Below are 56,931 nucleotides of genomic sequence, written 5' to 3' on the forward strand. Positions count from 1 at the left end.
TGCGGTTGGCGCACTTGATCGCCGAGGAGGAGCGCCGTCCCGTCGGGGGCGTCCTGACCGTCAGCAGCGTGATCCCCGAGGGCAAGGGGCTGGCCAGCTCCTCAGCGGACCTCGTCGCCACCGCGCGAGCCGTGGCGAAGTCCCTTCGTACGCCGATGCCGCCCAGCAGGATCGAGCGCCTGCTGGCCCGGATCGAACCGACGGACGGCGTTCTCTACCCCGGGATCGTCGCGTTCCACCACCGGACGGTACGACTGCGGGCCGTCCTCGGATCCCTCCCGGCGATGACCGTGGTGGGCATCGACGAGGGGGGCGCGGTCGACACCGTCGCCTACAACCGCATCCCCAAGTCCTACTCCACCGCGCAGAGCCACGAGTACGCCCGGCTGCTGGACAGGCTCACCCACGCCATTCCGCGACACGACCTGACAGAAGTGGGCAAGGTCGCAACCCGAAGCGCACTGATGAACCAGCCGCTCCGGTACAAGCGGTCACTGGAACCCATGCGGAAGATCTGCCGCGAGGTGGGCGGCCTCGGTGTGGCCGTCGGCCACAGCGGCACCACTCTCGGAGTGCTCCTGGACTCACGGGACCCGTCCTGCACCCGCAGAGCCACGGAGGCAGCCGCGGCATGCGCCGAACTCGCCGACAACGTCGCCGTCTACCGCACGCTCAGCTTCCCCGACGTGCGAACACCCACCGCCGAACCCCTGCTCACAGCCTGAGCGGAGGCGTCGGAGTAGGGGCATCACGTCGTGTCGGGGCAGCTCGAAAGGCAGCGCCGTCCCCTGCACCGCCCCTGCGCACGGGAGTCCCTGGACGCCTTCGAGCAGGGTCCGTATCGGGCGAGCGCGACCAGATGTGCCAACCGGCGAAGCAGCATGCCTCAGCATGTGCCCGCCTGCGGTGTCGAGCCGGGCCGACGGGATTCAGTGACCAACCGTGCTACGTCAGCTGCGATGCGGAGTCTTGAATCAGATCGCATTTGCCATACAGCGGCGTCCGATGTCTTGCAGATGCCAGATTGCGTGCTTACCTTGCACGCATGCAGAGCTACACGATTGGTCAGGCGGCCCGCCTGCTCGGCGTAAGCCCCGACACCGCTCGCCGCTGGGCGGATGCCGGCAGGGTCGCCACCCACCGCGACGGCGCCGGCCGCCGCCTCATCGACGGCAAAGACCTGGCCGCCTTCTCCGTCGAGGTGGGCCAGGGCGGCATCGGCGAGGAGGAAGGGTCCTACACCTCGGCCCGCAACGCCTTCCCGGGCATCGTGACCGCCGTGAAGGTCGGTGACGTCGCGGCGCAGGTGGAGATCCAGGCCGGACCGCACCGGCTCGTGTCGCTGCTGACGCGGGAGGCCGTCGAAGAGCTGGGCCTGGAGGTCGGCATGCAGGCCACCGCCCGCGTGAAGTCGACCAACGTGCACATCGACCGCACCTGACGCGCCACCAGGCCCCTGTGCTGCTCCGGCCCTTCAGCCTGCCCGCACCGCGCCCCGCGCAGATGCGCCTCGCGCCTTCACCCCAGACCGTCAAGGAGCCCAGCTCATGGCATCCGCACTCATCCTGCGACGCGCTGCCGCCGCCGTCCTCACCACCGCTCTCGTCGTGCCTCTGAGCGCGTGCGGCAGCGACGGCAAGGACAGCGGCGGCACGAAGGACGATTCAGGCAACGCGCCGAAGGCCGACCTGACGGTCCTGGCCGCCTCGTCACTCACCGACGTCTTCAAGACCGCCGGCAAGGCGTACGAGAAGGAGAACCCCGGCACGAAGCTCAAGTTCTCCTTCGCCGGCTCCCAGGAACTCGCCGCGCAGGTCAAGCAGGGCGCGCCCGCCGACGCCCTGGTCACCGCCGACACCAGGACCATGGACGGGCTGGGGTCCGACACCGGCGACTCCACCGTCATCGCGAAGAACCGCCTGGTCATCGCCACCGGGAAGGACAACCCGGAGAAGGTCGAGAACCTCGAGGACCTCGCCGATCCCGAGCTGAAGGTCGTACTCGCCGCACCTGAGGTGCCGGTCGGCCGCTACAGCGAAGAGGTCCTGGACAAGCAGAAGATCGACGTCAGGCCCGTCTCCCAGGAGCCGAACGTCCGGGCCGTCCTGAGCAAGGTGGAACTGGGAGAGGCCGACGCGGGCATCGTCTACAAGACCGACGCCGCGACCGTCCCGGACAAGGTCGACGCGATCAGGATTCCCGACGACGAGAACGCCGTCGCCTCCTACCCCGCCGCCACGCTGAAGTCGTCGAAGAACTCCAAGGCCGCCGAGGCTTTCGTGAAGTGGCTCAGCACACCTGAGGCGCAGAAGTTCCTGCGCGACGCGGGCTTCCAGAAGCCGTAACTCTTCGTCCTCAACGGAGGGGCTGTCCGGCGAAGGCACGGGCAGCCCCTCCTCTCCGCACTCTCTGGTTCCAACCCCCTGACCCTGGATCACCGATGAGCCGCTCCCGCACCCGAGCACCCGGAACCCGCACGCCGACGGCACTCGCGGTACCCGCCCTGGTCGCGATCGCATTCCTGCTGCTGCCGCTGATCGGCATCCTCGCCCGTACCGAGTGGAGCGAACTCGGTACGCACCTGACCAGCCCCGAAGTCACAGTCGCGCTGCGGCTGTCACTGCTGGTCTCCTTCTGCTCGCTCGGGCTGTCCCTGGTGCTCGGTGTGCCGCTGGCCTGGCTGCTGGCCCGGGTCAGCTTCCCCGGCAAGGCGCTCGTGCGTTCGCTGGTGCTGCTGCCGATGGTGCTGCCGCCGACAGTCGGAGGTGTCGCCCTGCTGCTCGGTTTCGGGCGCCGCGGCCTCCTCGGCCCCTGGTTGGAGGACGACCTGGGCATCGTCCTGCCCTTCCACACTTCCGGGGCGGTCGTCGCTTCGACGTTCGTCGCCATGCCGTTTCTGATCATCAGCCTGGAAGGCACCCTCGCCGGGCTGCGCACAAGCTACGAGGAGACCGCGTCCTCGCTCGGGGCCCCGCCGCTGCGGGTGTTCTTCACCGTCACCCTGCCGCTCGTCGCCCCCGGACTCGCCGCGGGCGCCGCACTCACCTGGGCCAGGGCGCTCGGCGAGTTCGGCGCGACCATCACCTTCGCCGGCAACCTTCCCGGCACGACGCAGACCCTGCCGTTGCAGGTCTACCTCCTTCTCCAGGACCAGCCCGAGGCCGCAACTTCCGTGTCCCTGCTGCTGCTCGCCGTCGCCATGGCCGTCCTCGTGGGTCTGCGCGGCCGCTGGGCCGGTGCGGGCGGCGAACGCCTCGCGAGCAGAGGCAGGCAGCCGTCGGCGGAGAAGGAGATGCCGGCAGGAGACATCCCCAGCGTGCCGCTTGCCGCCGCGGCCCCCGACCCCGCGCAGCAGCAGTGCTCCCTGCACACGAGGGTCACCGGCTTCAACGACGTCACCCTCGACGCCCCGGCCGGCACCACCATCGCTGTCGTCGGCCCCAACGGCGCGGGCAAGACCACCCTGCTGCGTGCTCTCCTCGGTCTCACGCCACGTGCGCACGCCCGCCTCCGCCTCGGCGACGAGGACGTCACCGAGCTTGCACCGCACCTCCGCGGCGTGGCCTGGGTACCGCAGGACGGTGCGCTCTTCCCGCACCTCACGGCGCTCGCCAACACCGCCTACGGTCTGCGGGCTCAAGGCGTCACCAGGGCCGAGGCACGCCGCACGGCCCAGGAGTGGCTGGAGCGGCTCGGCGTCGGCGACCTCGCACGGCGCAAGCCCTCGCAGCTCTCCGGCGGTCAAGCTCAACGCGTCGCGCTCGCACGGGCGTTGGCCGCAAGCCCCCGGTTGCTGCTTCTGGACGAACCGCTCGCCGCGCTCGACCAGACCACCCGCGCCCAGGTTCGCCACACCCTGCGCACCCACCTCGAGAGCTTCGGCGGCGTCTGCCTGATGGTCACCCACGATCCCGTCGAGGCCATCTCGCTCGGTGACCGCGTCCTCGTCCTCGACGGCGGACGCACCCTCCAGGACGACACACCCGGCGAAGTCTCCCGCCACCCGCGCTCTCCGTGGGTCGCCCGGATGCTCGGCCGCAACGCCTGGCCCGGCACTGCCTCTTCGGACCGGACGATCTCCCTTGCCGGCCGGGGTACCCTCGTCGTCGCCGACCCGATGACCTCAGGGACGAGCGCTCTGGCGATCATCGCTCCCGAAGCCGTCTCCGTGCACCGCGAACGGCCGGGCGGCAGTCCCCGCAACGTCTGGCCGGGGGCCGTCCGCGAGATCACCGCCGTCGGCAGCCGCCTCCGTGTCGTGATCTCCTCCGACGAAGTGCCCGACCTCGTCGCCGAGATCACTCCTCAAGCGGCGAGCGAACTCGGCCTTGTCGAGGGCACAGCCGTGTGGACCAGCGTCAAAGCCACCGAGGTCACCCTGGTCACTGCGTAGGAGAGCCGACCCTTGGGCAACGAAGCAAGCCGGCTCCAATCGGATGTCCGGACATAGGCCCGCGCCCGCCAAGGAGGCTCGCGGCGCCTGACGCACCGAGTCACCCGCTCAATTTCACTGCTACGAACCGGAGAACCCCCCATGGACACGTCCGCCCTCGCGACCTCCTTCGGCGCCCGGCTGCCCGACTGGGTGCCGGCCGAACTCGCCGAAGTACCCGACGTCCTCCCCACCGACGAGGACCGGATCCGGCTCGTCAACCGGCTCGCCGAACGCAACCACCGCGAGGACACAGGCGGCCCGTTCGCCGCCCTCGTCGTCGAGACCGGGACCGGCAAGATCGTCTCCGCCGGAGTGAACCTCGTCCTGTCGTCCGGACTGTCCTCGACCCACGCCGAGGTCGTGGCCCTCTCCCTGGCACAGACCCGCCTGGGGGCGTGGGACCTCGGCTCCCCGGACGGCCCGGACCTCGAACTGGTCGTGAACTGGCGGACATGCGTGATGTGTTACGGGGCGGCGATGTGGTCCGGGGTGCGGCGCCTGCTCATAGCCGGGGACGGGCCGGAGCTCGAAGAACTCACCGGCTTCGACGAGGGCCCGATGCGCGAGGACTGGGCCGAACAGTTCGGCGAGCGAGGCATCGAGGTCGTCCGCAACGTCCTCCGGGACGAAGCGGTGGAGGTGCTCCGAGGCTACGGAGAGCGCGACGACGCCGTCGTCTACAACGCCCGCGGCGCATCCGCGGCCCATTGACCCTTCCTCACGGCCCGCGGGGAGCACATCGCACCGGCTGAGACGCATCTCAGCCGGTGCGGATGTCCGAGGCAGGGTCGGGTTCGGCTCCTGCCTGCCGAACGGTCGACGCCTGTGGACGCTCTCGACTTGGCAGGCAGACCGGCCTTCAGGTGGGCGAGGTGCTTACAGCCGGATCGACTTCTTGTTCATGAACTCCTCGATGCCGAGCGCGCCCAGCTCGCGGCCCATGCCGGAGCGCTTGATGCCGCCGAACGGCAGGTCCGCCACGGAGCCACCGGACTTGTTGATGTAGACCATCCCTGCCTCGATCCGGTCGGCGACGCCGCGGTTCCGCTCGGGGTCGGTTCCGAAGACAGCGGCTCCCAGGCCGAACGGCGAGTCGTTGGCGATGTCGATCGCTTCCTCCTCGGTCTCGGCCCGGAACACCAGCACGACCGGCCCGAAGATCTCCTCGTAGTAGGCGTCCATCTCCTGTGTCACATCGGTCAGGACGGTCGCCTCGAAGTAGGCGCCGGGGCCGAACCGGTTGCCACCGGTGCGCAGCGTCGCACCCTGCTCGACAGCGGCCCGAACCTGGGCGGCCACTTCGTCGGCGGCCGAGGCGGAGGCGAGCGGGGGCAGCTTGGTTGCCGGATCTGTCGGCTCGCCGGGTCGGTAGTAGTCCGCGACGCGCTTGGTGATCCCGTCGACGAAGTCCTCATAGATGTCGGCCATCACGATCATCCGCTTGGGCGCGTTGCACGACTGCCCGCAGTTGCGCATCCGGGCTGTGGCCGTGGCCTTCACGGTCTCGTCCATGTCGTCGGTGTCCAGCACGATCAGCGGGTCGGACCCGCCCAGTTCGAGGACCGCGCGCTTCAGGTTCCGGCCCGCCTCCGCCGCGACGGAGATTCCCGCCTGCTCGCTGCCGGTCAGCGACACCCCCTTGATGCGCGGGTCCGCCAGCACCCACGGGACCTGCTTGCTGGAGGCGAAGACGTTCACGTACGCGTCATCGGGCACCCCGGCCTCGTGCAGGATCCGTTCGATCGCGGAGGCGGATCTGGGGCAGATGGAGGCGTGCTTGAGCAGGATCGTGTTGCCCAGCACGAGGTTGGGTGCCACGAACCGGGCGACCTGGTAGCAGGGGAAGTTCCACGGCATGACACCGAGCAGCGCGCCGATCGGCTCCTTGGCGATGGCGGCCTCGCCGGTCTTGAGAGTCAGCGGTTCATCCGCCAGCAACGCGGGGCCGTTGGATCCGTAGTACTCGAAGATGTCGCGAACGATGCCGATCTCGCCGCGCCCCTCGTTGATCCGCTTGCCCATCTCCAAGGCCATGATCCCGGCGAGCTCGTCGGCGCGTTCGGCGAACAGTTCCGCTGCCCGCAAGGCGATGTCCGCGCGCTCGGTGACCGGTCGGCGCCGCCAGGAGGTGTACCCGCGGTCGACGCGGTCGATGGCTGCGAGGACCTCCTCGTCGGTCGCGTTCGGGATCTCCTCGATCAGTTCTCCGGTGGCCGGGTCGGTCACTGAGTACATGGGGACGAACCTCCAATTCCCAGGTGGAGAGGGCTCTGCCGCCTCACCGTGACGGGGAAGTGAGTGATCGTCAAAGGGAAGTCTCCTATACGTGGATAGCGATCCACTATGAGTGCAGGCAGCCCTGGAGCAGGACGTTGGGATCGTTCAGCGCACACGTACGGCGCGTCCCAGGAAGTACTCGCCGGAGTCCTCGCCCGGCGCCCGGAGCCACTGCCCAGAACACGCATCGAACGAACTCCGGAAACGCAAGACTCCCGCCCGATCTCCATGATCGGACGGGATCTCGTCAACCGCTCCCGAGCTGACTCAAGAACGGCCAGCTGTGGACCTGAGGGGATTTGAACCCCTGACCCTCTCGTTGCGAATTATCGGCATTAAGGTCATCGACGTCCACTGAGCAGATCATACGTGGTCTGAGGGTTGCTGAGAGTCGGCTACGCGCATGATGGTTGCAGCACTTCGTTGCTGTACGGCAGGCGGCCTGCTAGAAGAGATTCATTGAGTGATCTCTTCTATGATTTCTTGTACCGTGTAGACCACAAAGGCGCCGACGAGCAAATACATGCATCCTGGCTTGCCTTCCTTCATTCTTCTATACGGCACGGTGAACAGGGCCACTATGAAATACAGTAAGGAGAATATGATTCCCATGATTTCCTCGAATCTCTCTTCCTCGTTCTACTCTCGTCGAAGACGGCGATATTCGGTAAGCTGGTGTTATGAAGCAGAGCCTAGCCTGCCTCATAAGGTCGGTGTAGCGGCTTTGGGGTGGAGCTGGCTTGGGCGAGAGATCATGGCCCTTACGATTCCGCGAATCGGGCTGGCTCCTCGCCTGCCCGCAATAGCCCGATCTGGGCCATGATCTTGGAGGCTCGCTCCAAGGTGGCTGCCTAAAGCCGTCGAACCGGCCGACCCCGCCGGCATGTTCCCGCTCTTCTGGGCCGCGTCCGTGCGCGGTACGGCGGCCGGGCCGGAGCGGGGCGGAGACAGGAGCGTCGGCCCGGCGGCAAGCCGGGCCGCGCGGCGAGCGGAGCGAGCCCTTGAATGAAGTAGGGAAACTCTTACCGCGCTGCCTACGTAGCTCTCTGGCACAGGGCTTGAGCGGCGGTGCCCTAGGTCGACCTTCCTGACGAAGTCGAAGCCGTGCTCGCGGTAAACAGTCGGCGCCTACTTCACGACGAGACGAAGACCGAAGCATCGACGGCGACGCTGCCGCTCCCCCAGATCTGCGTCAGCGCCCTCCAGTTCCGGTGGAAGACGCAGCAAGCGACCCGAAGGACAACGGGCGAACTGTGGACCGACTCGGGCTTCGTCTTCACCACTCGCTACGGAACGCCGATCGAACCGAGGAACTTCAACCGCTCGTTCGACGCGCGGTCGGCAAAGGCAGGAGTGCGGAAGATCAGGCTGCACAACACCCGTCACACCTGTGGCTCGTTGCTCGCCGCCCTCGACGTGCACCCGCGCGTGGCCATGCAGATCCTTCGCCACAGCAAGATCGCGACCACGATGGAGGTGTACACGCACGTCTCTTCCGGCTCGACTCGGAAGGCACTGAGGAAGCTCGGCAAGCACCTCGGCGGATCGTCCAGCGATCAAGGACAGTCACCGTAGTTGCTGTACTTCACTGCTGTAGCGCACGACGAAGCCCCCGCCGGATCTCTCCGACGGGGGCTCTGACGTGCTGTGGACCTGAGGGGATTTGAACCCCTGACCCTCTCGTTGCGAACGAGATGCGCTACCGGACTGCGCTACAGGCCCTTGCGACGGGTGAAACCTTAGCATCCCCGCAGCGCTGCGAGGAAATCCGATAGAGCGCTGGTCACCGCACCCCTGCGCGGCCCGTCGGCACGCTCGCCGGGTGCCGTCCGCCCCGGCCGGGGCGGGCAGCGGTCACCGCGCGTCACTCGTTGGCTGCGCGGGGCCGCTCGCCGTCCTCGTACTGGTCGAAGAGCGGCGTGCGGCCGTGCCCGCGTCCGCGTCGGCGCGAGGGGGCCGGATCGTCCGGTCCCTCGTCTCCGCCGGGCTCGCCACCGGCCGTGGTGGAGCGGGCCGAGCTCCAGGTGCCGGGCCCCTCCAGGTCCACGCCGCGCGTGGTGCGCGGCGCGACGGGAGCGCTGACGTACGTGGGCAGCGGCACCGGGACGGGGTCCCAGCCCTCGCCGGGCTCGCCGTCCCTGTTCCGCTGCTGGTCGACCCACTCGGCGTGGTCCGTCTGCTCGACGAGGGCGCGCCGGTCGGCGGCCGTGGGTTCCTGGGCCGCCCGGGCGGCGGGCCGGGCCGCCGGCTGCGTACCGGACTGGGCGGCGGCCTCCGGGTCCGGCGTCCGGACGTTCGCGGGAGGGCCGGGGAAGGACTCGGTCTCTCGGTCCGGGTCCTCCGGAGTCTCCGGGCTCTCCTGCGTGCGGGGCGGCGCGGCCTCCGCACGGCGCTTGTCCATGGTGGCGGCGAAGCGGCGGCGCTCCTGCACCCGGAGATGCACGATGTACGCGCTGAGCAGCAGCCCCGGCCCGCCCGGCGCCCACAGGTACGTGATGCCGCCGACTCCCGCGACGACGGTGCCCGCGGTGAAGGCGAGGAAGAGCACCATCGTGGTGCGCCGGCGCCGGGCGAGCACCTTGGCGCGCGTGCTCTTGCCGCTCTGCCGGGGTTCGGCCCGGCCGTCGCCCGACGGCCCGTTGCCGCCCCGTACTTCGGCGGCGTGATCACCGTGCGCGGCCAGGACCTCGGTGGGGGCGGCCGCACCGGCCTCGCCCACCATGGTCTTGGGGTCGGCGTAGGCGCGGACGTCCACCGTCTCGTCGGCTGCGTCTCCGCAGGGAACGGCCCCGTGCGTGTCGCCGGACCCGGGGAAGCCGCCCGCGGTGGCCGCCTCGTGCCGCCCGGTGAGGGGATCGCTCAGCGGGTCGGCGAACTCGCCGTGGGTGTCGGGGACTTCACCGTCGCGCTCCGACTCCTTGGCGTATCGCCGCTCCATCGCCGCCTTGCCGGACAGCAGGCGGATGGCGGTACTGAAGCGTTCGGTGGGGCGGGACTCGTTCAGTTCGTCCTGCCTGCGGAGCCACATCGGCACCAGATAGGCGGCCCAGGCCCCGACGATGACTGCGTAGATGAGGCCGCTGCTGTTCACCCTCACACGGTAGAGGGGTTTAGCCGCACCCATCTGCCAAATACGGCGGTGTGTCGCACGATCTGGCTGATCTCTCCAGCTTTTTTTCCGATCGCGCCTACCGGGGTGGTCGTTCGTCAATTCCGCGGCGGCCGGGGGCCGTTCAGCGAACCGGGATCACTTTCGAATGGATATTCTATTTATTGGACGTGTGCGGTGCCTCGCGATGCCAGCGCGCCAGCAGCCCTTCAGGGACTTCTTCCGAGGTCAGCGCGTAAACCAGATGGTCGCGCCACGCACCGTCGATATGCAGGTAACGGGGCCTCAACCCCTCCTCGCGGAAGCCCAGTTTCTCCACGACGCGGCGGCTCGGCGCGTTCTCCGGACGGATGCAGATTTCGATGCGGTGCAGCCCAACCGTGCGGAAGCAGTGGTCCGTTGCCAGCGCCACGGCAGTCGGCATCACACCGCGGCCGGCGACTTCACGGTCCACCCAATAGCCGATGTGCCCGGAGCACATCGATCCCCAGGTGATGCCCGCGACCGTCAACTGCCCCGCCAGGCGCCCCTGGTACTCCACGACGAACGGCAGCATGCGCCCCGCCTGCGCCTCCCCCCGCAGGTGCCGGACCATCTGCCGGTACGTCGGGCGGAGCGGGGGCGTCAGCCCCGCAGGCGCGGGCGGGATCGTGGCCTCCCAGGGCCGCAGCCAGTCGCGGTTGCGCTGGTTGACCTCGCGCCAGGCACGCTGGTCGCGCAGCTTTATGGGACGGAGCGAGGTCGCTCCGTCCGTCAGTACGACCGGCCAGGGCGCGTTCAGTTGGGGGCCCCTCTGGGGTGATCGCCTCCGTGGATCTGGTCGACCGCGTGGACCAGAAGCCTGCGGAGGACGGCGAGCCCGTCGCGTACACCGCCGGACGAACCCGGCAGGTTGACGATCAGGGTGTTGCCGGCCACGCCCGCAACTCCACGCGAGAGAGCCGCAGTCGGAACCTTGCCGGCTCCCTCCGCGCGGACCGCCTCCGCGATGCCCGGGATCTCGTAGTCGAGGAGGCGGCGCGTCATCTCCGGCGTCTTGTCCGTCGGTGAGATACCGGTGCCGCCGGTGGTGAGGACGACGTCGTAGCGGGCGTTGACCGCCGCCGTCAGCACCTCGGCGACGGGTTCGCCGTCCGGGACGACGCTCGGGCCCTCCGTCTCGAAGCCCATGGCGTTCAGGGCCTCGACGAGGAGCGGGCCGCCCTCGTCCTCGTAGACGCCGTCCGCCGCCCGGTTCGATGCCGTCACGGCGAGAGCGCGGTAGGAGTGCTGTGCGGGGTTCATGCGCCTGTTCCCTCCTGGGGCCCGTCCTCGCCGCCGGACGGGGACGGGCTCGAATTGGCTGCGGAACGCGTCCAGTTGCCGGACCGGCCGCCGGACTTCTCCTCCACCCGCACGTCCGCGATCACGGCTGACTTGTCGACGGCCTTCACCATGTCGATCACGGTGAGAGCCGCGACCGTCACGGCCGTCAGCGCCTCCATCTCCACGCCCGTACGGTCCGTGGTCTTCACCTGTGCGGTGATCTCGACGGCGTCGTCCGCGACCGAGAGATCGACTTCGACGCCCGAGATCGCGAGCGGATGGCACAGCGGGACGAGATCCGGTGTCCTCTTCGCTCCCATGATGCCCGCGATGCGCGCCGTGGCGAGGGCGTCGCCCTTGGGCATCCCCTCGCCGCGCAGCAGCTCCACGACGCGCGGCGACACGAGGACTCTGCCTGCCGCACGCGCGGTGCGGGCGGTGACGTCCTTCGCGGAGACATCGACCATGCGGGCTGCCCCGCCCTCGTCGATGTGGGTGAGGTGCTGCTGTTCGGCGCTGTTCAATCGTTCTCCCGGAACCGTCCCTGTGACCGGATACGGTACCGGGCCCTCGGCGTCCCGGCGTCGCTCCGGGCGTACGGACCGTGACAGTGCCCGGCCCCGGGGCCGGGCAGACTTCGTGGACGGGAGAGTGCGGGGCGGGGCGGGGCCTAGTCCAGCAGGACGACCGTGACCTCTTCGCCCGCCGTGAGCCGGACCGTCTTCTCGGGGACGTCGATCAGCACGTTCGCCTGCGCGAGAGCCGCGACGAGGTGCGAGCCGGCGCCCCCGACCGGGCGCACCGAGCCGCGGGCCTCCCCCCGCGCGGGCGGCAGGTAACTGCCGCGGAGGAACTGCCGTTTGCCGTCCGGGGAGTTGAGCGGCTCCTCGGTCTCCAGCCGTGCCCGGGCGGTCTCACGGCGTACGGAGGCGCGCCCCATCAGCGCCCGCACCGCCGGCCGGACGAACAGCTCGAAGGAGACGTACGCGCTCACCGGATTGCCGGGCAGGGCGAGCAGCGGGGTGCGGTCCGGGCCGATCAGACCGAAGCCCTGGGGCTTGCCGGGCTGCATGGCCAGGCGGCGGAACTCCACGCTGCCGCTCCCCTCGTCGATCTTGGAGAGCACTTCCTTGACGACGTCGTACGCGCCCACGCTGACACCGCCGCTGGTGACCATCAGGTCGGCCCGGATGAGCTGGTCCTCGATCGTGGCGCGGAGGGTGTCGGCGTCGTCGGCGACGGCACCCACCCGGTAGGCGATCGCGCCGGCGTCGCGGGCGGCGGCGGTCAGCGCGAAGCTGTTGGAGTCGTAGATCTGGCCGGAGCCCAACTGCTCGTCGGGCGGTACGAGTTCGCTGCCCGTGGAGAGGACGACCACCCGGGGGCGCGGGCGGACGCGTACGCTGCCGCGGCCGATGGCGGCCAGCAGACCCACCTGGGGCGGGCCGAGGACCGTGCCGGCGCCGAGCGCGAGGGACCCGGCCCGCACGTCGCTGCCGCGCGGGCGGACGTGCCGGCCCGCCGAGACCGGACGGTGGACGCGCACCTCACCGGCCGCGCCCTCCGGCGAGGCGCTGCGGGCGCGCATGGAGTCCACGGGGCCGCCGCCGAGACCGCCGTCCGTCCACTCGACGGGGACGACCGCCTCCGCTCCGGGCGGCATCGCCGCCCCCGTCATGATGCGGGCGGCCTGGCCGGGCCCTACGACGGGGAGGTCTCCTCTGCCCGCCGCCACGTCCCCTATGACGGACAGCACTGCCGGGAACTCCTCGGACGCCCCTTCGACGTCGGCGGTGCGCACCGCGTAGCCGTCCATCGAGCTGTTGTCGAAGGGAGGCAGCGAGGTGGGCACCGGGATGTCCTCGACGAGCACGCACCCCTGCGCGTCGAGGAGTTGGAGCTCGATGGGCTCCAAGGGGCGCACGCTGCGCAGGATGTCGTCCAGGTGCTCCTCGACCGACCAGGTCTCGCTCAACGGCTCACATCTCCTCGGTGACGAAGCTCCGCAGCCAGTCCCGGAAGTCCGGGCCCAGGTCCTCACGTTCGCATGCCAGTCTGACGATGGCGCGCAGATAGTCTCCCCTGTCACCGGTGTCGTAGCGCCTGCCGCGGAAGACCACGCCGTGCACCGGTCCGCCCAGTGAGGGCTCCGCCGCGAGGGTCTGCAGGGCGTCGGTGATCTGGATCTCGCCGCCGCGTCCCGGTTCGGTCTTGCGGAGCACCTCGAAGACGGCCGGGTCGAGCACGTAGCGGCCGATGATGGCGAGGTTGGACGGCGCCTCGTCGCTCGACGGCTTCTCCACCAGGTCGGAGACCCGGACGACGTCCTCCTCGCCGGTGGCGTGCGCGGCAGCGCAGCCGTAGAGGTGGATGTTCTGCGGCTCGACCTCCATGAGCGCGATGACGCTGCCGCCGTGCTGCTCGCGCACCTGGGTCATGCGGGTGAGCAGCGGGTCGCGCGGGTCGATCAGGTCGTCGCCCAGGAGGACGGCGAAGGCCTCGTCCCCCACGTGCGGCGCGGCACAGAGGATGGCGTGGCCGAGGCCGCGGGGGTCGCCCTGGCGCACGTAGTGCATCGTCGCCAGGTCGCTGGACTCCTCGACCTTGCTCAGCTTGGCCTCGTCGCCCTTGTCGCGCAGAACCTGTTCCAGTTCGTAATTGCGGTCGAAATGGTCTTCGAGGGGGCGCTTGTTGCGGCCGGTGACCATCAGAACGTCGGACAACCCGGCGGAGACGGCCTCCTCGACCACATACTGGATCGCCGGCTTGTCGACGACCGGCAGCATCTCCTTGGGCGTGGACTTGGTAGCCGGCAGGAAGCGGGTGCCCAAACCCGCTGCCGGGATGACAGCCTTGGTGATCGGTGCTCGGGGAGTAGTCATGTCCCGCACGATAACCGGAGGCTTTGACCGGAAGGTAAGCCTTCGCTCCGATATGTAGCGGTGTGAGCATGCCAGTTCACGCCGGAAGGGACCGGCCGGACTGTGACCCCCCTCGACGGTACTAAGCGCGCCTTGCGGGAGAGCATCCTCGCGGTGAGGGCGCGGTTGACTGCCCGCGACGCGGAGGAGACGGCTGCCGTCCTGTCGGAGCGCGCGCTGGAGCTGCCCGAGCTGGCGGAGGCACGGAGCGTCGCGGCGTACGTCTCGGTGGGCCGCGAGCCGGGGACGCTGCCGCTGCTGGAGGCCCTGCGTCTGCGCGGGGTGCGTGTGCTGCTGCCGGTGCTGCTCCCCGACAACGACCTGGACTGGGCCGCGTACGAGGGCGTGCAGCGTCTCGAACGCGCCGGGCGTGGGCTGCTGGAGCCCGACGGCCCGCGCCTCGGCCCGGACGCGGTGACGGACGTCGAGGTGGTGCTGCTGCCCGGGCTGGCCGTCGACGGGCAGGGCCTCAGGCTGGGGCGCGGCGGCGGATCGTACGACCGCGTGCTGGCGCGGATCGGGGCGTCCGGGGCGCGGCCCGCTCTCGCCGTGCTGCTCTACGACGCCGAACTGGTCGGCAGCGTGCCGGCGGAGCCGCACGACCTGCCCGTGGCCGCCGCGGTGACGCCTTCCGGGATCCACCGCTTCAAGGCCCCGCCGCCGCACCACCGCCACTGACGAGGCGGCGGGCGGCAGACGGCCGGGACCGGGTGGCGATCCTGCCCCCTGAGGGACAGCACCCGCCGGCTACGGCGTGAACGCCATCTTGTCCTCGGTGGCCTTCTCGACGGCCTTCTCGGAGAACGCCCACTTCAGCGTCGCACCCTCGGACCACTTGTCCATCTGGTCGACGTAGTGCGGGTTGTAGGTGTGGCCCGAGGCGCCGGTGAGGTTGATCCAGCGGGACTTGTCGAAGTCGTCGAGGTTGACGACCATCCGCATCGAGGGCACCCAGACCACTTCGTAGCCTCCGGCCGCGTTCCACCCGGTGGCGTTCACGGCGTCCTCGCCGCCGCCGAGGTCCCAGGGACCGCGGTTGAGCAGCCACTGCATGAAGCCCGGGCCTTCGGTTCCGATGGTCTGGTTCTTCAGCAGCAGGAGGTGGAGGCGGCCCCAGCTCCAGGTCTCTATGTCCTTGCCCAGCTTGGAGGTCAGCTCCCAGCGGGCGTTCTTCATGGCGTGGGCGAGGAGCTCGTCGCGGTTCTGGTCGCCGGGACGCCCCTTGTTGTCGGGGGTCTTCCACCAGTCGCTGTCGGAGTCCTTGATCAGCTTCCGCACGACCTCGTACCAGCGGTCGCCTCCGTCCGGCTGCCCGGACGCCGCGTCCCGCACGCCGCACTCGCGCACCAGGCGGGTGTTGCCGCTGAGGTCGTCGACGGGGGCGGAGTCGTCGGTGGGACGCACGTTCAAGCAGTCGCCCTTGACGCGCAGCTCCTTGGGGAGCTTGTTGCCGAAGGCCAGCAGCAGCATGTTGCGCCAGACGGCGTTGAAGTAGGCGGCGGGTGCCGAGTCGCGGTCCTGGGTGTAGTCCCAGCCCTCGAGGAGCTGCTGCGCCTCGCGGACGTAGCCGTCCTTCACGTCGATCTTCAGCAGGTAGGGCACGAGCAGCTTGGCGATCTCGCTGCTGTTGTCCATCTGCATGGTCTGCATGTCGTTGGTGGAGATCTTGCCGCCGTCTTCGATCTTCGACTTGATCAGGTCGTTGATCCGCTGGCTGCGCGTCCCGTAGCTCCAGTCCTCGGTGAGCATGTACGGGTACTTCTTCTTGTCCACGACAGCTTGGTTGGCGGTGACTATGTAGCCGCGTTCGGGGTTGTACTCCCAGGGCAGCGCGTCCTGCGGAATGTAACCCTTCCACCGGTAGCGCGAGTCCCAGCCGGGCGCGGGGTAGCGGCCGTCGCCGGCGGCGCGCACGGGGATGCGGCCGGGGGCCTGGTAGCCGATGTTGCCCTTGGTGTCGGCGTAGATCAGGTTCTGCGAGGGTGCCGCGAAGTCCCGGGCCGCGGCGCGGAAGCCCTTGAAGTCGGACGCCCGGTTCAACTTGAAGATCGCGTCCATGGACTTGGACGGGCTCAGCGCCGTCCACCGCAGCGAGACGCCGTAGCCGTCTCCGCGGTCGGGGGCCGCGTTGTCCACGGGGGCCTCGTCGCCGACCTTGCGCAGCTCGCTGTCGCGGTCGGAGATGACAGGGCCGTTGTCGGTCTCGCGCACCGTGATCTCACGGCTGGGCCCGTCGGCCACCTTGATGGTCTCCTGGCGGGTGCGGTACGGGCGCCGCTTGCCGTCGTAGAGGTAGCCGCCGTCGCGGAACTTCTCCAGGTACAGGTCCGTGACGTCCGCGCCGAGGTTGGTCATACCCCAGGAGATCTGCTGGTTGTGGCCGATGACGACGCCCGGCATGCCGGAGAAGGTGAAGCCTGAGACGTCGTACGGGCAGGCCTTGCTCACCGTCCTGCAGTGCAGTCCCATCTGGTACCAGACCGACGGCAACTGCGGCGCCAGGTGGGGGTCGTTGGCCAGCAGCGGCTTGCCCGTCGTCGTGTGCTCGCCGGACACGACCCACGAGTTGGAGCCGATGCCGCTGTTGCTGGGGCCGAGCATCGCGGGGACCTTGTCGAGCTGCGTGGCCACGGAGCTCAGCCGGGAGCCGGCCTTCCGCACAGCGGCCTGCTGGGCCGCGGCCGCGCCGCCGTTGGGCGTCGCGGAGGAGCTGCCGCCGGGGACGAACTTCTCGCGGCCGGCTTTCGCTTCGCTGTCGACGATCGGCTCGTGGCGGTCGGTGGGGTACTCCGGGTACAGCTCCTCGATCTGCTGCCGGGTCAGCCGGCTCGTCATCAGCGAGCGGTCGACCTCGGACTTCATGTTCGACCGGAGGTCCCACGCCATGGCCTTCAGCCAGGCCACGGAGTCGACGGGGCTCCACTTGTGCGGCGTGTAGTCGTTGGACAGCTCCAGTGCCCCGTACTCGACCGAGGCGGCAGTGCCCTTGTGGTCCTTCAGGTAGGCGTTGACGCCCGCGGAGTACGCCTTGAGGTTGGCCTTCGTCGACGGCGCGAGGCTCGCGTACTCCTTCTCCGCGACCCGGCGCCAGCCGAGGGTGCGCAGGAAGGCGTCGGTCTTGACCTGGCTCTTGCCGAACATCTCGGAGAGACGGCCGGCGGTCGTGTGCCGCCGTACGTCCATCTCCCAGAACCGGTCCTGGGCCTGCACGTACCCCTGTGCCGTGAAGAGGTCCTTCGAACTGTCCGCGTAGACCTGCGGGATGCCCTCGCGGTCACGCTGGACGGTCACCGGGTCGTCGAGCCCTTTGAGCTTCAGCGAACCCGTCGTCTGCGGGAACGAGTCCCGCACGGAACTTATGGACCAGAACGTGCCGCCCCCGATACCGGCCACGAGCAGCAGCACGACTGCGATCACGATCAGACGGGCGCGTCGCGAGGTCTTCTTGGCGGGCATCTCTGTCCTTCGAGGGGCAGGGCGGACCTGGGGCGGGCGGACCGGGTACGGATTCACGCTGGAGCAACCATAGGCGGAGCCTGCCCGGCGCTACACAGGGAGTCACGGGCGAACCCGGAGGGACGTTCAAGCGATGGTAAATTGTTAGCCACGCGAACGATTTGGCGGATCTGCTACGGACTTCGCCGCGATCTGGAAAGGATCTGCCCCTGACTGTCGACCGCCTCAACCAACTCCTGCTCCTCAGCACCCTCGTCCTGCTCTTCGCGGTCGCCGCTGTCAGGCTCTCCTCCCGCAGCGGACTGCCGAGTCTGCTGGTCTATCTCGGCATAGGGATCGCCATCGGGCAGGACGGTCTCGGCGTGCAGTTCGACAACGCGACGCTGACCAGAACGCTCGGCTACGCCGCTCTCGTGGTGATCCTCACCGAGGGCGGACTCAGCACCAAGTGGCGGGAGATCCGGCCGGCGGTGCCGGCGGCCGCGGTGCTGTCCACCCTGGGTGTGGGGGTGAGTGTCGCGGTCACGGCGTCCGCCGCCCACTATCTCGTCGGGCTCGACTGGCAGGCGGCGCTGCTGATGGGAGCGGTCGTCTCGTCGACGGATGCGGCGGCCGTCTTCTCCGTGCTGCGCAAGGTGCCGCTGCCGAAGCGGCTCACGGGCGTGCTGGAGGCGGAGTCGGGGTTCAACGACGCCCCGGTCGTGATCCTCGTCGTCGCGATCTCCGCGCACGATTTCGCGACAGTGCACTGGTACGTGCTGGTCGCGGAGATCGCGCTGGAGCTGGCGATCGGACTGATCGTCGGCCTCGCCGTCGGCAAGCTGGGCGAACTGGGCCTGGGGCGGGTGGCGCTGCCGTCGTCGGGTCTCTACCCGATCGCGGTGATGGCACTGTGCGTGCTGTCCTACGCGGGCGGAGCGATCGCGCACGGCTCCGGATTCCTCGCGGTCTACGTCACCTCCCTGATCCTGGGCAACGCCCGGCTTCCGCACCGCCCCGCGGTACGCGGATTCGCCGACGGGCTGGCGTGGATCGCGCAGATCGGCCTGTTCGTGCTGCTCGGTCTGCTGGTCACACCGCACGACCTGCTCGACGACGTCGTACCGGCGATCGTCGTCGGCCTGGCGCTCACCGTGGTCGCACGCCCCCTGTCGGTGGTGTGCAGCATGCTGCCCTTCGACCAACGCTGGCGCGACCAGGCGCTGCTGTCATGGGCGGGGCTGCGCGGAGCCGTCCCCATCGTGCTGGCGACCATCCCGCGGGTGGCCGAAGTCCCGGGCAGCGAGCGCATCTTCAACATCGTCTTCGTGCTCGTGATCATCTTCACCGCGGTGCAGGGCCCGACGCTTCCCTGGCTGGCGCGGAAGCTGCAACTCGGCGACAGCGAAGAGCCGATGGACATGGACATCGAGTCCGCACCGCTGGAACGCCTGCGCGGCCATCTGCTCTCGGTCGCCATCCCGCAGCACTCGAAGATGCACGGCGTCGAGGTCGGCGAGTTGCGTCTCCCGCCAGGAGCGGCGGTCACCCTCGTCGTACGCGACGGCAACAGCTTCGTCCCCCTGCCCACGACGATGCTGCGGTACGGGGACGAACTGCTGGTCGTGGCGACTGACCCCGTGCGCGACGCCGCAGAGCAACGGCTCCTGGACGTGGGCAAGGGCGGCAAGCTGGCCGGATGGCTGAAGCCGGACCGGGAGGGCCGGGCCGCCGGACCGAACGCGCGCCGCCGCGGTCCACGACGCCCCTGGGGCACCCGTGTACCGGGCTCCAGGCACTCCGGGTCAGAGCACGCCGGGTCAGAGCACGCCGACTCCGGGAGGTCCGGCGGTTCCGGGAGGCCGTGGGACCTGCGGAAGCACTGAAGCGGCTCCGGGCCCGTCCCCGGGAGGACGGCTGCGGCTCTCGGCGACGCTGGCGGGCTGCCCCCGCCCCGTCCACAGGGATTCCCCTCGTCGCGCAGGCCGTTATCCTGCCTGACGGCAAGACATTTCACCGATCCTGCCTGATGCAGGGCTGGCGCGACCGGAGGTCGCGCAAGAGGACAGCCCTCGGCGGACAGCCCTCGGTGCGAGCGGCGCGCTACCAGGCGGCAGAGAGGCCCGGCCGTGACGTCTCCGGCCATCCCGGCAGGCGAACGCCGTCCCGGATACCGCGAGTTGCTCCGCACACCCGGGGCCTGGGGCTTCGTGATCCCCGGCTTCCTGGCCCGGCAGCCGATCGCCATGCTCGGCATCGGCACCGTACTGCTGGTAGAGCACACCACCGGCTCCTACGGGGCCGCGGGCACCGTCACCGCGGTCTCCGGCGTCTCGATGGCACTGATCGCACCGCAGAGCGGAAAGCTCACCGACCGGTTCGGGCAGGGAGCCGTCCTGGTACCCGCCGTGCTGCTGCACGCGCTGACGGTCTCGCTGCTGATCGTCCTGGCGCTGCGGGACGCCCCGCTGTGGGCCCTGTTCGCCGCGGCGGTACCCGCCGGAGCGACCACTCCGCCCGTCAGCCCGATGGTGCGGGCCCGCTGGTCGGCGTCCCTGAACGGCAGTTCGCCGCTGATGACGACCGCGGCGGCCTTCGAGTCGGTCACGGACGAGTTCACCTTCATCGTCGGCCCCGTGCTGACGACCGCCCTGTGCACGACCGTGCATCCGGCCGCGGGCCTGGCCGCGGAGGCACTGCTGATCCTGGGCGGCGGGCTCTTGTTCGCCGCGCAGCGAAGCACACAGCCGCCCAGGGCACGCGGGCAGAACGCGGAGAACGCGAAGAGCAAGACGAAGGCCCGGCGGGACAGTGCGACGCGCACGGACAGCGCTCCCCAAGTTGAGGCGGCCACCGCACGGACGGACGACGGTGCGCGCTCCGCGCTGGGCGTCCCCGGCGTACGCGTGCTGATCCCCGCGCTACTGGGCATCGGCAGCGTCTTCGGAGGCATGCAGGTCTCCATCGCGGCTGTCACACAGTTCGCGGGCAGACCTGAGCTCAACGGTGTGCTGTACGGGATATTCGCCACCGGGAACACGCTGGCCGCCGTGGCCGTCGGGACGATCCGCTGGAGGCGCAGTTCCCAGACCCGGCTGCTGATCGCCTACCCCGTTCTCGTACTGGCGACCGCGACGCTGGCCACCGCGGCCCAGCTGACGCCGTGGCTGGCGCTGCTGGGTGCGCTGAGCCTGGTGGCGGGGCTGAGCGTCGCACCGTCGATGATCACCGGCTTCACGCTCGTGGATCTGCTGGTTCCGGCGGCCGTCCGCACAGAGGCCTTCACGTGGCTGACCGGAGCGGTGGCGCTGGGACAGGCCGCGGGCTCGATGGCTGCCGGACAGCTGACGGACGGCTTCGGCGCGGGCGCGGGCTTCCTCGCATCGGCCGCAGGTACGGGGCTGGCACTGGCAGCCCTCGTGGTCTTCCGCGGCCGGCTGGCCGACAGGTACGGCGGACGGGGATCACCGGGTGGGGTGGGTCACCGTGCACCTGCAACGGTGGACTGACGCGCGGGAATGCTGCAATATGGAGCGTCGTTAGCACTCACCGAGTAAGAGTGCCAGGAGGAAGAGACGTGCCGACGTACCAGTACCAGTGCACCCAGTGCGGCGAGGGCCTCGAGGTGGTGCAGAAGTTCACCGACGACTCACTGACCGAGTGCCCCGCGTGCGAGGGCCGCCTGAAGAAGGTCTTCTCGGCAGTCGGCATCGTCTTCAAGGGCTCCGGCTTCTACCGCAACGACAGCCGCAGCACCCCGTCGAGCTCGACGGGCGGATCGTCGTCGAGCTCCTCCGACACCTCCGCCAAGAGCAACGGCGACAGCTCGTCGTCCTCGAAGTCCTCGGACTCCGGTTCGTCGGGTTCCGGTTCGGGCTCCTCGAAGTCGGACTCGTCCGGCAGCAGCTCCAAGAGCACCAGCACGGCGGGCAGTTCGGCCGCCTGACGGTCCTGCCGGGCCTTGCGCCCGGCACCCTCCGTCCCGTCCCGGAGCTGCCCTTAGGGTGGGCCGTATGAGCGAACAGGCTGAGATCGGCGTCGTCGGTGGCTCCGGCTTCTACTCCTTCCTGGACGACGTGACCGAGGTCACTGTCGACACCCCGTACGGCTCCCCGAGCGATTCGCTCTTCCTGGGTGAGATCGACGGACGGCGGGTCGCCTTCCTCCCCCGCCACGGCCGCAAGCACCACCTGCCGCCGCACCGCATCAACTACCGCGCCAACATGTGGGCGTTGCGCTCTGCCGGAGTGCGCCAGGTGCTGGGGCCCTGCGCGGTCGGCGGCCTCCGCGAGGAGCACGGGCCGGGCACACTGCTGATCCCGGACCAGCTCGTCGACCGGACGAAGACGCGCGTACAGACGTACTTCGACGGCGAGGCCCTCCCCGACGGCTCCGTCCCGAACGTCGTGCACCTGACCTTCGCCGACCCCTACTGCGAGGCCGGGCGGCAGGCATGCCTCTCCGCCGCACGGGACCACGGCTGGGCAGCCGTGGACGGGGGCACCCTGTGCGTCGTCGAGGGGCCCCGCTTCTCCACCCGCGCGGAGTCGCGGTGGCATGCGGCGCAAGGCTGGTCCGTGGTCGGCATGACAGGCCACCCGGAGGCGGCACTGGCCCGCGAACTCGGGCTCTGCTACGCCTCGCTGACCCTCGTCACCGATCTCGACGCGGGCGCCGAGACGGGCGAGGGCGTCTCGCACGAAGAGGTCCTGCGGGTCTTCGGGGAGAACGTCGGACGCTTGCGGAACGTGCTGTTCGACGCGGTCGCGAAGCTCCCCGTGGAGCGCTCGTGCGGCTGCTCCGAGTCGCTGGGCGGGCTGGACCCGGGCATCGAGCTGCCGTAGCGGCGGCCGGCGGCCCGCTGCTTGGGCCACGGGGCGCAAGTTGGGGGCCGGTAGCCCGCCGCAGTAGGGCCCGCCGCTGCGCTCGCGGAGGTACCGGCTCCCGCACGCGGACGGCCTCGGTGCCGGTAGACGGGCGCGGCAACCTCACTCCTGCGGGGGCTCAAGTTGTCCACAACCGCCCAGTTGTCCACGGTTTTCAGCTCAGTTCCCCGACGCACGGCGATATGCCGCACTCTGTCGTCCGAAGCGGAAAGCAGAGCCTTCTGACGCGACGGGGTGTGGTGTCTGGTGTCCCGGAATTTCCAGCCTGGGCGGGAGCCCTGGCACGAGCGCGACGGCGACCTGCCGGACGGGCACGGCAGGCGCGGCGAGAACAACGGCGGCGGCAGGGGCGGCGGCGGAGAACGCGGCGGAGCCGGGGCCGCCGGTGCGGGTGGTGGGGGCGGCGGCCACCGGTTTCGCCGAGGGGGAGGAGTGTGCGTCGTACCGGACCTCGTACCGGTGCGGGTGGGCGGAGGCGGCAGGCATCGCATGCGGCGGCTCCTGCGAGGGCGGCGCCGCGCGACAGCAGCGGGGCTGGCAGTCGCCGCGGCCGCGCTGGCGGCCTCGGCCGCTCGCGGCCAAGGCCCGGCGGGGGCCGGGGCAGCACCCCCCGACGACCGTGCATCCGCCCGGTCCGCTTCCAGCGGCCGCACGGCGCCCGGAACGGGCTCCGCGGTGGGCTCCGCGGCGGGGCAGGGCTCGAGCTCGGCGGCGCGGGACGACCGTGCCGACGCCTCCGCCTCCGGACAGCGTCCCGCCTCGGTCTCCGCTCCGGTGCGCATCGCGGACGCCGCCGCCGTACGGCTTCTGAGACCGGGCGACAAGGTGGATGTGATCGCGTCCCAGGAGGGCTCCGCTCCCCCGCGGATCGTCGCGAAGGGGGCCAGGGTGGAGCGATTGCCGAAGCACGTGGAGACTGACCCGGTCGACGGGGCGCTCGTCGTGCTGGCGGTGCCGCGCAGGACTGCGACGGTGCTCGCCGGGGCGGCGGTCACCTCCCGTCTCGCGGTGACGCTGCGCTGAGCAGTGACGCGCTGCGCGAACCGCGAGACGGACAGGAACGAAAGCACAGAAGGGCGGCGCGAAGACCGGATGTCGGACGCCGAAGTCGAGAAGAAGAGCCTGCTGGCCGGGTTCAGGGAATTCCTGATGCGCGGCAACGTGGTCGAACTGGCCGTCGCCGTGGTCGTGGGCACCGCATTCAGCAAGATCGTCGATTCGGTCGTCAAAGGCCTGATCAACCCGCTCGTGGGGGCGATCGGCACCAAGGACCTGGACAAGTACAGCTCCTGCCTCAAGGCCCCGTGCGAGATCAGCAAGACCACCGGTGAAGTGACCGAAGGCGTCCCCATCAACTGGGGGCCGGTCCTCAGCGCTTCGCTGACGTTCCTGATCACCGCCGCGGTCGTCTACTTCCTCATGATTCTTCCGATGTCGAAGTACAAGGAGCGGCGTGCGGCCAAGAACCCGACGCCCGAGGCTCCGCCGGAGCTCACCGAGGTCGACCTGCTGGCAGAGATACGCGACCTCCTCGTAGCGCAGCGGAACGGCTCGAGCAGCACGACACCCGGCAACGCTGGCAGCGAGGCCTCCCTGGGAGCGCAGCGGGACGGACTGGACATACGCAAGGAGTAGGCCCAGCAGGGAGTGGTGCCCTCGCCGGGAGTACGGCCCCTTGTCGCCCGGGCTTGGACGGAAGGGCGCACGGCGTTCCGGCCGGCCGGGGCCCTGGCAGGGAGCCAGTCAGCAGTCGGCAGTCGTTGACCGGCTGTCGGCTCCGATCTCGCGGCGCGCCCATGGAGACGTACGTCACAGGCACGCATGTCACATCCCGCGGGACCGCTCCGTCGTAGGTGTGTGAGCACTGACAACGGCAGAGGAGTCCCCATGGAAGCCCGCTTGAACGTCTTCGGCAACGCCGTCGCGGACAAGGTCGTGAAGCACCTCGTCTCGGCGAACCAGGTGATCTCGCACTCGACGCTGCCCGCATCGACGCAGGAGCTGATGAGGCTTCGGGCCAGTCAGATCAACGGCTGCGCATTCTGCACGGACATGCACACCAAGGAGGCCATCGCCGCAGGTGAGACGTCGGTGCGCCTCCACATGGTCGCGACATGGCGGGAGGCGACCGTCTTCACGGAGGCGGAGCGGGCCGCTCTGGAGCTGACCGAGGAGGGCACCCGCATCGCGGACGCCGCGGGTGGCGTCTCTGATGAGGTCTGGGCGAATGCGGCGAAGCACTACGACGAGGAGCAGCTCGGCGCGATGGTCGTCCTGATCTCGCTCATCAACGCCTTCAACAGGGCGAACGTCATCATCCAGCAGCCGGGCGGCGACTACCAGGCCGGCCAGTTCGGATAAGCGGACGCCGGCTGCTGCCGAGGCGATCCGGTGCGGCCGCGTGTGCGACTGGGGCGTGTGCGACTGGGGTGGCCGGGTGTGGCCGGTACACCGGCCGCAGGCAGTGATCAGACCGCGGGCGCCCAGCGCGGGCGGGCTGACAGGTCCGGAATGCGGTCGGTGACCGGTCACCGGTCACCGGGGCAGCGGGGGCCAAGGGGCGGGGGCGGGGAGGGGGGTGGGGGGCCCGGACCGCGAGCAGGTGGATCGCGGTCCGGGCAGGCGGCGGCGCACCGGCTACTGGCTTTGGTGTCTGGGACCGGCTGCCCCCCGGCAGCTGACGGAGCGGTCGGCTTGGCTGACCGGCTGGGCTGTTCGGCGGCGGGGCCGCTGTCAGTCACCGGAGCCAGGGCCAGAGCCGGGGCCAGAGCCGGGGCCGGGGCTGGTGACGGTCACAGATGGTGCGGAGGCTTCTCCTCCAGGAAGCGGGCGAGATCCGCGGCAGCGTCGGCAGCGCTGCCGCCGGACGCGCCGCCACTGCCCGTCCGCTCTCCCCAGCCGCTGTCGGTGTCGTCCGCGGAACGCATGCTGAGCGGATCGCCGAAGTCCAGCGCGGCGGCGGCGTCGGGGGGCCGTTGGGAACCGGTGGTCATGCGACAAGCCTACGGGCCGTCCACGTCCCTGATATCCATGCCGCATGACGACTCAGGATGCGCTTACGGACGTGCCGGGCCTGCGGGTCGGGCACGCACAGCGGACCGGGAACGACCAGCCCGGCTGGCTGAGCGGTACGACTGTGGTCCTCGCGCCCGAGGGCGGTGTCGTGGCCGGTATCGACTCCCGCGGAGGCGCTCCCGGCACGCGGGAGACCGATGCGCTGGACCCGCGGAACGTGGTCGAGCGCATCCACGCGGTGGTGCTGACCGGAGGCAGCGCCTTCGGGCTCGACTGCGTCGCCGGCGTGATGAGCTGGCTGGAGGAGCAGGGCCGCGGCGTCCCCGTGGGACACGATCCGGCGCAGGTCGTTCCCGTCGTGCCTGCCGCCGTCCTCTTCGACCTCGGCCGGGGTGGGGACTGGCGAGCCCGGCCGGACGCGTCCTTGGGACGGGAGGCGGTAGAGGCCGCGGGACGGGCGGAGGCGGGAACGCCGGTTCCGCTGGGCAACGTCGGGGCGGGCACCGGCGCCGTGGTGGGCGGTCTCAAAGGGGGGATCGGCTCGGCGAGCACGGTGCTCCCCTCCGGGGTGACCGTGGGAGCGCTGGCGGCCGTCAACGCGGCCGGTTCGGCGCTGGACCCCGAGACCGGCGTTCTCTACGGCGAGATGTGGGAAGGGCGCGCATCCCGGCTGCCCGATGCGGCCGCACACGACGAGGCACGGCGCCGTCTGGCTCAGGCGCAGCAGGAGACGGGCGCCCGCTCGGCGGGAGTGCTGCGTCCCCCCTTCAACACGACACTGGCAGTGGTCGCGACGGACGCGGCGCTCACCCGGCCCCAGGCGCAGAAGCTCGCGGGCACCGCCCACGACGGGCTGGCGAGAGGGGTGCGGCCCGTGCATCTCATGCACGACGGCGACACCGTCTTCGCCCTCTCGACCGGTGAACGCCCCCTCGAAGGAACGGAGTTGAACGACGTTCTCGCCGCAGGGGCGGACGTGCTGACCCGCGCCGTGGTGAAGGCCGTCCTTGCGGCCGAAAGCGTGGACGGTCCCGGCGGGGTCTTCCCCTCCTACCGCGACTTGTACGGACGCCCGCCTTCAGATTCGGGCGCGGCCTGTTCGGACTAGGCAGGTTCGGACGGCGCCGATTCGACGAGCACCGATTCGACGAGCGCCGGTTCGACGGGGCGGCCGTGACCGGCAACAACGCTCGTGAGCAATACACCTAGCCGTGGGCTCACGAGCGCCAACCGTCAACGGGACTGCCGGGCGCCCCGGCTCTCCGGGCGGTCCGGGAGCCACGACCTGGACCGCCCGGACGACCGCCCGGACGGCGATACGTGCCGCCGACCCGCCGGCCCGCCCCCGTAGTCCGGGACTGGCCCCATGCCCGTCCTCACGCCGTCCCGTTCCGCACAACGCCGCCGCCCCTGCGCGCCCGGTCCCGTACAGCTGCGGCGCGCGCGGCACCACGCAGTACACGAAGGAGTCCCGGCGCACGAAGGAGTCCCGGCGCTCGGGGGAGGGCGCCGGGACTCGACCTGGGGATGGCGGCTCTCACCGGCCGCCTCGTCAGGGATGCAGTTGTCGCGCTCCTGCGCGCGTTTGTGCGGTCTCCGCGGTCGGGGGCCACCGGGGCAAGAGCCCGCCCGGCCTCGCCGCCGGATCTCGGCCACGCCGCCGGAGCGGCGCCACCGATCAGGCGGCGGCGTCGAAGCCGGTGTCGGATGCCAGCTTCTTCAGCTCCAGCAGCGCGTGCTTCTCGATCTGCCGGATCCGCTCCCGGGTGAGGCCGTGCTGCTTGCCGACCTCCGTCAGCGTGCGCTCCCGGCCGTCCACCATGCCGTATCGCGCCTTGATGATGGATGCCGTACGGGAGTCGAGACGGCTGATGAGCCCGTCGAGCTCTTCCCGGCGCAGCAGCGTCAGCACGGACTGCTCGGGCGAGGCCGCGGAGGTGTCTTCCAGCAGATCGCCGAACTGCGTCTCGCCTTCGTCGTCGACCGACATGTTGAGGCTGACGGGGTCGCGCGCCCAGTCGAGCACGTCGATCACACGCTCGGGCGTGGAGTTCAGCTCTGCGGCGACCTCCGAGGGCTCGGGCTCGCGGCCGTTCTCCCTGTTGAACTCTCGCTGCACGCGCCGGATCCGGCCGAGTTCCTCCACCAGGTGTACGGGCAGGCGGATCGTCCGCGACTGGTCGGCGATCGACCGCGTGATTGCCTGGCGGATCCACCAGGTCGCGTACGTGGAGAACTTGAAGCCCTTGCGGTAGTCGAACTTCTCCACAGCGCGTACGAGGCCCGCGTTGCCCTCCTGGATCAGGTCCAGCAGTGGCAGTCCGCTGCGGGGGTACCGGCGGGCGACCGCGACGACGAGGCGGAGGTTGGACCGGATGAAGACGTCCTTGGCGCGCTCGCCCTCCGCGACGATCGCTTCCAGCTCTTCGCGGTCCGCGGTCGCGCTGGCCGAGTCGGCGCTGAGCGGCTGCTCTTCCTGGTCCAGTATTCGGCGGGCGTACACGCCTGCCTCGATGGCGAGCGACAGCTCGACTTCCTTTGCCGCGTCGAGCAGTGGCGTGCGGGCGATCTCGTCGAGATACATGCCGACCAGGTCGCGGTCCGCGACTTCGCTGCCTGCGGCGCGAACACTGCTTGCCGTGTCAGCTGCACCGGTCGTGGCGGCCTGACGACGGGCGACGGCACGGGTTGCCATGCGTGCTCCCTTGCGAGTGGACTCATTCTGGTCGGTGGCTGTGATCGGACACTCCCCGAGTGCCCCCATCCGAAGGAAACAACGAGTGGAAACCGGACTTAATTCCCAACCACCGCGTCGAATTCGTGATCATGCAGTACCCTGTCCGGCCACCTGGAGGGATCCGAAGGTGAGCGAGTCGACAGACATACTGGTCAGAGCGGCGGCCGAGGAAGATCTCAAGGCGCTGACCGACATCTACAACCACTACGTCCGCGAGTCGTCCGCCACGTTCGACACCGAGCCGTTCACACCGGCTGAAAGGCGTGACTGGCTGCTCTCCCACCCTGAAGACGGCCCGTACCGCCTGATGGTTGCGCTGGAGCAGCAGATCGCCGGCACCGGGAGCTTCGCGGGGACCGCGGAGCCCTCGGACCTCGACGGGAGCCCGGCGGCCTCCAGGGGCCTCCCCGGCCCCTCGGGCACACGATCCGGCGCGAGGGGTTCCGCATTCGGCCAAGTTCTCGGCTTCGCCAGCAGCAGCCCGTTCCGGACGAGGCCCGCGTACAGCACTTCGGTCGAGGTCAGTGTCTACGTGGCCCCCGAGGCCGCGGGCCGCGGGATCGGCACCCTGCTGTACGAGCATCTCTTCGCGGCGCTGGAGGGGCAGGACCTGCACCGCGCCTACGCCGGGATCACGGTGCCCAACGCCGCTTCGGTGCGTCTGCACGAGCGCTTCGGCTTCGAACTGGTCGGCACGTACAGCGAGGCCGGCCGGAAGTTCGGCCGCTACCACGACGTGCAGCGCTACGAGAAGGCACTGGGTCGTTGACCTGCGCCTGACGGTGCGGTGAGCCCTGGGAGGGCCGGACGGACGCGAAGTCCGGACGGGCAATTTCTTTGCCGCACAACGCACTTGTGGGACGGATCACACCCATTGCCCGGCCCTCAGCGGGTAGTTCCACCTTCAACGATTTCTTCGCGAAGCGGCTCCCCCGCTCGGCGGAGCGTCGCCAAGCAAGGCACAGCACAGCACCACACCTGGACAGGAGGTTCTCTTCATGAGCACCCCGGCTCCGACCACCGCAGCACCGACCACCGCGGCGCCGCTCAAGGTCGCCGTCGTCTACTACTCGTCGACCGGCACGATCGCCGCACTCGCCCGTGAGATCAGCGAAACCGCCGAGAAGGCCGGCGCGGAGGTCCGGCTGCGCCGCGCACCCGAACTGGCGCCCCGGTCGGCCATCGAATCCAACCCCGCGTGGGCGGAGAAGCTGCGGGCGACGGAGGACATCCCGGAAGCCGCGCCCTCCGACGTGGACTGGGCGGACGCCGTACTCCTCGGGACGCCCACCCGCTTCGGAAACGTCTCCGCGCAGCTCAAGCAGGTACTCGACCAGCTCGGTCCCCTCTGGGCGGAGGGCCGCCTGGCCGACAAGGTGTACAGCGGGTTCACGTCCTCGGCGTCCCCGCACGGCGGCCAGGAGTCGACGCTGCTCGCCCTGTACAACTCCGTCCACCACTTCGGCGGCCTCACCGTCGCACCGGGCTACACCGATCCGTCCAAGTTCGTCGACGGCAATCCGTACGGCACCTCGCACACCGACGCCCAGGGGAGCAACCCCGTGGACGAGACCGCACGTACAGCTGCCCGTGTGCAGACGGAACGAGTGATCCGCATCGCCGAAGCATTGAAGGCCGGACTGACAGTCAGGTGACGCTGCGACCGCGCAGACAGAGCAACACCCCTCCGCAGAAGAACACCCCTCCGGCCACTGTGGCCGGCTGGTCCCGTCACCGTCGCCGTTGCCACGAGTCCGGCGACGGTGACGGCGGCGGGGCGACCGCTGCTGCGTTTTCACCTACGTCCGCATGGCCGCTCGTACGCCTCTCCGCAGCCCCTGCTGCGCCGTCCCCACCTGGCATTCGCCCGCTCGCCGCCACTGGACTGGACCGATGAACTTCAGCGCGGCGTCTGGTCCTTCACAACCCGGCACTGCGACTATGTGCGCTCCCGTATGCCCGGCTCCACGTCGCCCGTTTGAGTCGCATGTTCGAGTCGCCCGTTTGAGGAGCACCACGATGCAGCAGACGCCGCCGCAGCCGCACCACCCCGCCTCCCGCAGACAGATCCTGGCCGGTGCCGCCGGCGCCGCGGCCGCCTTCGGCCTCACCGCCGCCTCCGCCGGACCGGCCCAGGCAGCCGGACCGGCCGGTGCCGGCGCCGCGGAGGAGGCCGCCCGCATCCGTCGCAATGCCCGGACGATGCTCGGCCGGATGTCGCTGAAGGAGAAGATCGGCCAGCTCTTCGTCCTCGAGGTCTACGGCACGCGTGCCGACAGCTCGCACGCCAAGAACAAGGAGCTGTACGGGGTTTCGACGCCGGCCGAGGTCGTCGCCAAGTACCGCCCCGGCGGCGTGATCTACTTCGACGCCCGCCGCGGCCCCGACAACCTCAAGGACGCCCGGCAGGTCGCGAAGCTCTCCAACGGGCTGCAGCGGGCGGCCCTCCGCTCGGGGGCGCGCATCCCGCTGCTGGTCTCCATCGACCAGGAAGGCGGCAGCGTCGTCTTCCGGATGCTGGAGCCCGCGACGCAGCTGCCGGGCAACATGGCGCTGGCCGCGGGCCGTTCACGCACGGACGTCCGCCGCTCGGCCGAGATCATCGGCAGCGAACTGGCCGCGATGGGCATCAACCAGAACTACGCTCCCGTCGCCGACGTCAACATCAACCCGAACAACCCGATCATCGGCGTCCGCTCCTTCGGCTCCGACCCCGACATGTGCTCGACGTTCGTCGCCGACTCCGTCCGCGGCTACCACCGCGGCGAAGTCGCCAGCGCCGCCAAGCACTTCCCCGGACACGGGGACACGGACGTCGACAGCCACACCGGTCTGCCGGTCATCAAGCACACCCGCGAAGAGCTGGACAGCATCGACCTGCCGCCGTTCCGCGCGGCCATCGCACGCGGTGTCGACACGATCATGACCGCGCACATCGTCGTTCCCTCGCTGGACTCCAGCGAGGTCCCCGCGACCATGTCGAAGCCCATCGTGACGGGCCTGCTCCGCGAGGAACTGGGCTTCGACGGGCTCATCGTCACGGACGCCCTCGACATGGGCGGTGCGACGGAGGACTTTCCGCCGGACGTCGCCCCCGTACGCGCACTGCAGGCGGGTTGCGACCAGCTGGTGCTCGCCCCGAAGACGGACACCGCACACGCCGCCGTGCTCGCGGCAGTCGAATCCGGCGACGTGTCCGAGTCGCGCCTCGACGCCTCCGTGCTGCGCATCCTCGAACACAAGATGCGCAACGGCCTCTTCCCCCGCCCGTACGTCGACGAGGCACGCGCCGAGCGCTTCGTCGGGAACCGGCGGCACGCCGCGGACGCAGCGCGCATCACCGACCGCACGGTCACGCTCGTACGCAACGAGGGCAGGATGCTCCCCCTCTCGGACGCGGAGCGCTCCGTGCTGGTCACCGGCTGGGGAGCCGACCAGGTCGCGGCGCTCGCCGAGGCCGTGGGGAAGCGCTCCGGGCAGTCCGCCACCCCCCTGGAGACCGGTCCGACGCCGAGCGAGGCGAAGATCGAGGAGGCGGCCTCCGCGGCGCGCGACCACGACGTGACAGTGGTGGTGACCAACGCCGCCGCGTCCGCGAAGGACAAGGGCGCCGCCCAGGCGTCCCTGGTGAAGGCCCTCATGAAGAGCGGCAGCCAGGTCGTCGCGGTCGCCGTCCGGAACGCCTACGACATCCAGCGCTTCCCCGACGTCCCCGCATACCTCGCCACGTTCTCCTACGGCGACCTCTCCATCGCCTCGGTGAACGACGCCCTGTACGGCGACCTCAACCCCTCGGGAAGGCTTCCCGTCAGCATTCCGACCCTCGACGATCCGGAGAAGTCGCTGTACGAGTTCGGCGACGGGCTGAGCTACTGACGCGGCCGGGCGAACAGAAGCACGGCGGACAGAAGCACGGCGGCCAGAAACAGGGCGGCCAGAAGTACGGGCGCCAACAGGGCGGATCTGCGGCTCTCTGAGGCAGCACCCCGTCGGGACACTCCCGGCGGGGTGCTGCCTCGTGTCCGTCCCGCGTGCGCCGTGTCAGGGCGCGGGGGCGGGCTTTCGCCGTCCCCGCGCGCCCCCGTCCCCCGTGTCCAGGGACATTCGGCCCCTTTTCCGGTTCCCCCGGGCCCTCGCCGCTCGCGCGTCCGGCGCAGCAGGCTTTCGAGTGGGACGCGCGTCCCGTCACTTCGTGAAGCGGTCGTGAACCGGGAAGGAGGCAGGAGGGCTCATGCATCCCACCTCATTCACTGACGACGAGGTGGTCGAGAGTCTTGTCCGCGATGCCTCTACGGCACCGTCCATGCACAACGCACAGCCGTGGCGATTCCGCTACAGGCGGGCCGACCATTCGATAACCCTGTACGCGCACTTCGGGCGCGGAATGTCGCAGTCCGATCCTCAGATGCGCTCCCTCCACGTGGGCTGCGGAGCTGCGCTGTTCAATCTGCGGGTCGCCGCTCAGCATGCCGGGTTCCGTCCAGTGACACGTCTGCTGCCCGACCCGGCCGACCCCCAGACGCTCGCCACGGTGACGCTGATGGACACGGGCAACTCGACCGACCCGGAGGTGGCACGGCTCCACAGTGCGATCGCGGAGCGGCGGAAGAGCCACTTTCCGTACGCCGAGCGGCCGATCCCGTCCCCGCTGGTGAACCTCCTCGTCGACCAGGTCCGTGCGGAGGGGGCGCGGCTGGCCTTCATCTCCGGCTGGCACCTGGCCCTCGTCCTGGACCTGATCGAGCAGGCGGAACTGGATTCGCACCGGCTCGGCGACCCGGAAGAGGCACGCCTGTTCCGTACCGGAGTGACGTTGGAGGGCACGTCGCCGTCCGGCCCGCACGTCGTGGAGGGCATGTCCGAGAGCGCCCTCGGTCCCGCCGAGCGCGACGGGCGCTCGCCGTCGCGCGGCTCTGCCCGCGGTTCCGCGGAGGCGGGACTGCGCGGCCAGTCCGACGCCCGGCCGGTACCGCACCTCGGGCTGATCTACACCGAGCAGGACCGGCCCGCCGACTGGCTGGCCGCCGGCCAGGCCATGGAGCGCCTGCTGCTGGTGGCGACGAGAGAGGGGCTGGCGAGTTCGTTCGCGACGCAGGCGCTGGAGCGTACGGAGCTGCGCTGGCTGCTGCGCGACCCCGTGTGGGGGACGGGCCCCGTGCAGACAGTGATCCGGCTGACCTACGGGCCGCGCGGGGAGCCGACGCAGCCACGGCCGACCGGGGACGTGCTCGACATCGTGCCCTGATGCAGGTCCAGCGCCGCTCCCGGGCAGATGCTCGACGGAGGACGCCGATCCGTCGAGCATCTGCCTGAGTCGTCGTCCAGTCCGGCAGTCCGGCAGTCGGTCCCTCCGGGAGCCTGCGGTGCACTATTCGCTGCGGCTCCACCACGGTCCGACGGCCGCCCACTCCCGCTCCCACTCCTTGGCCCGGGTGGCGTCGATCCGCCGTCGCGAGAGCCAGCAGCCGCCCGCGATCACGAAGCAGGTCGCCACAGCCGCGGCGCTGCCCGCCGCAGCGCTCTCCCCCCGGATCTCCGTCGTGCCCGGTGGCGGCTGCCGCGGGATTCCGCGGCTGTCGAGCCACACCGTGACCTTCTCCCGGGCAGGGGTGCCCGCGTCGACAGGTGCACGGGCCGTCCTGGAGTGACCGTCCGCCGACTCCCAGCGGACCTTCGCGGGGACCCTGGGATCACCTGTCACGGTGGCGAAGCTGTCCGTGGTCGGCGCGTCCTCGAGCAGCACGGCCTTCGTCCGGGTCAGGTGCGAACTCTCCCGCAGGTTGTCCCCGAGGGCGTCCGAGGCCGCCGCTCCGGCGACCGGCGCACTGACCGCCATGGCGGCCCCGGCGGCGAGGCCCACCCACGCCTCCACCCGGTCGGAACGGCGCTTCAGCGGGTTCTTCCGCCAGCGCCACAGCCACTTCCTGTTCTTCATCAGCCGACTCCCCTCAGCGGGCGGCAACCCGGCTTCACGCATCAGGTGACCTGTACGCGGACTCCCAAGGGGGCCGAACGGCCACCGATCGGTGGACGACCGGCCTCCTCTCGGCCCTGGTCGGGTCCGTTCGGCCCTATTCGCGCGCCGGACCGGGGAGTGACGATGCGGACAGACGGCTGCGACGCGGACAGTCACAGACGGACGCGGCAGACGTGACGGGCGGAAACGAGCGGAATCACGAGGGCCGACATGAGCGATCAGCGCACGTTCTCCGAGCAGAACCCCATCCGGGTGCTGCTGCTGGACGATCACGAGGTCGTACGGCGCGGAGTGCACGACCTGCTGGAGTCCGAGGCGGACATCGACGTCGTCGGCGAGGCGGCGAGCGCCGAGCAGGCGCTCACGCGCGGGCCGGCGCTGCGGCCCCATGTGGCGGTCCTGGACGTGCGGCTGCCCGACGGCGACGGCGTGACCGTCTGCCGGGAGCTGCGCTCCCAGATGCCCGACCTCGCGTGCCTGATGCTGACCTCCTTCGACGACGACGAAGCGCTGCTCGACGCGATCATGGCGGGTGCGGCCGGCTACGTCCTCAAGCAGATCAAGGGCTCCGACCTGGTCTCGGCCGTGCGGACCGTGGCGGCCGGGCAGTCGATGCTCGACCCGGCGACGACGGCGCGGCTGATGGGCAGCCTCCGGGGCCCGGACGCGCACAAGGACGAGCAGGGTCCCGCCGCCTTCGCGGACCTCTCCCCCCGGGAACGCGACATCCTCGCGCTCATCGGGGAGGGGATGACGAACCAGGAGATCGGCAAGCGGCTCTACCTGTCTGAGAAGACGGTGAAGAACCACATCTCACGGCTGCTGGCGAAGCTGGGCGTCGAACGGCGCGTGCAGGCCGCTGTTCTGGCCACGCAGGCGCACGTCCAGGAGGAGACCCGGCGGCACCATTCGCACTGAAGCCGAGGGGTCGCACGGCGTGCGGCCGACCGTGACGGGCTGGCGGCACCGGGCGGGTACCGGGGGGGGTACGGGCGGACGCCGGGGCACTGGCGCACTGGTCGACTGGCCTATTGGCGTGCTGGTCGACTGGCTGAACCACTGCGCCACCTCGGTGCCGCACTGCCCCCGTATCGCGCCGGACGTCCTGGCCGGCGGCGCGCAAGCCACGCATGTGAAGCGGCCACAGTCCCGAGGTCCCGAGGTCCAGAAGCTCAGCGGTCCAGAAGCTCAGCGGCTGAGAGGCGCAGAGGTTGCCAGGCGCAGCGGTTCAGCCAGTGGGCCTGCGCAGCGGTACACGCCACAGCAGCCGCGTCCCACCCGCCTCGGGGGTCTCCAGGCGCAGCTCGCCGCCCAGCCGTTCCGCACGCTCAGCGAGGTTGTGCAGGCCGCTGTGCTGCGCCCCGGCGGGGACGCCCACCCCGTCGTCCTCGACCGTGAGCCGGAAGGCGCCCCCTTCCGCCTCCGCCGCCACCTGGACGGCGTCCGCTCCGGAGTGGCGGGCCGCGTTGGACAGGGCCTCCCGCAGCACGGCGACTGCCTGGTCGGCGATCTCCGCCGGCACCTCCGTCTCCAGCAGCCCCTCCAGACGCAGCGCGGGTGTGAATCCCAGTGCCGGTGCGACGTCCTGCACCGCGTCCGTGAGGCGGCTGCGCAGCCCCTCCCCGCCCGGCTCGGTGTCGTGTGCGCGCAACCCGAAGATCGTCGAGCGGATGATCTTGATGGTGGCGTCGAGGTCGTCCACCGCACGCATCAGCCGCTCTCCCGCCTTGGGGTGTTCGACGAACCGCATGGCGCTCTGCAGGGTCATCCCCGTCGCGAACAGTCGCTGGATCGCCAGATCGTGCAGGTCGCGTGCGATGCGGTCGCGGTCCTCGAACAGTGCGATCTGCTCGGCGTCGCGCCTCCGTTCGGCCAGCTCCATGGCGACCGCCGCCTGGCCCGCGAAGGCGCTGAGCGGCGCCGTCTGGGTGTCGGCGAAGGGCGGGCGCGGCTTGGACCGCGCGAGCAGCAGCACTCCGCGCGAGGCGTCCTCCGCGATCATCGGCACGGCGACGGCGGGCCCCATGCCGGCCCAGCGGGGCGGGCCCGCTGTGACGCGGGGATCGTGCTCGACGTCCACGCTCGTGGTGACCTCCCCCGCGTCGACCGCCGCACCCACGAAGGACCCCTCGCGCGGCAGCAGCAGACCGCGGTGGGCGTCGGCGTCGGTCCCGTACGCCGCGGCCACTCTCAGCACCTCGCCGTTCTCCTCGGGCAGCGCCAGCACGCCCAGGTCGGCGGAGAGGATGTCGCGCGCGAGTTCGACGATCAGTCCGAGGACCCGCCTCTCCCCGACGCCGGAGAGCAACGCGCGCGTGACCTCGGCGTTCGCCTCCATCCAGCGCTGACGGTAGTTGGCCTCCTCGTACAGCCTGGCGTTCTCGATGGCCACTCCGGCGGCAGCGGCGAGCGTCGACAGGACCGTCTCGTCCTCGCTGTCGAACTCCTTGCTGTCGCGCTTCTCGGCCAGGTAGAGGTTGCCGAACACCTCGTCGCGTACACGGATGGGCACCCCGAGGAACGAGCGCATCGGGGGGTGGTGCGGTGGGAAGCCCCGCGAGGACGGGTGCTGAGCGAGATCGGGCAGCCGCAGGGGCATCGGGTTGCGGATGAGTTCGCCGAGCAGTCCGTGCCCCGTGGGCAGCGGGCCGACGGCCCTGACCTGCTCGTCGGTCACGCCCACGGGGATGAACTGCGCGAATGTGCCGTCCTCACCGATCACTCCGAGCGCGCCGTACTCCGCGTCGACGAGCAGCACCGCCGCTTCCGCGATGCGCTGCAGCACCTGTGACAGCTCCAGTTCCCGCCCCACGGAGAGCACTGCTTCGAGGAGGCTGTGGATGCGGTCGCGTGTGCCGCGCACGGCGTCGATCCGTACCTGCAGCTCCTCGAGGAGGTCGTCGAGCTGCATACGGGGCAGGTGGCCGGTGGGCCCGTCGTCTTCGTGCTGCACAGCGCTCATCGACCTCCGCCCGGAACGGGAGGATTCGGCAGAATTGCCGGTTTCTCTCGTCCAAACAGTAGCCCCGCGCCTGCGCGACGGCATGGGATGGGCCCCGCAGCCCACTGGAGCCCGCCGCCTGAGGAGCTGTACGCGACCCTCCCGGACAGAGGACGGCCTTGCTGGTGCACACCCGCAGGACGCCCACCGCACGCGCCACCCGCGCGTCCACCGTGCGGCCGGCCGGACAGGGAACGTGCGCGGTCGGGTCCTGCGGGAACGGGACCAACAGCCGCCCTTTGTGTGTCGTTCGGATCTGCACCCGGGCCTCCGCGAGGACGAGACTGGGGCGCAGAAGCCCGGCCCAGCGCCCTCACGGACGCAGGGGCCGGAAAGGGAGGTGGGACCGTTGCACTCCGGCAGCGTCGGCGAGCTGATGTCCGCCCCGGGCGTCGCGGTGCGGCGCGGCACGGGTCTGGAGGAGGTCGCGGCGCTGATCGCCGAGCACCACGTTCACGCTGTCCCAGTGATCGACGACGAGGGGCACCCCGTGGGCGTCGTCTCGCAGCGGGACCTGCGGTACGGCGGAGACCGCTCCCCCGCTGCCCGCGCGCCGCTGCCCGCGCTGCCGCGCACGCCCGGCCCAACCGCCGGAGCACGTCACAGGAACCGCGCCGCCCCGACAGCGGGCGACGTGATGACCAGCCCGGCTGTGACGGCGCTTCCCGCGTGGTCGCTGCCCGAGGCGGTGCGGGCGATGGAACGCCGCCGGGTCAAGCGGCTTCCCGTCGTCGACGCGGGCGATCAGCTCGTCGGCTTCCTCAGCAGGAGCGACATCCTGCGTTCGTTCCTCCGCGAGGACGCGGACGTGCGGGCGGAGATCACGGCCGAGGTCCTGTCGGACACACTCGGCATCGGCCCGTCCCAGGTCAGAGTCACGGTCACGGACGGGCGGGTGACGCTGCAGGGCATCGTCGCCCACCGTGATCTGCTGCTCGTCGTGGACAAGCTCGTCCGCGGGGTGGCCGGTGTCGTCGAGGTCCGCAACCACCTCGCCTACTCCACCGACGCACCGTCCAGCCGTTCGGCGATCCAGCCCGCGCAGCCCCGCTGACTGTGCGCCTGCGCCCCCTCGCGGGCGGCTGCCCGTGCGGTACGGAGCGGGGCGTCCGTCCCGCACGGACCAGGCGCACAGGCGGCTCCGGAGACTCGCACTGTCCGTCAGCCGACCGGACAGTCAGCTCACGCGAGGCTGACAGGCCGGGCAAGCCGTTCAGGGATGCTCGCCCACACCCGTACGCAGTTCGCGCAGCCGGCCGCCGCCGGGCATGCGCCTGGCCAGCGTCGGTGTGTCCATTCCGGCGACCGTCCGCAGGCCCTGCAGGAACTCGCCCAGTGCTTCCTCCGACGACCACCTGGGTGACCATCCCAGCTCCTGCCGGGCCTTGCCGCAGTTCATCAGCGGCAGCCGCAGCACCGCGTCGAACAGCTGGGGCGACGCGGGCAGCAGATGCGAGTGCCACCCCGCGGCGAGAGCTGTACGCACGGGGCGCAGCGGCATCCGGACGACCCTGGCGTCCAGCAGCTCGGCGAGCAGTCCGGCGTCGACCACGGGGTCGGCCGCGAGGTTGAACGCGCCGCGTGCGCTGCCCGTGACGGCGAGGCGGTAGGCCTCGGCCGCGTCGTCGGTGTGCATCGCCTGGAAGCGCAGGCCCGGCAGGTCGGGGACGATCGGCAGCAGCCCCGGACGGACCAGCCGCTGCGGCACGAACGGACCCGCGAACAGCCGGCGCTGCTCGCTCGCGGACTCCTTCTTGAACAGGAATCCCGGCCTCATGCGCACGACGCGGACGCCCGGGTGCTCGCGCTCGTAGCTGTCGAGAGCGCGCTCCAGATACGACTTCTCGCGGCAGTAGGCCGCTTCCGGCCAGCCGTGCGTGGGCCAGGCCTCGTCGACCTGCCGGTGCTTCGGGCCGGGAGCGTAGGCGCCGACGGACGAGGCGTGGACCAGCGCGGGGACGCCGGCGTCCGCCACCGCCTGGAAGACCCGCAGGCTTCCGAGCACGTTCGTACGCCACGTGACGACGGGACGGTGCGTCGGCTGGAACAGCCACGCCAGGTGGACGACCGCGTCGGCGCCCTTGAACAGCCGCACGAGATCGTCCTTCGCCTCGTCCGTCTGCCCGACGGCGTGCCATCCGCCGGCGCCGCTCCCGGCGTCCGCGGCGCCGCCTCCGTCGTAACCGCCCCGGCCGATGTCCACGGAGGCCCAGTCCGTCTTCGGCGGTGACCAGCCGGGGAGGCGGCGCGAGATCCCGAGGACCGATCCGACCTGCGGATCGTCCGACAGCGCCTTGACGACGCTCGTCCCGACGTTGCCGGTGGCTCCGACGACCACGACGCGCAGTCCGGCACCGTCCCCGCGGCCGCCGCCTGATCCGCCGCCCGCCCCTTCGGCGCCGTGGGAGGTGCGAGGGTTCCGAGGATTCATCTGCGTCTCCTTCTGTCCGCCGGGCGCTCCAGGTGCCCCGCGCCGGTCGTCTGCGTAGCGGTGCTCAGCTCAGCTGTGCTGTTCGCGCGGGGTGCGTCTCTCTGTCCGGTTGCCGGCATCTTCAGACGTCGGCCGACTGGATTCGCCTGCGGCAGTGCGAGCGCATACGGCCGTGCGGGCGCATACGGCAGCGGGCCCTCGCGGGTCCGCTGCGCTCCCTGTCGGCTTCACTGTGCTGCCGCGTCGTCCGGCGGTCCGGCCGCGCCGCCCGGCACACTCGCGCGCCCGGAGGGCAGGACGTCGCGGATGTCCGGCGGAAGGGCCCCCTCCAGCTTCCGCATGAGTTCGGGCGCCACGGCCGCGTCCAGGACGTTCAGGACTGCCGCCGCCCGCACCAGGGCGTCCTCCTCGGAGGTCTCAGCCCGCCACGCCACGCGTCCGGCGAAGACGGGCAGATCGAACGGCTCACCCCGCACCCGGGCCTCCGCCCTCACGTGCGGCGACGCCTCGTGCTCGGCGACGGCGCGCCGCAGCGGCTCGGCGGCCTCGTGCGGCAGCTGCGCGGCGAGGTGGTCGGCCAGTCCGTCGGGGACGCGCTCGGCGACGGTCTCCAGAGTGGCCCGTACGGCCGCTTCGGCGTCCTGGCGGCTCCCCAGCCCGGCACGTGCCTGCACCTGCCCGGTGAACTCCTCGTAGCGCATCCGTCCGCACCCCTTCGGGTCTGCTTCGTCCGCTACGGGGACGGGTGACCGTTCACGGCGCTCCGACACACGCGGCCCGTCCGCCCCGCCCCCTCAGCGGAACGGCACGCCGTCCGGAGCCGCGCCCCCGCCGCCGGTCCCGCGCGTCGGGGAGCCGCCCGCGCCGGCCGTGCTCCCGGCGGTGCGAGCCGTGAGCCGGAGCCCGGAGAGGATCTGCTCCCTCGCGTCGCGCCCTTCGGGCACGGGCCACAGCGGATAGGCGTGGATCTGTCCGGGTGCTTCATGGAGATCGACGGCTACTCCGGCGGATGTCGCCCGCTCAGTGAAACGCCTGGCGTCGGGAAGGAGGATGTCGCGGTCGCCGATGTAGACCTCCGTGGGTGGCAGCCCGTCCATGCGGCCGTTCAGCGGGCTCACCGCGGGATCGGACGGGGCCAGGTCCCCCGCCCACAGTCCGCCCGTGTAGCGGAGCGGTTCGACGGCCAGCATCGGGTCGTGCGGCTGGATCGTCTCCGCGTCCGGGTCGCTGAGCGCGGCGTCCAGCCACGGCGAGAGAAGGGTGAGCCGAGCGGGCGGCGCGTCGCCCTGCCCGTGCAGGCGCTGGGCCACGGCAAGGGAGAGCCCGCCGCCGGCCGAGTCGCCCATGAAGACCGCGGGCACCGGTGCGGCGGTCAGCTCCCTGGCCAGTGCGGTGAGGCGGGGCAGGAACTCCCCCGCCGTTCCCCGCGGGGCCAGCGGATAGACGGGGACGACGATCTGAGCGGGCGCCTGCGCGGCCAGTTCCTTGATCAGCGCCCAGTGGTTGTAGCCGATCTCCTCGATGTAGGCGCCGCCGTGCAGATAGAGCACGCGCACCTGAGGGGTCCGCCCGTGCGGGACGACCTCGTAGCAGGGGAAGCCGTGGTCGAAGCGCAGCGTCACGGCGCACGTCCTGTCCAGGTGTCCGGGCGGGCCGAAGTGGGCCGGACGCGTCAGCTGCTTCTCCACCTTGCGCCGGACCTGGACGAGGTCGCGGTACCCGAATTTGTGTCCGACTGCGGACATGGCCGCGGCCAGCGCACGGCTGCTCGTGCTCGGCATGTCCGGCCTCCTCTCCTCGTCGCCGCGGTCGCTCCGGCCGTCACGTCAGCGGAGATCGCGCCCTACCACGACGGGCCCGCTCTCCCCCGCGACCTTCTCCAGTACGTCGCGGGTGTGCCGTATCTCGTCGGTCAGGCGGACCGCTTCGGCCAGGAGGATCCCGTACGGCTCCGAAGGATCGCTCACCGGAAGCGGGCTCGCGTCGGCGTTCTCGGCCATCCGGGTGCGCGCCCTCTCCGCCCGGTCCACGGCGTCGCGCAGCTCGTGCAACTGCTGCGTGAACCGGTCCTCGTCGAGGTGTGCGAGCACCTGCGCGGCGTCTTCGAAACCGGCCAGGAACCTCCCGTAGTGGCTGAGGAACTCCCGGTGCTCGGAGCTGACGCCCTCCTCGGGGCACTGGTCAAAGCTGCGCGTCATCGACACGACCTGGTACGTGACCCGCTCCAGGGCGTCGACGAGCGACTGGTAGCCGTGGAAGCCCGACCACTGCCGCCGCCGGCCCAGGAGTCGGCGGGGGTGGAAGCGGATGCTCTCCCAGGCCGTCCGCACGGACGACTGCGCCTGACCTGCCAGCGGCGCGAGCCGCGCAGCGCGCTGCCGCCACCGCTGCGTCCGCTCATCGTCCAGGGTTCCCTCCCGCAGCGTCGGGGACATCTCGCCGGCGAGGTCCAGGAGGCCCTGCCCCAGCGCGTGTATCCCGTGCTCGGCGCTGCGGTAGCGCATCGGCGGCATCATCAGGACGTTCACGACGATCCCGACGCCGCATCCGATCAGGACGAGCAGGATGATCTGCCCGAGAGACTCGAGGCCCTGGCGCTCCCCCGGCGCGGCCGCATAGATGGAGAAGGCGAAGAACGCCGCCGTCGACACCTGCGTGCCCTGCGAGCCCAGACGCCCCCACCGTCCGATCGCCACCGCGATCAGTGCGACGAGCGCGAAGCTCAGCATGGTCGGCCCCGCAAGGGCGCCCACCAGCCCCTGCAGTGCCACTCCGGCCGTCACGGCTCCCACATAGCGCAACGCCTGCACGACGGACTGGTACGCGGTGATCTGCACGATCAGCACCGTGGAGAACGGCGCGAACGCGGGGCTCTGAGCCTGCATGACGTCGTTGGCCAGATACCAGGAGAGGCTCGCGACCAGCGCACTCTTACCGATGAGCGTCAGCGTGTGCCGCTCGGGCCCCGTGCTGCGGACCGCCCGCCGCCACCACTGCGCGGCCCTGGCGGGCAGGCCCTGGGGCGGGGCCGTCCGGCCCGGGTGGGGTGCTGCCGCTGCTTCGGCCATCGGTCTGCTCCCCGGGTGTCGTTGGCTCTGCGACGCCTTCCCTGCGTACCCCGATCCGCTGCTTCGACCCACGAGCGTGACGCGTCCCGCAACCGCCCGGAGCGCCGCCCCCCGGCAGGCAATCACGACCGGGCACGGCCCACGTATGGGTGAAGTGCTCGTTTCCGGAGGAGCGGAAGGTACGAACGTCGTGCAACCGGCATCGCAACGCCCGCCGCAGTCGTACGGGTTGCCGCGATCGCAGACGAACACCGATGAACACAGGCGAGCAAAGGGGCCACCATGTCAGTGCTGACCGAGCCGCCACGGGAGCGTGCCCGTGAACGCACACCAGGGGCCGTGGCCGTCACGTGGCTCACCACCACCGACCACAAGAAGATCGGCTCGCTGTACATGGTGAGCGGCTTCGTGTTCTTCCTCCTCGGAGGACTGCTCGCCCTGCTCATGCGGGCCGAACTGGCCCGGCCCGGAATGCAGTTGATCTCCGCCGAGCAGTACAACCAGGCGTTCACGATGCACGGCACCATCATGATGCTTTTCTTCGCGACCCCGCTGTTCGCCGGTTTCGCCAACGCGATCATGCCGCTGCAGATCGGCTCGCCCGACGTGGCGTTCCCCCGGCTGAACATGCTGTCGTACTGGCTGTACTTCTTCGGCGGCCTGATCGCGGTGGCGGGCTTCCTCACCCCGCAAGGAGCCGCCGACTTCGGCTGGTTCGCGTACACGCCGCTCTCCGATGGCGAGCACACCCCGTACATCGGCGGGGACTTGTGGGTGATGGGACTGGCGCTCTCCGGGTTCGGCACCATCCTCGGCGCCGTCAACTTCATCACGACGATCATCTGCATGCGCGCGCCCGGGATGACGATGTTCCGCATGCCGATCTTCACCTGGAACGTGCTGCTGACGAGCGTGCTCGTGCTGCTCGCGTTCCCCGTGCTCGCTGCGGCGCTCTTCGCACTGGAGGCGGACCGCAAGTTCGGTGCGCACATCTACGACGCGGCCAACGGCGGACCTCTGCTGTGGCAGCACCTGTTCTGGTTCTTCGGCCACCCCGAGGTCTACATCATCGCGCTGCCGTTCTTCGGAGTGGTGACCGAGATCTTTCCCGTCTTCAGCCGCAAACCGACGTTCGGCTACGTCGGACTGGTGGGCGCCACGATCGCCATCACGGGGCTGTCGGTCACGGTCTGGGCCCACCACATGTTCGCGACCGGGGCGGTGCTCCTGCCGTTCTTCTCCTTCATGTCGTTCCTCATCGCGGTGCCCACGGGTGTGAAGTTCTTCAACTGGATCGGCACCATGTGGAGAGGTTCGCTGTCGTTCGAGACGCCGATGCTGTGGAGCGTCGGTTTCCTCGTGACCTTCCTCTTCGGCGGCCTGACGGGCGTGCTCCTCGCGTCTCCGCCGATGGACTTCCACGTGACCGACAGCTACTTCGTCGTGGCCCACTTCCACTACGTGGTCTTCGGGACGGTCGTCTTCGCGATGTTCGCCGGCTTCTACTTCTGGTGGCCGAAGTTCACGGGCCGTATGCTCGACGAGACCCTCGGCAAGATCCACTTCTGGACCCTGTTCATCGGCTTCCACACCACGTTCCTCATCCACCACTGGCTGGGCGCCGAAGGGATGCCGCGCCGGTACGCGGACTACCTCGCCAGCGACGGGTTCACCGCGCTCAACACCATCTCCACCATCGGCGCCTTCGTACTCGGCCTGTCGACCCTGCCGTTCCTCTACAACGTGTGGAAGACCGCCGCGTCCGGCCAGAAGGTCACCGTCGACGACCCGTGGGGATACGGCCGTTCCCTGGAGTGGGCGACGTCCTGCCCGCCCCCCAGGCACAACTTCCTCACGCTGCCCCGCATCCGTTCCGAGTCCCCCGCCTTCGACCTGCACCACCCCGAACAGGCGTCCGCCGAACCGCCCGCGGTGGTCAACCCGCCGCGCGAGAGCTGACGTACGGCCGTGCGGAGGTCCACCACCGGCCGGGACGAGGCAGCCCGGGGCATCGCCCAGCTGGAGGGCTACCTGCTGGCGCAGACGTACCGGGAGAACGCCCGCACCGAGGCGGAGGCGTTCGCGGACCGGCTGCCGTGGCTGACGTCAGCCCAGCACGAGGAGGTCGTGAGCCTCTACACCGACGAGCGGATGGCGCTCACTCGGCGGGTACTGGAGGCGACAGTGCAACGCTGCGGGGAGCTCCGGCAGGAGTACACGGAGCGCTACGAGCAGCTCCGCGGCCGTCTCCTGCTGCGGGTGACGGTGGCGCTGCTGGCAATGTTCGCCGCGTGCGCCACGGCGTCCGCGGTGCTGCTCGCCGTCGCCCGCTGACGCCCGGCCAGTGCGACGGCGGGGCGGCGGCAACGGCGGGGTGGCGGCAGACGACCGACGGGTGCGACGACGGCAGGCGACGGACGGGCGCCGTCCGCCGTCTGCCGCGTCGCCCTCGGTGCCCGGTCAGCCCGCCGTGGCGACCAGTGACGCGCTGTCGGGCCTGTAGACCTGCGGCCCCCTCACGGCGACCTTCAACGCTCCGGTGTCCTCCGCGCCCGCGAAGACCTCGTACGCCTCCTCCATCGAGTCGAGCCCGAAGACGTGCGTCACCAGCGGCGACGTCGTCAGCCTCCCGGCGTTGAGCATGCTCAGCAGCATCGGCACCGAGGAGGTGTCGACGAGGCCGGTGCGGATCGTCACGTCCTTGGGCCACAGATCCTCAAGATGGAGGGCCGCGGGCTTGCCGTGCACTCCGACGTTGGCGACGTGCCCTCCGGCACGGACCATGCGCGTGCACATCTCGAACGTCTCCGGCAGGCCCACCGCCTCGATCGCCACGTCAGCCCCGAGCCCGTCCGTCAGGTCGGCCACGAGCTGCTCGGGTTCGTCCGACGCGAGCACGTGCGCGTCGGCGCCGAGCCGGGCGGCCGACTGCAGACGGCCGGGCAGCCTGTCCACCGCGATGACCCGGTCGGGCGAGTACAGCCGCGCCGTGGCGACGGCCGCGAGGCCGACCGGTCCGGCGCCCACGACGGCGACCGTGTCACCGGGACGCACCGAGCCGTTCAGCACGCCGACCTCGTAGCCCGTCGGGAAGATGTCGGCGAACAGCACCGCGTCCTGACTGTCGACGGCGCCGGGCAGCAGATGCACGGAGTGGTCGGCGAACGGCACCCGGACGTACTCGGCCTGCGTGCCGTCGATGCGGTTCCCCAGCAGCCAGCCCCCTCCGCCGCGGCACTGCCCGTACGTGCCTTCGCGGCAGTACCGGCAGCGTCCGCACGCGGTGATGCAGGAGACGAGCACGCGGTCACCGGGCCGTACCGTGCGCACTTCGCTTCCCGTCTCGACGACCTCCCCGACGGCTTCGTGGCCGAGCACAGTCCCGTCCGCCACCCCGGGCACGTCGCCCTGGAGGATGTGCAGGTCGGTACCGCAGATGCTGGCCGTCTCCACCCGGACGACGGCGTCCGCGGGGTCCTTCAGGTCGGGCTCGGCGACGTCCTCCCACGCGGACCTGCCGGGGCCATGGAAGACGAACCCCTTCATGGATCTCTCCTCCCGTCGTGTGCGGCTCGTTCCTGCCGTTCTCAGCCGTTCGCCGCGCCGCGCTTCCGGGCTGCGCTTTCGGCCGCCCCGGCTCCAGCGTGGACGTCCCGGCCCCGCGCGTGCATGGGCCGTTCGGTCCCGGCTTCGGGTCCCTACGACCCTGGTCGCCGCAGTGCCGGGGCGGCGACGCTGAGGGTGAGACGTTCGCGACGCGCACTGTTCGACGTGGACTCGTCGCCGGGTGTGAGCCGAACTCGTGGCGGCCCTGGTCTGGCGATCTGGACGCGTCGAGTGGTGGACAGAGAAACGGCCGCCGCGCGGACAGCTCGACGGTCAACGTCCGGACAGTTCGACGTCGTCCGGACGGACCGGCGCCGCCCGGACAGTCCGTCGTGACGCTCGCGCCGCGGCGCCCACGGAAGCGGGAGGGAGAAAGATGACCGAGTCCGTGACGGTCGGGGTGGACGGCACCCGGGAGAGCCACAGCGCCGTCGACTGGGCCGCCCGCGAAGCACTGGCACGCGGCGCGCCGCTGCAACTGCTCCACGTCCGGGAGGCCGGGGCGTACCCCTACTCCCCCATCGCCGACGACGAGGTGGAGCGCGAGTGGGCGCAGAACCTCGTCAACGAGCTGCTCGACGAACTCAACCGCCGCGCCCCGGAGCTGAACGTGGAGGTCGAGATGGCTGCCGGACGGCCGGCACACGTGCTGGCCGACGCTTCGGCCGAGACCGGCCTGCTCGTACTCGGCTCGCGCGGCCTGAGTTCCCTGCTGGGCTTCATCGTCGGATCGGCGGCGCTGCCGACCGTCGCGCACTGCGCGTGCCCCGTCGTACTGGTGCGGGCACATGCGGGCGACGGCCACTCCAGCGGTGACCGTCAGGCGGAGACGCACGCCGCGCTGCCCCTGCAGGAGCGGACGGCGACAGGCGAGATCGTCCTGGGCGTGGATCTGCGGCACCCGTGCGACGAGCTGATGGCCTTCGCCTTCGAGGAGGCCGCCATGCACTCACTGCCGTTGCGGGTACTGAACGCCTGGAGCGTGAGCGGCCACCACCGCGCCATGCGCCCCAGTCCCATTCCGCCCGCGATGCAGGCCGAGTTGCTCGCCGCGCAGAACGACGCGCTCACAGCCGCTCTGCGCCCCTGGACGGAGCGGCACCCCGACATCAAGGTGCACGCCGAAGCACTGATCGACCAGCCCGCGCATCTGCTCGTGGAGGCAGCCGCACAGGCGTCGATGCTCGTCGTCGGACGGCGCAACCGGCGCTCGCGCATCGGTACGCACGTGGGTTCCGTCACGCACGCCGTCATGCACCACGCCCGCGCTCCCCTCGCCGTCGTCCCGTACGGCTGAACCCTTCTCCGGAGGTGCCTGGAGATGTCCGATGCCAGGACCACAGACCTGTACGAACTGACGATGGCCATGTCGTACGTGCGGGAGGGGATGACCGGGCCCGCGACCTTCAGTCTCTACGTCCGCGACCTGCCGCCTGACCGGGGCTTCCTGGTCGCCGCCGGGCTCGAACCCGTCCTCGACCATCTCGCCGGTTTCCGTATCGGACCCGACGACATCGACGCCTTCGCCGCCGCTCTCGGCCGGCCGCCCCGCGACCTGGTACCCCTGCTCGGCATCGCCTTCCGCGGGGAGGTGCGTGCCGTCCCGGAGGGGAGCCTGGTCTTCGCGAACGAACCGCTGCTGGAGATCACCGCACCCCTGCCGGTCGCCCAGCTCGTCGAGACGTACGTGCTGAACCTGATCAGCCATCAGACGGCGATCGCGTCGAAGTCCGCGCGGTGCGTGCTCGCCGCCGACGGCCGTCCCGTCGTGGACTTCTCCCTGCGCCGCACGCACGGGCCGCCCGCCGGGTTCGACGCCGCCCGGCTCGGGGCGCTCGTGGGCTTCGCCGGGACGAGCAACGTGGCGGCGGCGACGTCGCTGGGGCTGCCCGCCGTCGGCACGATGGCCCACTCGTACGTGGAGGCGTTCGGCTCCGAGGAGACGGCTTTCCGCGCCTTCTCCCGCGCCCACCCCGGTCCCGTCACCTATCTGGTGGACACCTACGACACGGAGGAAGGCGTGCGTACGGCGGCGCGGGTCCTCAAGTCGCTCGGCCTGGGCGCCGGTTCGGCGGTCCGGCTGGACAGCGGCGACCTGGGCGCGCTGGCCGTACGGTCGCGCCGCATCCTGGACGCCGCCGGGCTGCCGGAGGTGCAGATCGTCGTCAGCGGCGGCCTCGACGAGAGGAAGGTGGAGCGCCTGGTGCGGGAGCACGCCCCCGTCGACGTCTTCGCCGTCGGCACGAAGGTGGGCGTCTCCGCGGACGCGCCCTACCTGGACTCGGCCTACAAGATGGTCGCCTACGACGGGCGCCCCGTGATGAAGCTGTCCGCGAAGAAGGCCACCGCCCCCGGCGCCAAACAGGTCTTCCGCCGTCACGGCTTCGCCGACACACTCGCGCTCGCTGACGAACCGGCTCCGGCGGGGGCACGTCCGCTGCTGCGCCCCGTGATGCGGGACGGAGAGCGCGTCGCGGCGGTGCCCCCGCTGCGGGAGGCGCAGGACCGGTTCGCGGCGGAGCTCGCCGAACTGCCGCAGGAGGCGCGGCGGATCACCCGTCCGGTGGCGCCGGAGCCCCTGGAATCGGACCGCCTGCGGAGCCTGGGCGAGCTGGTGCGGCAGCGCATCCGGAGCGAATACCTCGCGCCGCAGGGCGCATAGACGGCCGGCCGGAGGGACCGGGAGACCGGCCCGGGCGGGCCGTCCCCGCCCCCGGGAGCCGGCGCGGCAACGGAACGAGCCGAGGAGGACACCATGGCCACGACACGGGAGTGGAACGTACGGATATTCATCTTCGAGGAGGAGGGCACCACCACGGCGCGTGCGGTTCTGGACACCGGTGAGTCGACGATCACCGGACGCGGCGTCGCCCGCTGCAACCCCGAGGACATCGACATCCCCGAGATCGGCGACGAACTGGCGGCGAGCCGGGCGATGGCGGAACTGGGGCGGCAGTTGATGAGAGTGGCCGACCGCGACCTGCAGGGCGTGGGCGCCGGTCCGCTTCCCGCCAGGACGCAGGCGTCCTTCGGATGGCCGGACCCGAACCTCTGAGGCGCGGCCCGGCGGCCAGGGCCCGTCCGGGAACGGCCGTCCGGGGACGCCCGTCCAAGGGCACCCCGTCCGGGGACGGTTCGCCTCGCGCGCGGCCCCGCGCGAACGGCCCGGGGAGCGGCTTCGGGCGTCCGGATTCACATCCGAGCGTCCAAGGTCACATCCGTTCCCGCTCCCGGCTGAGCGGGCGCTCGCCTAGCCTTGCGCCATGACGGTCCTGCCTGACGACGAGTTCTCACTCGCCGCCGAGTTCCCCGACGCGAGCCGCGACGACTGGCGGCGCCTCGTGGAAGGCGTGCTGCGCAAGACGGGTGCCGCGGAGGCCTCCGGACCGGCTGTCGAGGACGTCCTCGCCACCGAACTGGAGGACGGGCTCACGGTCCGACCGCTGTACACGTCCGCCGACGTCGCCGGTGGCGCCGGCTGCCCGGGCGCCCCCCCGTTCGTGCGCGGCGGCAAGCCGGAGGGCAACGCCCTCACGGGCTGGGACGTACGTCAGCTCCACCGGCAGCCGGACGCGGCGCGCTGCAACGAGGAGATGCTCGCCGACCTCGAGAACGGCGTGACGTCGCTGTGGGTCTCGGCCGGCGCCGCGGGCGTCCCGGTCGAGCGGCTGCCGGACGCCCTCGACGGCGTCCACCTCGACCTCGCCCCGGTCCATCTCGACGCGGGGGCCGCGTTCGACGCCGCCGCACGGCAGTTGCTGCGGCTGTACGAGACGCGCTCCGTCCCGCCCCGCGCCGCGCTCGGCAACCTCGGCGCCGACCCGCTGGGCCTGCTCGCCCGTACAGGCGACGCGTCGGACCTCGACGGGCAGTGCGCGCGCGCCGCCCGCCTGGCCGGAACCTGCCACAGCGGCTATCCGGGGCTGCGCGCCCTCACCGTCGACGCCCTGCCGTACCACGAGGCGGGCGGCTCCGCCGCTCAGGAGCTGGGCGCCTCACTCGCCACCGGCGTCGCCTACCTCCGTGAACTGACCGCCGCCGGCCTCACGGCCGAAGCGGCCTGCGCGCAGCTGGAGTTCCGGTACGCGGCCACCGCGGACCAGTTCCTGACCATCGCCAAGCTGCGCGCCGCGCGGCGCCTGTGGGCCCGCGTCGCCCAGGTCTGCTCCGTCGGCCCGGCCGCCGCGGCGCAGCGTCAGCACGCCGTCACGTCGACGGTGATGATGACCCGCCGGGATCCGTGGGTGAACATGCTGCGCACGACCGTCGCCTGTCTGGCCGCGGGCGTCGGCGGGGCCGACGCGGTGACCGTCCTGCCCTTCGACTCGGCGCTCGGCCTGCCCGACGCCTTCGCGCACCGCATCGCCCGCAACACCTCCTCGATCCTGCTGGAGGAGTCGCACCTGGCGCAGGTGATCGACCCCGCGGGCGGCTCCTGGTACGTGGAGCGGCTGACGGACGAACTCGCACGGAAGGCATGGGAGTTCTTCCAGGAGATCGAGAACGCGGGCGGCCAGGCAGCGGCTTGGCGGTCCGGTCTGGTCGCGGAACGGCTCGCCCGGTCGTGGGAGCGGCGCAGCGCCGATCTGGCGCACCGCCGTGAACCGGTCACCGGCGTCAGCGAGTTCCCCCATCTCGCCGAGGAGCCCGTCGAACGCGCCCCGGCACCGCCCGAGCCGGGCGGGGGGCTTCCGAAGGTACGCCGCGACGAGCCCTTCGAGGAGCTGCGTGCGCGCTCGGACGCCCACCTCGCCGCCACCGGCGCCCGTCCCCGCGTCTTCATCGCGGCGCTCGGTCCGGCCGCGGCGCACACGGCACGCGTCGGGTTCGCCGCCAACCTCCTGCAGGCGGGCGGCATCGAGCCCGTCCACGAGCCCGAGACGGTCGGCGAGGCCAACGTGGCGGAGGCTTTCGGACGCAGCGGGGCGAAGGCCGCGTGCCTGTGCTCCAGCGACAAGCTGTACGCCGAGCAGGCCGAGGGTGTCGCCGCCGCGCTGGTCTCGGCGGGCGCGGGCCCGGTGCTGCTCGCGGGACGGCCGTCCGGCGCGGAACGCGAGGCGTATCTGCGGGCCGGCGTCGGCGAGTTCGTCTACTCGGGCGGCGACGCCGTCGCCCTGCTCTCCTCCGTCCTCGACCGATTGGGAGTGGCCTGATGCAGGGCGCGGCACAGCAGCCTGGTGCGGGGGACGCCGTCCCCGACTTCTCCGGGATCGCTCTGGACGGGCCGGACGGGGACGCGCAGGCAGCCCCCGAGAACGGTGAACTGGCCTACAGCGCATGGCAGTCGGCCGTCCAGGAGAGCACCGGCAAGAGCGAGAGCGACCTCGTGTGGGAGACCCCCGAGGGCATCGCCGTCAAGCCGCTCTACACCGAGGGCGACCTCGCGGGGCTGGACTTCCTGGAGACCTACCCCGGCATCGCGCCGTACCTGCGGGGCCCGTACCCCACGATGTACGTCAACCAGCCGTGGACCATCCGCCAGTACGCGGGATTCTCCACGGCCGAGGAGTCGAACGCCTTCTACCGGCGCAATCTCGCGGCGGGGCAGAAGGGCCTGTCCGTCGCGTTCGACCTGCCCACGCACCGGGGTTACGACAGCGACCATCCGCGCGTGACCGGAGACGTCGGCATGGCGGGCGTCGCGATCGACTCCATCTACGACATGCGGCAGCTCTTCGACGGCATCCCGCTGGACAGGATGAGCGTGTCGATGACGATGAACGGCGCCGTGCTGCCCGTCCTCGCGCTGTACATCGTCGCCGCCGAGGAGCAGGGCGTACCGCCGGAGAAGCTGGCCGGGACCATCCAGAACGACATCCTCAAGGAGTTCATGGTCCGCAACACCTACATCTACCCGCCGCAGCCCTCGATGCGGATCATCTCCGACATCTTCGCGTTCACCTCGCAGCGGATGCCGCGCTACAACTCCATCTCGATCTCCGGTTACCACATCCAGGAGGCAGGCGCGACAGCCGACCTGGAGCTCGCCTACACGCTCGCCGACGGTGTCGAGTACCTGCGCGCGGGCCTCGACGCCGGGCTGGACGTCGACGCCTTCGCGCCGCGCCTGTCGTTCTTCTGGGCGATCGGCATGAACTTCTTCATGGAGATCGCGAAGCTGCGTGCGGGCAGGCTGCTGTGGGCCAGGCTGGTGAAGAAGTTCGGCCCGCAGAACCCGAAGTCGCTGTCGCTGCGCACCCATTGCCAGACCTCCGGCTGGTCGCTCACCGCGCAGGACGTCTACAACAACGTGGCCCGCACCTGCGTCGAGGCGATGGCCGCCACCCAGGGCCACACGCAGTCGCTGCACACCAACGCCCTCGACGAGGCCCTCGCCCTCCCCACGGACTTCTCCGCGCGCATCGCCCGCAACACGCAGCTGCTGCTCCAGCAGGAGTCGGGCACCGGACGCGTCATCGACCCGTGGGGCGGCAGCGCGTACGTCGAACGCCTCACGCACGACCTGGCCCGCCGGGCGTGGCAGCACATCGAGGAGGTCGAGGCGGCCGGGGGCATGGCCAAGGCCATCGACGCCGGCATCCCCAAGCTCCGCGTCGAGGAGGCCGCCGCCCGCACCCAGGCCCGAATCGACTCCGGACGGCAGGCGCTCATCGGCGTCAACAAGTACCGGGTCGACAGCGACGAGAAGATCGACGTCCTCAAGGTCGACAACTCCGCGGTCCGTGCGCAGCAGATCGACAAGCTCCGCCGGCTGCGCGAGGAACGCGACGAGGACGCCTGCCAGGACGCGCTGCGCGCCCTGACCGGTGCGGCGGCCGACGGCCACCGCACCGGCGGCGGGCTGGAGGGCAACCTCCTGGCGCTCGCGGTGAACGCGGCCCGCGCGAAGGCCACCGTCGGCGAGATCTCCGACGCCCTGGAGAAGGAGTACGGGCGCCACGCGGGGCAGATCCGTACGATCTCCGGCGTGTACCGCGACGAAGCAGGGACCTCACCGGGCGTGGAGCGCACGCGTGCCCTGGTGGAGGCGTTCGAGGAGGCGGAGGGGCGGCGCCCGCGGATCCTCGTCGCCAAGATGGGCCAGGACGGGCACGACCGCGGGCAGAAGGTCATCGCCACCGCCTTCGCCGACCTCGGCTTCGACGTCGACGTCGGCGCGCTCTTCCAGACGCCGGCGGAGGTGGCGCGGCAGGCCGTGGAGGCCGACGTGCACATCGTCGGCGTCTCCTCGCTGGCCGCCGGGCATCTCACGCTCGTGCCGGCGCTGCGGGAGGAACTGGCCGAAGCCGGCCGGGAGGACGTCATGGTCGTGGTGGGCGGCGTGATCCCGCCGCAGGACGTCGACACCCTCCACGAGATGGGCGCCGCGGCCGTCTTCCCGCCCGGCACCGTGATCCCGGACGCCGCGCACGACCTGCTCCAGAGCCTGGCCGCCGCGCTCGGCCACGAGCTGTGATCCAGTGCGGCCCATGGCACCGAAAGCACCCGCGATCGACATCGACGGCTACACCGAGGGCGTCCTCGCCGGCTCCCGCGCGCACATCGCCCGCGCCATCACCCTCGTGGAGTCCACCAAGGCGGCTCACCGCGACCTCGCGCAGCGGCTGCTGACCGGGCTGCTGCCGCACTCCGGTCACGCGGTACGGGTCGGCATCAGCGGCGTGCCCGGCGTCGGCAAGTCCACGTTCATCGACGCGCTGGGCAGCATGCTGACCGGGCTCGGGCACCGCGTCGCCGTCCTCGCCGTCGACCCGTCGTCCAGCCGCACGGGCGGCTCCATCCTCGGCGACAAGACGCGCATGGAACGGCTGGCCGTGGACCCGTCGGCGTTCGTACGGCCCTCGCCGACGTCCGGGACGCTGGGCGGGGTGGCTCGGGCGACGCGCGAGACGATGGTCGTGATGGAGGCGGCCGGGTACGACGTGGTGCTCGTGGAGACCGTCGGCGTGGGCCAGTCGGAGACGGCGGTGGCCAACATGGTCGACTCGTTCCTTCTGCTCACCCTCGCCCGCACCGGGGACCAGCTGCAGGGCATCAAGAAGGGCGTGCTGGAACTCGCCGACGTCGTCGCCGTCAACAAGGCCGACGGGCCGCACGAACGCGACGCCCGCTCCGCCGCCCGCGAACTCTCCGGCGCCCTGCGCATGCTGCAGTCCCCGGACGCCGCGTGGACTCCGCCCGTACTGACGTGCAGCGCGCGTGAGGGGACGGGCCTGGACACCGTCTGGGAACGGCTCCGCGCCCACCGCGAACTCCTCGACGCGGACGGCGGGCTGGAGCGCAAGCGGCGGAACCAGCAGGTGGACTGGGTGTGGTCCATGGTCCGCGAGCAGCTCCTGTCCGGCCTCCGCGAGGACCAGGGCGTGCGGGAGCTCGCCCCGAAGCTCGAACAGCAGGTGCGGGAGGGCAAGTTGACGGCGTCGCTCGCCGCGGAGCGGCTGCTGCGCACCTTCCGCGGGCAGCAGGACGGCTGAAGGTTCTCCGGGGCACGGCAGGTGTGGTGCCCCCAGCGACGCCGTCGTGGCCGCCGTGCGCTGACGGGCCGACTCCGCGAACGGCGACGCGGCGAGGCTGCCCCTCCGGGCGGCCCCGGCTCACAGTCCGGTGCGGCCGGTCGCCCAGTACGGCTGTGTACGGATGGCACGTCGGTCGAGCCCCAGTGTGCGCAGCCTGTGGCGTTGCCGTTGTACAGAGCCGCCGTGCCCGGCCAGGTAGGCCGTTTGCGGTGCGAGGCCGCGGATGCGCTCGTCGGCTTCGGCGAGCCACTCGTCGAGTGCGGCACCGTGTTCCTTGCCTTCGGACAGGACGACCGCGTCGGGCAGCAGCGTGCGGACGTAGTCCCGGTCCGGCGGCTCGACCTCCACGGCGACGAGCAGGCGCGTGCCCTCCGCGTTCGCGTGCTCGGTGAGTGCCGCCATCAGTCCCAGCGTGCTCGCGTCGCCCATGGCGAGCGCTGCGCGGGGCGAAGTCCAGCGGAAGCTCCTCGCGGACTCCAGTCCGCACCAGACGATCTCGCTGCCCGGCGCGAGCGATTCGATGAGGTGGAGTCCGGGGGCGTCGGCCAGGCCGTGGTGGTGCACCAGCACCGTGGCTGTGCCGGCCTCCCGGTCGTGGGACTCGGGCGTGTAATGGCGGAAGTCGTTGTCGCCCACGCGGAAAGCGGTGACGTCGCAGGGCGAGACATCCCGGGACCTCAACGAAGGGCTGTGAAAGGCGATGCGCAGCAGCGACGGGGAGGGGCGCTCGACTGCGGTCACCTCCGTGGCGAAGCCGCGGCGCTGCGCGTACTCGGCCAGAACCTTCGGAACTCGCGCCATGAGCCGCCTCCTTGACGTGACCACGGATGCACCGTCGAAATGATGTTAGGTTAGCCTAACCTAAGTAAGCCCACGTCTGAGTGGTCGCCGCTCTCTCCGACCGTGCAATTGGAGAACTTGGATGCGCCCCTTCCGCACCCGCGCCACAGAGCCCACGCCCGCCGAACGCGTTCGATCGATCTTGGCTTCGGCTCATTCGATGACGGTGGTGAGCGACGGATTCCATGCCGAAGTGCACCGCCTCCCCGAGTCGGAGGCGGTCGGCAACATCCACCTTCACGCACCCCCGGAGAGCCCGTCCCCCATGGACGAGATGCGCCTTCCCGTGAAGCTGGAACTGACCGACATCACCCCCACACCGGTGCGCGACCGACTGCGCGCCCGTGTCACCGTGACCGGACTCCTGGCAGCCCAGTTCGACGCCGCAGCCCGGAGCACGTGCATGGAATTCGGCCAAGCGGTCCTCGAAGACTTCCGCGGACGCTCCTACGTGACACTGGGCGCGCTGCAAGAGACACCCCCCGACCCCTTGGCCACCTGCGAAGCCGCCATGCTGATGCACCTCCTGGACGGCCACGGTGACTCCGTTCCCCTGCTGCTGCGCCTCGTGCGACCGCAGCCCGAGCGAGGCATACTCCGCGCCGTCCCCGTCGCGCTCGACCGCTACGGCCTGACACTGCGCCTCGAATATCCGAACGCCCACCGCGACGCCCGGCTGCCGTTCCCGGCCCCCGTAACCGACCCCGACCAGGCCGACTCCCGGATTCGAGCCCTCCTGGACGCCGCCCGCCGCGCCTCCCACACCAACCACCTGCTGGCCTGATCCCCTCTGCGGCCCGGCGCTGTCCGCAGCGCCGGCGCCGGAGCGGTCCGCACCGCACACGCCGCATCCGGAGCCCCACGCACGGGGGCCGCCCCTTGAACCGGCCGGCGGCCTCGCCGACACGAGGCCGCCGGCCCCTGGACGGGAGCCGATGCGCCGGGCCCGCACCGTCTCGCGGTGGAAGGCGACGGTGTGCCGCACCTGCGTCTCCCCGTGCAGCAGTGTGTCCTTGCGCACATGCCGTACCCCGTCGAGGCCCGCGACCGAGCCGGACCGCACCCCGGAACAGGGGCCGCTCGCCCTGCGGTGTTTCGTACTCCGCCCTCCTGGCTAGGCTGACGGTGCAGCTGGTTCGTCCTGCCCGCCAGGCAGGCACGTCGAAAGAGGGAACCCGGTGGGAATCCGGGACTGCCCCGCAGCGGTGAGTGGGAACGACCGCCGTCATACGCACTGGTCTTGTAGGGGGCCGGGAAGCGACGGCCAGTAGGCGTCCGCCTTCGAACGCGGACGGGCCCACGAGTCCGAAGACCTGCCTGCTGCCCGCGCGCGACCGATCGCGTGCGGATGTCCCAGTGACCTCGAGGGCGGGTCGGCGACCACAACATCAGACGGAACGCCGCACACGAG

The 56,931-nt window shown here is 70.9% G+C and carries 48 protein-coding genes, 1 tRNA gene and 1 riboswitch (1 of these 50 only partly in view); of the genes, 30 read left to right on the forward strand and 19 right to left on the reverse strand.

The annotated features are described in order from the left end of the window. From H181DRAFT_RS16640 to H181DRAFT_RS16660, 5 genes are all read left to right on the forward strand, one after another. Positions 1–725, forward strand: partial view of a GHMP family kinase ATP-binding protein gene (locus H181DRAFT_RS16640; RefSeq protein WP_045865264.1) — the 3' portion only. The gene continues 214 nt to the left of window position 1, outside the view; the window shows 725 of its 939 coding nt (coding positions 215–939); its start codon lies off the left edge, out of view; it ends in the stop codon at positions 723–725. 320 nt (positions 726–1,045) lie between these two features. Continuing rightward, positions 1,046–1,441 carry a TOBE domain-containing protein gene (locus H181DRAFT_RS16645; protein ID WP_045865265.1) on the forward strand — a complete coding sequence of 132 codons (396 nt, stop codon included), beginning with the start codon at positions 1,046–1,048 and terminating at the stop codon, positions 1,439–1,441. Positions 1,442–1,547: 106 nt separating this feature from the next. Continuing rightward, complete coding sequence (modA, locus tag H181DRAFT_RS16650; protein WP_045865266.1) at positions 1,548–2,345, forward strand: molybdate ABC transporter substrate-binding protein; 798 nt, start codon at positions 1,548–1,550, stop codon at positions 2,343–2,345. A 95-nt stretch (positions 2,346–2,440) separates the two neighbouring features. After that, positions 2,441–4,393 (forward strand): ABC transporter permease, encoded by a 1,953-nt coding sequence (locus H181DRAFT_RS16655; protein WP_045865267.1) that lies wholly within the window; start codon positions 2,441–2,443, stop codon positions 4,391–4,393. A 141-nt stretch (positions 4,394–4,534) separates the two neighbouring features. Beyond that, complete coding sequence (locus tag H181DRAFT_RS16660) at positions 4,535–5,146, forward strand: nucleoside deaminase (RefSeq protein ID WP_045865268.1); 612 nt, start codon at positions 4,535–4,537, stop codon at positions 5,144–5,146. A 165-nt stretch (positions 5,147–5,311) separates the two neighbouring features. Here the strand turns inward: H181DRAFT_RS16660 and H181DRAFT_RS16665 are convergent, their stop codons facing one another. Further along, positions 5,312–6,670 carry an NAD-dependent succinate-semialdehyde dehydrogenase gene (locus tag H181DRAFT_RS16665; RefSeq protein ID WP_045865269.1) on the reverse strand — a complete coding sequence of 453 codons (1,359 nt, stop codon included), beginning with the start codon at positions 6,668–6,670 and terminating at the stop codon, positions 5,312–5,314. 1,146 nt (positions 6,671–7,816) lie between these two features. Here H181DRAFT_RS16665 and H181DRAFT_RS16670 point away from each other — a divergent pair. Continuing rightward, entirely contained in the window at positions 7,817–8,287 is a 471-nt protein-coding gene (locus H181DRAFT_RS16670) for a site-specific integrase (RefSeq protein ID WP_074467902.1), read from the forward strand. 73 nt (positions 8,288–8,360) lie between these two features. On the opposite strand, the gene H181DRAFT_RS16675 is transcribed toward H181DRAFT_RS16670, so the two are convergent. The 7 genes from H181DRAFT_RS16675 to galU form a co-directional block, all read right to left on the reverse strand. After that, a tRNA-Ala gene (locus H181DRAFT_RS16675) sits at positions 8,361–8,434 on the reverse strand. 142 nt (positions 8,435–8,576) lie between these two features. Continuing rightward, the gene (glpR, locus tag H181DRAFT_RS16680) at positions 8,577–9,803 is read right to left on the reverse strand and encodes a divisome protein SepX/GlpR (RefSeq protein ID WP_175439786.1); all 1,227 of its coding nucleotides are present in this window, start codon (positions 9,801–9,803) and stop codon (positions 8,577–8,579) included. A gap of 175 nt (positions 9,804–9,978) precedes the next feature. Further along, positions 9,979–10,602, reverse strand: coding sequence for a GNAT family N-acetyltransferase (locus H181DRAFT_RS16685; protein ID WP_045865271.1), 624 nt, complete (start codon positions 10,600–10,602; stop codon positions 9,979–9,981). Continuing rightward, positions 10,599–11,105, reverse strand: a complete 507-nt coding sequence (locus H181DRAFT_RS16690; RefSeq protein ID WP_045865272.1) for a MogA/MoaB family molybdenum cofactor biosynthesis protein — start codon at positions 11,103–11,105, stop codon at positions 10,599–10,601. Before H181DRAFT_RS16690 ends, H181DRAFT_RS16685 begins: the two co-directional genes overlap by 4 nt. Beyond that, the gene (gene moaC, locus H181DRAFT_RS16695) at positions 11,102–11,593 is read right to left on the reverse strand and encodes a cyclic pyranopterin monophosphate synthase MoaC (protein ID WP_045865420.1); all 492 of its coding nucleotides are present in this window, start codon (positions 11,591–11,593) and stop codon (positions 11,102–11,104) included. Before moaC ends, H181DRAFT_RS16690 begins: the two co-directional genes overlap by 4 nt. Positions 11,594–11,796: 203 nt before the next feature. Further along, positions 11,797–13,101: a molybdotransferase-like divisome protein Glp gene (gene glp, locus H181DRAFT_RS16700; RefSeq protein ID WP_045865273.1), complete on the reverse strand. Its 1,305-nt coding sequence runs from the start codon at positions 13,099–13,101 to the stop codon at positions 11,797–11,799. Positions 13,102–13,105: 4 nt separating this feature from the next. Next, positions 13,106–14,008: a UTP--glucose-1-phosphate uridylyltransferase GalU gene (galU, locus tag H181DRAFT_RS16705; RefSeq protein ID WP_045865274.1), complete on the reverse strand. Its 903-nt coding sequence runs from the start codon at positions 14,006–14,008 to the stop codon at positions 13,106–13,108. A gap of 132 nt (positions 14,009–14,140) precedes the next feature. Between galU and H181DRAFT_RS16710 the strand changes: the two genes are divergently transcribed. Continuing rightward, a complete protein-coding gene (locus H181DRAFT_RS16710) occupies positions 14,141–14,725 on the forward strand; it encodes a 5-formyltetrahydrofolate cyclo-ligase (protein ID WP_254666874.1) in 585 nt (194 codons plus the stop codon). Between the two features lie 69 nt (positions 14,726–14,794). Here the strand turns inward: H181DRAFT_RS16710 and H181DRAFT_RS16715 are convergent, their stop codons facing one another. Beyond that, a complete protein-coding gene (locus H181DRAFT_RS16715) occupies positions 14,795–17,503 on the reverse strand; it encodes a penicillin acylase family protein (RefSeq protein ID WP_045865276.1) in 2,709 nt (902 codons plus the stop codon). A gap of 209 nt (positions 17,504–17,712) precedes the next feature. Between H181DRAFT_RS16715 and H181DRAFT_RS16720 the strand changes: the two genes are divergently transcribed. From H181DRAFT_RS16720 to H181DRAFT_RS16750, 7 genes are all read left to right on the forward strand, one after another. Continuing rightward, a complete protein-coding gene (locus H181DRAFT_RS16720) occupies positions 17,713–19,368 on the forward strand; it encodes a potassium/proton antiporter (RefSeq protein ID WP_254666889.1) in 1,656 nt (551 codons plus the stop codon). A 243-nt stretch (positions 19,369–19,611) separates the two neighbouring features. Further along, the gene (locus tag H181DRAFT_RS16725; RefSeq protein WP_254666875.1) at positions 19,612–20,991 is read left to right on the forward strand and encodes an MFS transporter; all 1,380 of its coding nucleotides are present in this window, start codon (positions 19,612–19,614) and stop codon (positions 20,989–20,991) included. Between the two features lie 68 nt (positions 20,992–21,059). After that, positions 21,060–21,428, forward strand: a complete 369-nt coding sequence (locus H181DRAFT_RS16730; RefSeq protein ID WP_045865277.1) for an FmdB family zinc ribbon protein — start codon at positions 21,060–21,062, stop codon at positions 21,426–21,428. A gap of 67 nt (positions 21,429–21,495) precedes the next feature. Then, positions 21,496–22,326, forward strand: coding sequence for an S-methyl-5'-thioadenosine phosphorylase (locus H181DRAFT_RS16735; RefSeq protein ID WP_045865278.1), 831 nt, complete (start codon positions 21,496–21,498; stop codon positions 22,324–22,326). A 474-nt stretch (positions 22,327–22,800) separates the two neighbouring features. After that, complete coding sequence (locus H181DRAFT_RS16740) at positions 22,801–23,391, forward strand: hypothetical protein (RefSeq protein WP_254666876.1); 591 nt, start codon at positions 22,801–22,803, stop codon at positions 23,389–23,391. A gap of 69 nt (positions 23,392–23,460) precedes the next feature. Beyond that, positions 23,461–24,003, forward strand: coding sequence for a large conductance mechanosensitive channel protein MscL (gene mscL / locus H181DRAFT_RS16745; protein WP_045865280.1), 543 nt, complete (start codon positions 23,461–23,463; stop codon positions 24,001–24,003). A 252-nt stretch (positions 24,004–24,255) separates the two neighbouring features. Continuing rightward, complete coding sequence (locus H181DRAFT_RS16750) at positions 24,256–24,729, forward strand: carboxymuconolactone decarboxylase family protein (protein ID WP_045865281.1); 474 nt, start codon at positions 24,256–24,258, stop codon at positions 24,727–24,729. A 431-nt stretch (positions 24,730–25,160) separates the two neighbouring features. Here H181DRAFT_RS16750 and H181DRAFT_RS16755 read toward each other — a convergent pair whose 3' ends face one another. Then, the gene (locus H181DRAFT_RS16755) at positions 25,161–25,361 is read right to left on the reverse strand and encodes a hypothetical protein (RefSeq protein ID WP_045865282.1); all 201 of its coding nucleotides are present in this window, start codon (positions 25,359–25,361) and stop codon (positions 25,161–25,163) included. A gap of 44 nt (positions 25,362–25,405) precedes the next feature. On the opposite strand from H181DRAFT_RS16755, the gene H181DRAFT_RS16760 reads away from it, so the two are divergent. Continuing rightward, a complete protein-coding gene (locus tag H181DRAFT_RS16760) occupies positions 25,406–26,491 on the forward strand; it encodes a P1 family peptidase (protein ID WP_045865283.1) in 1,086 nt (361 codons plus the stop codon). A 570-nt stretch (positions 26,492–27,061) separates the two neighbouring features. Here the strand turns inward: H181DRAFT_RS16760 and H181DRAFT_RS16765 are convergent. Next, positions 27,062–28,078, reverse strand: a complete 1,017-nt coding sequence (locus tag H181DRAFT_RS16765; protein ID WP_045865284.1) for a sigma-70 family RNA polymerase sigma factor — start codon at positions 28,076–28,078, stop codon at positions 27,062–27,064. 169 nt (positions 28,079–28,247) lie between these two features. Between H181DRAFT_RS16765 and H181DRAFT_RS16770 the strand changes: the two genes are divergently transcribed. From H181DRAFT_RS16770 to H181DRAFT_RS16785, 4 genes are all read left to right on the forward strand, one after another. Then, a complete protein-coding gene (locus H181DRAFT_RS16770) occupies positions 28,248–28,889 on the forward strand; it encodes a GNAT family N-acetyltransferase (RefSeq protein WP_045865285.1) in 642 nt (213 codons plus the stop codon). Positions 28,890–29,118: 229 nt separating this feature from the next. Continuing rightward, the gene (gene wrbA, locus H181DRAFT_RS16775; protein WP_045865286.1) at positions 29,119–29,775 is read left to right on the forward strand and encodes an NAD(P)H:quinone oxidoreductase; all 657 of its coding nucleotides are present in this window, start codon (positions 29,119–29,121) and stop codon (positions 29,773–29,775) included. Positions 29,776–30,139: 364 nt separating this feature from the next. Further along, positions 30,140–31,996 carry a glycoside hydrolase family 3 protein gene (locus H181DRAFT_RS16780; RefSeq protein WP_045865287.1) on the forward strand — a complete coding sequence of 619 codons (1,857 nt, stop codon included), beginning with the start codon at positions 30,140–30,142 and terminating at the stop codon, positions 31,994–31,996. 355 nt (positions 31,997–32,351) lie between these two features. Continuing rightward, on the forward strand, positions 32,352–33,365 hold the full coding sequence (locus tag H181DRAFT_RS16785) for an Acg family FMN-binding oxidoreductase (RefSeq protein WP_045865288.1): 1,014 nt from the start codon (positions 32,352–32,354) through the stop codon (positions 33,363–33,365). A 123-nt stretch (positions 33,366–33,488) separates the two neighbouring features. Here the strand turns inward: H181DRAFT_RS16785 and H181DRAFT_RS16790 are convergent, their stop codons facing one another. Next, positions 33,489–34,055, reverse strand: coding sequence for an Rv1733c family protein (locus H181DRAFT_RS16790; protein WP_045865289.1), 567 nt, complete (start codon positions 34,053–34,055; stop codon positions 33,489–33,491). Positions 34,056–34,307: 252 nt separating this feature from the next. Between H181DRAFT_RS16790 and H181DRAFT_RS16795 the strand changes: the two genes are divergently transcribed. Next, a complete protein-coding gene (locus H181DRAFT_RS16795) occupies positions 34,308–35,015 on the forward strand; it encodes a response regulator (RefSeq protein WP_045865290.1) in 708 nt (235 codons plus the stop codon). Between the two features lie 310 nt (positions 35,016–35,325). Here the strand turns inward: H181DRAFT_RS16795 and H181DRAFT_RS16800 are convergent, their stop codons facing one another. Further along, positions 35,326–37,059, reverse strand: a complete 1,734-nt coding sequence (locus tag H181DRAFT_RS16800) for a sensor histidine kinase (protein ID WP_052708612.1) — start codon at positions 37,057–37,059, stop codon at positions 35,326–35,328. 388 nt (positions 37,060–37,447) lie between these two features. Between H181DRAFT_RS16800 and H181DRAFT_RS16805 the strand changes: the two genes are divergently transcribed. Beyond that, positions 37,448–38,152, forward strand: a complete 705-nt coding sequence (locus H181DRAFT_RS16805) for a CBS domain-containing protein (RefSeq protein ID WP_045865291.1) — start codon at positions 37,448–37,450, stop codon at positions 38,150–38,152. Between the two features lie 159 nt (positions 38,153–38,311). Here the strand turns inward: H181DRAFT_RS16805 and H181DRAFT_RS16810 are convergent, their stop codons facing one another. The 4 genes from H181DRAFT_RS16810 to H181DRAFT_RS16825 all read right to left on the reverse strand — a co-directional run bounded on the left by H181DRAFT_RS16810 (position 38,312) and on the right by H181DRAFT_RS16825 (position 42,597). Beyond that, positions 38,312–39,529 (reverse strand): NAD-dependent epimerase/dehydratase family protein, encoded by a 1,218-nt coding sequence (locus H181DRAFT_RS16810; RefSeq protein ID WP_078895784.1) that lies wholly within the window; start codon positions 39,527–39,529, stop codon positions 38,312–38,314. A 227-nt stretch (positions 39,530–39,756) separates the two neighbouring features. After that, entirely contained in the window at positions 39,757–40,230 is a 474-nt protein-coding gene (locus H181DRAFT_RS16815) for a DUF2267 domain-containing protein (protein ID WP_045865292.1), read from the reverse strand. Between the two features lie 93 nt (positions 40,231–40,323). Next, positions 40,324–41,310 carry an alpha/beta hydrolase fold domain-containing protein gene (locus H181DRAFT_RS16820; RefSeq protein ID WP_052708613.1) on the reverse strand — a complete coding sequence of 329 codons (987 nt, stop codon included), beginning with the start codon at positions 41,308–41,310 and terminating at the stop codon, positions 40,324–40,326. A 45-nt stretch (positions 41,311–41,355) separates the two neighbouring features. Beyond that, a complete protein-coding gene (locus H181DRAFT_RS16825; protein ID WP_078895785.1) occupies positions 41,356–42,597 on the reverse strand; it encodes an FUSC family protein in 1,242 nt (413 codons plus the stop codon). A gap of 282 nt (positions 42,598–42,879) precedes the next feature. Between H181DRAFT_RS16825 and ctaD the strand changes: the two genes are divergently transcribed. Together ctaD and H181DRAFT_RS16835 are read left to right on the forward strand one after the other, a co-directional pair. After that, positions 42,880–44,556 carry an aa3-type cytochrome oxidase subunit I gene (ctaD, locus tag H181DRAFT_RS16830; RefSeq protein ID WP_045865293.1) on the forward strand — a complete coding sequence of 559 codons (1,677 nt, stop codon included), beginning with the start codon at positions 42,880–42,882 and terminating at the stop codon, positions 44,554–44,556. Positions 44,557–44,565: 9 nt separating this feature from the next. Then, complete coding sequence (locus tag H181DRAFT_RS16835) at positions 44,566–44,931, forward strand: hypothetical protein (RefSeq protein WP_045865294.1); 366 nt, start codon at positions 44,566–44,568, stop codon at positions 44,929–44,931. 126 nt (positions 44,932–45,057) lie between these two features. Here H181DRAFT_RS16835 and H181DRAFT_RS16840 read toward each other — a convergent pair whose 3' ends face one another. Further along, positions 45,058–46,143, reverse strand: a complete 1,086-nt coding sequence (locus tag H181DRAFT_RS16840) for an alcohol dehydrogenase catalytic domain-containing protein (protein WP_045865295.1) — start codon at positions 46,141–46,143, stop codon at positions 45,058–45,060. Positions 46,144–46,579: 436 nt separating this feature from the next. Here H181DRAFT_RS16840 and H181DRAFT_RS16845 point away from each other — a divergent pair, with 436 nt between their 5' ends. The 6 genes from H181DRAFT_RS16845 (at position 46,580) to meaB (ending at position 54,638) form a co-directional block, all read left to right on the forward strand. Continuing rightward, positions 46,580–47,500: a universal stress protein gene (locus H181DRAFT_RS16845; protein WP_045865296.1), complete on the forward strand. Its 921-nt coding sequence runs from the start codon at positions 46,580–46,582 to the stop codon at positions 47,498–47,500. Between the two features lie 24 nt (positions 47,501–47,524). After that, entirely contained in the window at positions 47,525–48,865 is a 1,341-nt protein-coding gene (locus H181DRAFT_RS16850; RefSeq protein WP_045865297.1) for a nicotinate phosphoribosyltransferase, read from the forward strand. 93 nt (positions 48,866–48,958) lie between these two features. Further along, positions 48,959–49,258: a DUF1876 domain-containing protein gene (locus tag H181DRAFT_RS16855; RefSeq protein ID WP_045865298.1), complete on the forward strand. Its 300-nt coding sequence runs from the start codon at positions 48,959–48,961 to the stop codon at positions 49,256–49,258. A gap of 208 nt (positions 49,259–49,466) precedes the next feature. After that, positions 49,467–51,356 (forward strand): methylmalonyl-CoA mutase family protein, encoded by a 1,890-nt coding sequence (locus H181DRAFT_RS16860; protein WP_045865299.1) that lies wholly within the window; start codon positions 49,467–49,469, stop codon positions 51,354–51,356. Next, positions 51,356–53,620, forward strand: coding sequence for a methylmalonyl-CoA mutase (gene scpA / locus H181DRAFT_RS16865; protein WP_045865300.1), 2,265 nt, complete (start codon positions 51,356–51,358; stop codon positions 53,618–53,620). The genes H181DRAFT_RS16860 and scpA overlap by 1 nt, the downstream gene beginning before the upstream one ends. A gap of 13 nt (positions 53,621–53,633) precedes the next feature. Beyond that, entirely contained in the window at positions 53,634–54,638 is a 1,005-nt protein-coding gene (meaB, locus tag H181DRAFT_RS16870; protein WP_045865301.1) for a methylmalonyl Co-A mutase-associated GTPase MeaB, read from the forward strand. Between the two features lie 120 nt (positions 54,639–54,758). Here the strand turns inward: meaB and H181DRAFT_RS29190 are convergent, their stop codons facing one another. Then, positions 54,759–55,481: an SIP domain-containing protein gene (locus tag H181DRAFT_RS29190; protein ID WP_045865302.1), complete on the reverse strand. Its 723-nt coding sequence runs from the start codon at positions 55,479–55,481 to the stop codon at positions 54,759–54,761. 121 nt (positions 55,482–55,602) lie between these two features. Here H181DRAFT_RS29190 and H181DRAFT_RS16880 point away from each other — a divergent pair, with 121 nt between their 5' ends. Further along, positions 55,603–56,304, forward strand: a complete 702-nt coding sequence (locus H181DRAFT_RS16880) for a DUF2470 domain-containing protein (protein ID WP_045865303.1) — start codon at positions 55,603–55,605, stop codon at positions 56,302–56,304. 331 nt (positions 56,305–56,635) lie between these two features. Further along, a riboswitch (cobalamin riboswitch) is annotated at positions 56,636–56,856 on the forward strand. Positions 56,857–56,931: the final 75 nt, after the last annotated feature.

Source organism: Streptomyces sp. WMMB 714 (assembly GCF_900090125.1).
GTDB lineage: Bacteria > Actinomycetota > Actinomycetes > Streptomycetales > Streptomycetaceae > Streptomyces > Streptomyces daqingensis.

What these genes read in the sequence shown, in the direction of transcription:
- H181DRAFT_RS16800 (WP_052708612.1), bottom strand. Translation starts at nt 37,059, where the DNA reads ATGAGCGCTGTGCAGCACGAAGACGACGGGCCCACCGGCCACCTGCCC.
- mscL (WP_045865280.1), top strand. Translation starts at nt 23,461, where the DNA reads ATGTCGGACGCCGAAGTCGAGAAGAAGAGCCTGCTGGCCGGGTTCAGG.
- H181DRAFT_RS29190 (WP_045865302.1), bottom strand. Translation starts at nt 55,481, where the DNA reads ATGGCGCGAGTTCCGAAGGTTCTGGCCGAGTACGCGCAGCGCCGCGGC.
- moaC (WP_045865420.1), bottom strand. Translation starts at nt 11,593, where the DNA reads ATGGTCGATGTCTCCGCGAAGGACGTCACCGCCCGCACCGCGCGTGCG.
- H181DRAFT_RS16780 (WP_045865287.1), top strand. Translation starts at nt 30,140, where the DNA reads ATGCAGCAGACGCCGCCGCAGCCGCACCACCCCGCCTCCCGCAGACAG.
- H181DRAFT_RS16790 (WP_045865289.1), bottom strand. Translation starts at nt 34,055, where the DNA reads ATGAAGAACAGGAAGTGGCTGTGGCGCTGGCGGAAGAACCCGCTGAAG.
- H181DRAFT_RS16820 (WP_052708613.1), bottom strand. Translation starts at nt 41,310, where the DNA reads ATGCCGAGCACGAGCAGCCGTGCGCTGGCCGCGGCCATGTCCGCAGTC.
- H181DRAFT_RS16850 (WP_045865297.1), top strand. Translation starts at nt 47,525, where the DNA reads ATGTCCGATGCCAGGACCACAGACCTGTACGAACTGACGATGGCCATG.
- wrbA (WP_045865286.1), top strand. Translation starts at nt 29,119, where the DNA reads ATGAGCACCCCGGCTCCGACCACCGCAGCACCGACCACCGCGGCGCCG.
- H181DRAFT_RS16735 (WP_045865278.1), top strand. Translation starts at nt 21,496, where the DNA reads ATGAGCGAACAGGCTGAGATCGGCGTCGTCGGTGGCTCCGGCTTCTAC.
- scpA (WP_045865300.1), top strand. Translation starts at nt 51,356, where the DNA reads ATGCAGGGCGCGGCACAGCAGCCTGGTGCGGGGGACGCCGTCCCCGAC.
- H181DRAFT_RS16690 (WP_045865272.1), bottom strand. Translation starts at nt 11,105, where the DNA reads ATGAACCCCGCACAGCACTCCTACCGCGCTCTCGCCGTGACGGCATCG.
- galU (WP_045865274.1), bottom strand. Translation starts at nt 14,008, where the DNA reads ATGACTACTCCCCGAGCACCGATCACCAAGGCTGTCATCCCGGCAGCG.
- H181DRAFT_RS16660 (WP_045865268.1), top strand. Translation starts at nt 4,535, where the DNA reads ATGGACACGTCCGCCCTCGCGACCTCCTTCGGCGCCCGGCTGCCCGAC.
- H181DRAFT_RS16845 (WP_045865296.1), top strand. Translation starts at nt 46,580, where the DNA reads ATGACCGAGTCCGTGACGGTCGGGGTGGACGGCACCCGGGAGAGCCAC.
- H181DRAFT_RS16715 (WP_045865276.1), bottom strand. Translation starts at nt 17,503, where the DNA reads ATGCCCGCCAAGAAGACCTCGCGACGCGCCCGTCTGATCGTGATCGCA.
- H181DRAFT_RS16785 (WP_045865288.1), top strand. Translation starts at nt 32,352, where the DNA reads ATGCATCCCACCTCATTCACTGACGACGAGGTGGTCGAGAGTCTTGTC.
- H181DRAFT_RS16855 (WP_045865298.1), top strand. Translation starts at nt 48,959, where the DNA reads ATGGCCACGACACGGGAGTGGAACGTACGGATATTCATCTTCGAGGAG.
- H181DRAFT_RS16765 (WP_045865284.1), bottom strand. Translation starts at nt 28,078, where the DNA reads ATGGCAACCCGTGCCGTCGCCCGTCGTCAGGCCGCCACGACCGGTGCA.
- H181DRAFT_RS16860 (WP_045865299.1), top strand. Translation starts at nt 49,467, where the DNA reads ATGACGGTCCTGCCTGACGACGAGTTCTCACTCGCCGCCGAGTTCCCC.
- H181DRAFT_RS16815 (WP_045865292.1), bottom strand. Translation starts at nt 40,230, where the DNA reads ATGCGCTACGAGGAGTTCACCGGGCAGGTGCAGGCACGTGCCGGGCTG.
- H181DRAFT_RS16810 (WP_078895784.1), bottom strand. Translation starts at nt 39,529, where the DNA reads ATGAATCCTCGGAACCCTCGCACCTCCCACGGCGCCGAAGGGGCGGGC.
- H181DRAFT_RS16665 (WP_045865269.1), bottom strand. Translation starts at nt 6,670, where the DNA reads ATGTACTCAGTGACCGACCCGGCCACCGGAGAACTGATCGAGGAGATC.
- ctaD (WP_045865293.1), top strand. Translation starts at nt 42,880, where the DNA reads ATGTCAGTGCTGACCGAGCCGCCACGGGAGCGTGCCCGTGAACGCACA.
- H181DRAFT_RS16880 (WP_045865303.1), top strand. Translation starts at nt 55,603, where the DNA reads ATGCGCCCCTTCCGCACCCGCGCCACAGAGCCCACGCCCGCCGAACGC.
- meaB (WP_045865301.1), top strand. Translation starts at nt 53,634, where the DNA reads ATGGCACCGAAAGCACCCGCGATCGACATCGACGGCTACACCGAGGGC.
- H181DRAFT_RS16825 (WP_078895785.1), bottom strand. Translation starts at nt 42,597, where the DNA reads ATGGCCGAAGCAGCGGCAGCACCCCACCCGGGCCGGACGGCCCCGCCC.
- H181DRAFT_RS16795 (WP_045865290.1), top strand. Translation starts at nt 34,308, where the DNA reads ATGAGCGATCAGCGCACGTTCTCCGAGCAGAACCCCATCCGGGTGCTG.
- H181DRAFT_RS16645 (WP_045865265.1), top strand. Translation starts at nt 1,046, where the DNA reads ATGCAGAGCTACACGATTGGTCAGGCGGCCCGCCTGCTCGGCGTAAGC.
- H181DRAFT_RS16760 (WP_045865283.1), top strand. Translation starts at nt 25,406, where the DNA reads ATGACGACTCAGGATGCGCTTACGGACGTGCCGGGCCTGCGGGTCGGG.
- modA (WP_045865266.1), top strand. Translation starts at nt 1,548, where the DNA reads ATGGCATCCGCACTCATCCTGCGACGCGCTGCCGCCGCCGTCCTCACC.
- H181DRAFT_RS16840 (WP_045865295.1), bottom strand. Translation starts at nt 46,143, where the DNA reads ATGAAGGGGTTCGTCTTCCATGGCCCCGGCAGGTCCGCGTGGGAGGAC.
- H181DRAFT_RS16655 (WP_045865267.1), top strand. Translation starts at nt 2,441, where the DNA reads ATGAGCCGCTCCCGCACCCGAGCACCCGGAACCCGCACGCCGACGGCA.
- H181DRAFT_RS16750 (WP_045865281.1), top strand. Translation starts at nt 24,256, where the DNA reads ATGGAAGCCCGCTTGAACGTCTTCGGCAACGCCGTCGCGGACAAGGTC.
- H181DRAFT_RS16755 (WP_045865282.1), bottom strand. Translation starts at nt 25,361, where the DNA reads ATGACCACCGGTTCCCAACGGCCCCCCGACGCCGCCGCCGCGCTGGAC.